This is a genomic window from Lachnobacterium bovis DSM 14045 (assembly GCF_900107245.1).
Lineage (GTDB): Bacteria > Bacillota > Clostridia > Lachnospirales > Lachnospiraceae > Roseburia > Roseburia bovis.
The window spans coordinates 1-57671 of the sequence record NZ_FNPG01000011.1 but is presented as its reverse complement, the minus strand read 5'-3'; the positions used below and the strand labels follow the sequence as shown (position 1 = coordinate 57671).

At 31.5% G+C, this 57671-nt stretch carries 54 protein-coding genes and 1 tRNA gene (1 of these 55 running past the window's edge); 51 read left to right on the top strand and 4 right to left on the bottom strand.

Going from position 1 to position 57671, the window contains the following annotated elements; genetic code table 11:
* The 10 genes from BLV79_RS05405 to BLV79_RS05370 all read left to right on the top strand — a co-directional run.
* Positions 1-570 carry the end of an ATP-binding protein gene (locus BLV79_RS05405; protein WP_074716885.1) on the top strand. It extends 1863 nt beyond the left edge of the window, so the window shows 570 of its 2433 coding nt (coding positions 1864-2433); the start codon falls outside the window, past its left edge; it ends in the stop codon at positions 568-570.
* A 107-nt stretch (positions 571-677) separates the two neighbouring features.
* Positions 678-1547, top strand: coding sequence for a DMT family transporter (locus BLV79_RS05400; protein WP_074716883.1), 870 nt, complete (start codon positions 678-680; stop codon positions 1545-1547).
* A gap of 36 nt (positions 1548-1583) precedes the next feature.
* Positions 1584-2819, top strand: coding sequence for a bifunctional glutamate N-acetyltransferase/amino-acid acetyltransferase ArgJ (gene argJ / locus BLV79_RS05395; RefSeq protein ID WP_074716881.1), 1236 nt, complete (start codon positions 1584-1586; stop codon positions 2817-2819).
* A gap of 108 nt (positions 2820-2927) precedes the next feature.
* Positions 2928-3737, top strand: a complete 810-nt coding sequence (gene proC, locus BLV79_RS05390; protein WP_074716879.1) for a pyrroline-5-carboxylate reductase — start codon at positions 2928-2930, stop codon at positions 3735-3737.
* Between the two features lie 92 nt (positions 3738-3829).
* Complete coding sequence (locus tag BLV79_RS12730; RefSeq protein ID WP_159429329.1) at positions 3830-3991, top strand: hypothetical protein; 162 nt, start codon at positions 3830-3832, stop codon at positions 3989-3991.
* 180 nt (positions 3992-4171) lie between these two features.
* On the top strand, positions 4172-4324 hold the full coding sequence (locus tag BLV79_RS12725; protein WP_159429328.1) for a hypothetical protein: 153 nt from the start codon (positions 4172-4174) through the stop codon (positions 4322-4324).
* A gap of 323 nt (positions 4325-4647) precedes the next feature.
* Positions 4648-5382, top strand: coding sequence for a hypothetical protein (locus tag BLV79_RS05385; protein WP_074716877.1), 735 nt, complete (start codon positions 4648-4650; stop codon positions 5380-5382).
* Positions 5383-5454: 72 nt separating this feature from the next.
* Positions 5455-5721, top strand: a complete 267-nt coding sequence (locus BLV79_RS05380) for a hypothetical protein (protein ID WP_143470216.1) — start codon at positions 5455-5457, stop codon at positions 5719-5721.
* 270 nt (positions 5722-5991) lie between these two features.
* On the top strand, positions 5992-6261 hold the full coding sequence (locus tag BLV79_RS05375) for a hypothetical protein (RefSeq protein ID WP_074716874.1): 270 nt from the start codon (positions 5992-5994) through the stop codon (positions 6259-6261).
* A 139-nt stretch (positions 6262-6400) separates the two neighbouring features.
* Complete coding sequence (locus BLV79_RS05370) at positions 6401-8458, top strand: methyl-accepting chemotaxis protein (protein WP_074716872.1); 2058 nt, start codon at positions 6401-6403, stop codon at positions 8456-8458.
* A gap of 111 nt (positions 8459-8569) precedes the next feature.
* Here BLV79_RS05370 and BLV79_RS05365 read toward each other — a convergent pair whose 3' ends face one another.
* Positions 8570-8758 carry a hypothetical protein gene (locus BLV79_RS05365; protein ID WP_074716870.1) on the bottom strand — a complete coding sequence of 63 codons (189 nt, stop codon included), beginning with the start codon at positions 8756-8758 and terminating at the stop codon, positions 8570-8572.
* 342 nt (positions 8759-9100) lie between these two features.
* Here BLV79_RS05365 and BLV79_RS05360 point away from each other — a divergent pair, with 342 nt between their 5' ends.
* The 6 genes from BLV79_RS05360 (at position 9101) to BLV79_RS05335 (ending at position 14941) form a co-directional block, all read left to right on the top strand.
* Positions 9101-11023, top strand: coding sequence for a putative bifunctional diguanylate cyclase/phosphodiesterase (locus BLV79_RS05360; RefSeq protein ID WP_074716868.1), 1923 nt, complete (start codon positions 9101-9103; stop codon positions 11021-11023).
* Between the two features lie 357 nt (positions 11024-11380).
* Positions 11381-11465: transfer RNA gene (locus tag BLV79_RS05355), tRNA-Leu, on the top strand.
* Positions 11466-11726: 261 nt separating this feature from the next.
* Positions 11727-12452 (top strand): ABC transporter ATP-binding protein, encoded by a 726-nt coding sequence (locus BLV79_RS05350; RefSeq protein WP_074716866.1) that lies wholly within the window; start codon positions 11727-11729, stop codon positions 12450-12452.
* A 13-nt stretch (positions 12453-12465) separates the two neighbouring features.
* A complete protein-coding gene (locus tag BLV79_RS05345) occupies positions 12466-13386 on the top strand; it encodes a SufB/SufD family protein (RefSeq protein ID WP_074716864.1) in 921 nt (306 codons plus the stop codon).
* Between the two features lie 120 nt (positions 13387-13506).
* Positions 13507-14358 carry a TrmH family RNA methyltransferase gene (locus tag BLV79_RS05340; protein WP_074716862.1) on the top strand — a complete coding sequence of 284 codons (852 nt, stop codon included), beginning with the start codon at positions 13507-13509 and terminating at the stop codon, positions 14356-14358.
* A gap of 97 nt (positions 14359-14455) precedes the next feature.
* Positions 14456-14941: a GNAT family N-acetyltransferase gene (locus BLV79_RS05335; protein WP_074716860.1), complete on the top strand. Its 486-nt coding sequence runs from the start codon at positions 14456-14458 to the stop codon at positions 14939-14941.
* Positions 14942-15025: 84 nt separating this feature from the next.
* On the opposite strand, the gene BLV79_RS05330 is transcribed toward BLV79_RS05335, so the two are convergent.
* Positions 15026-16441, bottom strand: coding sequence for an aminotransferase-like domain-containing protein (locus BLV79_RS05330; RefSeq protein WP_074716858.1), 1416 nt, complete (start codon positions 16439-16441; stop codon positions 15026-15028).
* Positions 16442-16568: 127 nt separating this feature from the next.
* On the opposite strand from BLV79_RS05330, the gene BLV79_RS05325 reads away from it, so the two are divergent.
* The 5 genes from BLV79_RS05325 to BLV79_RS05305 all read left to right on the top strand — a co-directional run bounded on the left by BLV79_RS05325 (position 16569) and on the right by BLV79_RS05305 (position 21922).
* A complete protein-coding gene (locus tag BLV79_RS05325; RefSeq protein WP_022748681.1) occupies positions 16569-17249 on the top strand; it encodes an AzlC family ABC transporter permease in 681 nt (226 codons plus the stop codon).
* Between the two features lie 4 nt (positions 17250-17253).
* The gene (locus tag BLV79_RS05320) at positions 17254-17580 is read left to right on the top strand and encodes a branched-chain amino acid transporter permease (protein ID WP_029067254.1); all 327 of its coding nucleotides are present in this window, start codon (positions 17254-17256) and stop codon (positions 17578-17580) included.
* Positions 17581-17781: 201 nt separating this feature from the next.
* A complete protein-coding gene (locus tag BLV79_RS05315; RefSeq protein ID WP_083354462.1) occupies positions 17782-18180 on the top strand; it encodes a metal-sensing transcriptional repressor in 399 nt (132 codons plus the stop codon).
* Between the two features lie 44 nt (positions 18181-18224).
* Positions 18225-20933 (top strand): heavy metal translocating P-type ATPase, encoded by a 2709-nt coding sequence (locus tag BLV79_RS05310; RefSeq protein ID WP_074716855.1) that lies wholly within the window; start codon positions 18225-18227, stop codon positions 20931-20933.
* A 236-nt stretch (positions 20934-21169) separates the two neighbouring features.
* Positions 21170-21922 (top strand): DUF389 domain-containing protein, encoded by a 753-nt coding sequence (locus tag BLV79_RS05305; RefSeq protein WP_074716853.1) that lies wholly within the window; start codon positions 21170-21172, stop codon positions 21920-21922.
* Positions 21923-22003: 81 nt separating this feature from the next.
* Here the strand turns inward: BLV79_RS05305 and BLV79_RS05300 are convergent, their stop codons facing one another.
* The gene (locus tag BLV79_RS05300) at positions 22004-22441 is read right to left on the bottom strand and encodes a GatB/YqeY domain-containing protein (protein WP_074716851.1); all 438 of its coding nucleotides are present in this window, start codon (positions 22439-22441) and stop codon (positions 22004-22006) included.
* A gap of 160 nt (positions 22442-22601) precedes the next feature.
* The gene (locus BLV79_RS05295; protein ID WP_074716849.1) at positions 22602-23327 is read right to left on the bottom strand and encodes a hypothetical protein; all 726 of its coding nucleotides are present in this window, start codon (positions 23325-23327) and stop codon (positions 22602-22604) included.
* 306 nt (positions 23328-23633) lie between these two features.
* Between BLV79_RS05295 and BLV79_RS05290 the strand changes: the two genes are divergently transcribed.
* The 30 genes from BLV79_RS05290 (at position 23634) to galT (ending at position 57038) form a co-directional block, all read left to right on the top strand.
* Positions 23634-24593 (top strand): type I phosphomannose isomerase catalytic subunit, encoded by a 960-nt coding sequence (locus tag BLV79_RS05290; protein WP_074716847.1) that lies wholly within the window; start codon positions 23634-23636, stop codon positions 24591-24593.
* Between the two features lie 107 nt (positions 24594-24700).
* On the top strand, positions 24701-26503 hold the full coding sequence (locus tag BLV79_RS05285; protein ID WP_074716845.1) for a hypothetical protein: 1803 nt from the start codon (positions 24701-24703) through the stop codon (positions 26501-26503).
* Between the two features lie 139 nt (positions 26504-26642).
* The gene (gene pyrE, locus BLV79_RS05280; protein WP_074716843.1) at positions 26643-27323 is read left to right on the top strand and encodes an orotate phosphoribosyltransferase; all 681 of its coding nucleotides are present in this window, start codon (positions 26643-26645) and stop codon (positions 27321-27323) included.
* Positions 27324-27362: 39 nt separating this feature from the next.
* Positions 27363-27833, top strand: coding sequence for a VanZ family protein (locus tag BLV79_RS05275; protein WP_074716841.1), 471 nt, complete (start codon positions 27363-27365; stop codon positions 27831-27833).
* 3 nt (positions 27834-27836) lie between these two features.
* On the top strand, positions 27837-28160 hold the full coding sequence (locus BLV79_RS05270; RefSeq protein ID WP_074716839.1) for a hypothetical protein: 324 nt from the start codon (positions 27837-27839) through the stop codon (positions 28158-28160).
* Positions 28161-28175: 15 nt separating this feature from the next.
* Positions 28176-30221, top strand: coding sequence for an aminopeptidase (locus BLV79_RS05265; protein ID WP_074716837.1), 2046 nt, complete (start codon positions 28176-28178; stop codon positions 30219-30221).
* A gap of 207 nt (positions 30222-30428) precedes the next feature.
* Entirely contained in the window at positions 30429-30929 is a 501-nt protein-coding gene (gene purE / locus BLV79_RS05260; RefSeq protein WP_074716835.1) for a 5-(carboxyamino)imidazole ribonucleotide mutase, read from the top strand.
* A 1-nt stretch (position 30930) separates the two neighbouring features.
* Positions 30931-31473, top strand: coding sequence for a histidine phosphatase family protein (locus tag BLV79_RS05255; protein WP_074716833.1), 543 nt, complete (start codon positions 30931-30933; stop codon positions 31471-31473).
* A 293-nt stretch (positions 31474-31766) separates the two neighbouring features.
* Positions 31767-32705, top strand: a complete 939-nt coding sequence (locus tag BLV79_RS05250; protein ID WP_143470215.1) for an ABC transporter permease — start codon at positions 31767-31769, stop codon at positions 32703-32705.
* Positions 32705-33904: an ABC transporter permease gene (locus tag BLV79_RS05245; RefSeq protein WP_074716829.1), complete on the top strand. Its 1200-nt coding sequence runs from the start codon at positions 32705-32707 to the stop codon at positions 33902-33904. Before BLV79_RS05250 ends, BLV79_RS05245 begins: the two co-directional genes overlap by 1 nt.
* A gap of 6 nt (positions 33905-33910) precedes the next feature.
* Positions 33911-34660, top strand: a complete 750-nt coding sequence (locus tag BLV79_RS05240; protein WP_083354460.1) for an ABC transporter ATP-binding protein — start codon at positions 33911-33913, stop codon at positions 34658-34660.
* 574 nt (positions 34661-35234) lie between these two features.
* A complete protein-coding gene (gene acpP, locus BLV79_RS05235; RefSeq protein ID WP_074716827.1) occupies positions 35235-35468 on the top strand; it encodes an acyl carrier protein in 234 nt (77 codons plus the stop codon).
* 61 nt (positions 35469-35529) lie between these two features.
* Positions 35530-35979, top strand: a complete 450-nt coding sequence (gene accB, locus BLV79_RS05230) for an acetyl-CoA carboxylase biotin carboxyl carrier protein (RefSeq protein WP_074716825.1) — start codon at positions 35530-35532, stop codon at positions 35977-35979.
* Positions 35980-36005: 26 nt separating this feature from the next.
* A complete protein-coding gene (gene accC, locus BLV79_RS05225; protein ID WP_074716823.1) occupies positions 36006-37355 on the top strand; it encodes an acetyl-CoA carboxylase biotin carboxylase subunit in 1350 nt (449 codons plus the stop codon).
* Positions 37355-38206 (top strand): acetyl-CoA carboxylase, carboxyltransferase subunit beta, encoded by an 852-nt coding sequence (gene accD, locus BLV79_RS05220; RefSeq protein ID WP_033421357.1) that lies wholly within the window; start codon positions 37355-37357, stop codon positions 38204-38206. The genes accC and accD overlap by 1 nt, the downstream gene beginning before the upstream one ends.
* 14 nt (positions 38207-38220) lie before the next feature.
* Positions 38221-39021, top strand: a complete 801-nt coding sequence (gene accA / locus BLV79_RS05215) for an acetyl-CoA carboxylase carboxyl transferase subunit alpha (RefSeq protein WP_033421358.1) — start codon at positions 38221-38223, stop codon at positions 39019-39021.
* Between the two features lie 18 nt (positions 39022-39039).
* A complete protein-coding gene (locus BLV79_RS05210) occupies positions 39040-39987 on the top strand; it encodes a beta-ketoacyl-ACP synthase III (RefSeq protein WP_074716821.1) in 948 nt (315 codons plus the stop codon).
* A gap of 58 nt (positions 39988-40045) precedes the next feature.
* Positions 40046-40984, top strand: coding sequence for an enoyl-[acyl-carrier-protein] reductase FabK (fabK, locus tag BLV79_RS05205; protein ID WP_278320460.1), 939 nt, complete (start codon positions 40046-40048; stop codon positions 40982-40984).
* Between the two features lie 7 nt (positions 40985-40991).
* On the top strand, positions 40992-42068 hold the full coding sequence (locus BLV79_RS05200; protein ID WP_074716817.1) for an NAD(P)H-dependent flavin oxidoreductase: 1077 nt from the start codon (positions 40992-40994) through the stop codon (positions 42066-42068).
* 28 nt (positions 42069-42096) lie between these two features.
* On the top strand, positions 42097-43038 hold the full coding sequence (fabD, locus tag BLV79_RS05195; RefSeq protein ID WP_074716815.1) for an ACP S-malonyltransferase: 942 nt from the start codon (positions 42097-42099) through the stop codon (positions 43036-43038).
* A 19-nt stretch (positions 43039-43057) separates the two neighbouring features.
* Entirely contained in the window at positions 43058-43786 is a 729-nt protein-coding gene (gene fabG, locus BLV79_RS05190) for a 3-oxoacyl-[acyl-carrier-protein] reductase (protein WP_074716813.1), read from the top strand.
* Positions 43787-43844: 58 nt separating this feature from the next.
* On the top strand, positions 43845-45092 hold the full coding sequence (fabF, locus tag BLV79_RS05185; protein ID WP_074716811.1) for a beta-ketoacyl-ACP synthase II: 1248 nt from the start codon (positions 43845-43847) through the stop codon (positions 45090-45092).
* A 26-nt stretch (positions 45093-45118) separates the two neighbouring features.
* On the top strand, positions 45119-45544 hold the full coding sequence (fabZ, locus tag BLV79_RS05180; RefSeq protein ID WP_074716809.1) for a 3-hydroxyacyl-ACP dehydratase FabZ: 426 nt from the start codon (positions 45119-45121) through the stop codon (positions 45542-45544).
* A 107-nt stretch (positions 45545-45651) separates the two neighbouring features.
* A complete protein-coding gene (locus BLV79_RS05175) occupies positions 45652-46206 on the top strand; it encodes a MarR family winged helix-turn-helix transcriptional regulator (RefSeq protein ID WP_330389929.1) in 555 nt (184 codons plus the stop codon).
* 317 nt (positions 46207-46523) lie between these two features.
* Positions 46524-48530, top strand: a complete 2007-nt coding sequence (gene aepX, locus BLV79_RS05170; RefSeq protein ID WP_074716805.1) for a phosphoenolpyruvate mutase — start codon at positions 46524-46526, stop codon at positions 48528-48530.
* A gap of 112 nt (positions 48531-48642) precedes the next feature.
* Positions 48643-49770, top strand: coding sequence for a phosphonoacetaldehyde reductase (locus BLV79_RS05165; RefSeq protein WP_083354459.1), 1128 nt, complete (start codon positions 48643-48645; stop codon positions 49768-49770).
* Between the two features lie 31 nt (positions 49771-49801).
* The gene (locus BLV79_RS05160) at positions 49802-50737 is read left to right on the top strand and encodes an AraC family transcriptional regulator (RefSeq protein WP_074716803.1); all 936 of its coding nucleotides are present in this window, start codon (positions 49802-49804) and stop codon (positions 50735-50737) included.
* Positions 50738-50934: 197 nt separating this feature from the next.
* Positions 50935-54123 carry a beta-galactosidase, LacZ type gene (locus BLV79_RS05155; RefSeq protein ID WP_074716801.1) on the top strand — a complete coding sequence of 1063 codons (3189 nt, stop codon included), beginning with the start codon at positions 50935-50937 and terminating at the stop codon, positions 54121-54123.
* 88 nt (positions 54124-54211) lie between these two features.
* Entirely contained in the window at positions 54212-55375 is a 1164-nt protein-coding gene (locus tag BLV79_RS05150) for a galactokinase (RefSeq protein WP_074716799.1), read from the top strand.
* A gap of 85 nt (positions 55376-55460) precedes the next feature.
* Entirely contained in the window at positions 55461-57038 is a 1578-nt protein-coding gene (gene galT, locus BLV79_RS05145) for a UDP-glucose--hexose-1-phosphate uridylyltransferase (RefSeq protein ID WP_074716797.1), read from the top strand.
* The last annotated feature ends 633 nt before the right edge of the window (positions 57039-57671 follow it).

Sequence of the window (57671 nt, the reverse complement as noted above, 5' to 3'; positions counted from 1 at the left end):
ATCGATGACATTGACGAAAATCTTAATGAAATCAGAGATGATATCGAAAAATATAATCGTCAGATGAATGATTTATCAGATCAGCTTGACGAAAGAGATGAAAAATTAGACTTGCTTGCAACTTTAGAAAAAGAACAAGAAAAAGAACAGAATTATTATAATGTGGCTGAAAAAACTATTGAGTTTTTAACACAGGCAAAAGAGCAGTTTACATCCAGATATAAGACACCGGTTAATAATGCGTTCAAAAAATACTATCAGCATATTACTGGTGAGGACAATGAAAATTGGCAATTAGATGCTAACATTTCGATTAAGATGAAACAAGAGGGTGCATATAGAGAAGTGGATTGGTTATCATCAGGATATCAGGATTTAGTTGGTATTTGTATGAGATTGGCACTTGTTGAAGCAATGTTCCCATTAGATAAGTCATTCTTGATTTTAGATGATCCATTTGTTAACTTAGATGAAGATAAATTGGATAAAGCAAATGAATTATTAGATTTAATAAGCCAGGATTATCAGGTGATTTACTTTACATGTCATAGTTGTCGTATGCCACGATAGTGATTATAACAAAGCATCTATAGTATTTTGTAGAGATACAAATATTATAGGTGCTTCGATTATATTATAATAAAAAACATAAATAACAAGTTAGAAAGGATGACGAAATGAGTCAGAAAAAACAAGGAATTATACTTATCATTATGGCAGGATTTTTCTTCTCAATAATGACACTTTGTGTTCGTGCGTCGGGAGATTTGCCAACTATGCAAAAAGCTTTTTTTAGAAATGCGGTTGCAGCAGTTATTGCATCAGTTACTTTGTTTAGAAGTAAAGAAGGCTTTAGAATAAAAAAATCAAGCTTTGGAGATTTATTTGCAAGATGTTTTTGCGGTACATTAGGACTGATATGTAACTTCTATGCAATAGATAAAATTGGTTTAGCAGATGCAAATATTTTAAATAAATTATCACCATTTTTTGCAATTATTTTTTCTATTTTTATTTTAAAAGAAAAAGCAAATAAAGTTGAGTGGCTTTGCGTAATAACAGCATTTGCAGGTGCACTTTTTGTAATAAAACCAACAGGTAACATAAATATGGTATATTCATTAATCGGTGCATTAGGAGGTCTAGGCGCAGGTATTGCATATACATTTGTTCGAAAACTAGGAAAAAAAGGTGAAAGAGGACCAATCATTGTATTTTGTTTTTCAATGTTTTCATGTATAACTATTTTACCATTTTTAATAATGTCATATAAACCAATGACAGTTGTTCAGACTTTGATTTTGATAGGAGCAGGATTAGGTGCAGCAGGAGGACAATTTACAATAACAGCAGCTTATACAAAAGCGCCAGCAAAAGAAATTTCGGTTTACGATTATACACAAATACTATTTGCGGCAATGTGGGGATTTATTTTTTATGAAGAATTACCAGATTGGCTAAGTATTACAGGGTATGTTATAATCATAGGAAGTGCAATATATAAATGGTATTATGTGCAAAAAAAAGATGCTAAAGAGGCATCGTAACCCATTTGTGGAAAAATATTTGGAGTAGGAGAATAGATGAATATGTTTAATTTAACAAAAGTAGAAGGTGGAGTGTGTGCTCCAGCTGGATTTAAAGCGAACGGATTAAATTGCGGATTAAATCCAGTAAAAGAAAAGAACGATTTAGGAGTTATTTTTTCAGAAGAAGAGTGTCAAACAGCGGCTGTATATACTCAGAATAAAGTAAAGGGCGCTCCAATCATTGTTACTAAAGAAAATCTAAAAAAATCAAACAATATTTCACAGGCAGTAATCGTAAATAGTAAAAATGCAAACACTTGTAACGCAGATGGAGAGGAAAAAGCACAAATGATGTGCAAGTTGATTGCAGATGAATTAAATATTCCTAAGGAAAGAGTTATAGTTGCATCAACAGGAGTTATTGGACAGATTTTGCCAATTGATCCTATTAAAGATCACGTAGCTGAGCTTGCAAAAGGAATATCAGAAAAAGGAAATATAGAAGCTGCTCATGCAATCATGACAACAGATACTGTAAAAAAAGAATATGCAGTTAAATTTGAATTAGATGGAAAAGTTTGTACAATTGGTGGAATGGCCAAGGGTAGCGGAATGATTCATCCAAATATGGCTACAACTCTTAATTTTGTTACAACAGATGTTGACATAGATGCTTCACTTTTACAAGAAGCACTTAATAAAATCGTTAAAATTACTTACAATTGTTTAAGTGTTGATGGTGATACTTCTACAAATGATATGCTTTGCGTTATGGCGAATGGTTTAGCAAAAAATAAAACAATATCGCAAAAAGGAAGCGACTATGACATTTTCTGCGATGCTTTATATGATGTTTTGATGAATTTAACTAAGATGTTGGCAAAAGATGGAGAAGGTGCATCAAAGATGATTGAATGTACATGTAATGGGGCACAAACTCTTGATATTGCAATCAAAGTAGCAAAAAGTGTAGTAAGTTCGTCATTATTTAAATGTGCTATCTTTGGAGAAGATGCCAATTGGGGTAGAATCTTGTGTGCAATAGGTTATACAGATGCTGAATTTGAAATTGATAAAGTTGACGTATCAATAAAATCAAAAGTAGGCGAAATTCTTGTGTGCAAAAACGGAAGTGGTGTAGAGTTTTCTGAAGAGAAAGCAAAAACAATTCTTGAAGAAGATGAAATCTATGTAATAGTTGATTTGAAACAAGGTAACGAACAGGCAAAAGCTTGGGGATGCGATTTGACATATGATTATGTAAAAATAAATGGAGATTATAGGTCATAATATATTAGTGCTTTGAAGAACTAGGTTGTCATAGAAAATGAGGATAAGATTAAAATATATGACAAATCAAGTTAGAAGAATAGTTAAGGTTCAAATATGGAGGAAAAAATGGAATTATCAAATAAAAATATTGGTTTTATAGGATGCGGAAACATGGGAACAGCAATGATTCATGGAATACTTGATTCAAAACTTGCGACATGTGATCATATTTTTGCAACAGTAAAATCTCAGGAAAACATTGAAAAAAAAGAAAAAGAATTAGGCATAAAAGTAAGTTGTGATAATGCAGAAGTTGCAAGCAAATCAGATATTTTATTTTTAGCTGTAAAACCACAATTTATGGATGGTGTGTTAGATGAAATAAAAGGAGAAATAACTAATGAAACATTAGTTATAAGTATTGCTGCTGGAAAAGATATAAAATATTATGAAGAAAAACTTGGTGACGACAAAAAAATTATTAGAGCAATGCCAAACACTCCAGCAATGGTTAAAGCCGGAATGATGGGAATATGTATTAATGGTAACGTTACAGGTAATGAATGTGAAATGATAAAAGAACTTTGTGTTGGATTTTCAAAAACAGAAGTTGTAACTGAAAATTTGATGGAAGTTGTAACAGCTGTAAGTGGAAGTTCACCAGCGTATGTATTTATGTTTATTGAAGCAATGGCTGATGCAGCAGTAGCAGGTGGAATGCCAAGAAAACAAGCATATGAATTTGCAGCTCAAGCAGTTTATGGAAGTGCAAAAATGGTGCTCGAAACCAAAAAACATCCAGGCGAGTTAAAAGATATGGTATGTTCACCAGCCGGAACAACAATCCAAGCTGTAAGAGTTCTTGAAAAAGAAGGAATGAGAAGTGCAGTGTTTGAAGCTATGGAAAAATGTATTGAAATATCACGAAAATTGTAGGCATATTAATAACATTTATAATAAGCGTATAATATATATACATATAAATATATATATAATTATATAAACAATTCATAAATACAAGAAGGGCGATGTTTGTACCGCCCCCAAAAGTTAGACCCAAAAATCTAACGATTGGAGGTCGGTACAGTTTGTCGTCCTTTTTTAATATTTCTTATATCTTTGTAGTTGCTACAGCATGTTTAACTGGTTGTGCAGGTTCAAAGAACGCAGAAAATGGAAAGAACGTATAAAATGAAAAGAGTGCAGAAAATGGAGATTTTGCAAAAAAAGCTCTTGATGTCATAAAAGATTTAAAAAATTTAGAAATTAAATCTGCACAATCAAAAGTAGAAAAATCTGTTGCTGAAAGAATAAAAGAACGAGATTTAGACGAAGCTGCAAAAAATGGTGAGATTGCATTAGGAAAAAAGATGGATTTGGATTTACTTCCAGTAGAATCTAAAAAAAGATTAGATTCCTACAAAAAAGCAAGAAAAGAATTCAAAGGGAAAAAATACACGTATAGATTTGATTTTAAAAAGAAAGATAATAAGTGGGAAATATTTAGTTTGGCTGAATATTAATAAAATATTTTTTATATTTTTTTATAAAAAATTTATAATTAGCTAATTATTTTTTTCATTTGTCCGATACATGATTAGTAGAGTCTATAAATGGAGCCTATGGGAATTATGTAAAAAATTGTGGAAATATAAATTCTACATATTTTAAGTTGGTAATTGCGAAACTTACCTTGTGAGTGTATAATATTGAAAGTAAACAATTTTATATAGCTTTTATCTATAATAATTAAATTATTGATATTAGCAAAAATGCTGTATTAATGTGGTTTACGGAGTATAATAGACGCCTAACATATTAAAGAGGAGAAAAGGAGAGAACACAAATGAAAAAGAGATTAGTTTCAGCTATTTTGGCATCAGTTTTAGTATTTTCTAGTTTAACAGGTTGTAGCGCTTTTGACAAAAAAGGTGGTAGCAGCAGTTCATCAGTAGAAAAAACAGATGAGGAACTTGTACAGGAGTCATCTGATGAGGTTATGAGGTATTGCAAGAATGCAGAGTATAATAGCATTGTAAAAGTGGTAGATTCTTCTGCTAAGAAAGATTTTGCTAACCTTAATCCAGAAAAGAATACTAAAGAATTCTATAAGGCTATAGGATACAATATAGAAAACAAATTGGATGATACAGTAAAAAGTAAGGTATTAGATTTCTGGACAAGTATTCAGAAGGATATGATTAAATCTTACAAAGTTAAAAAAGTAAAAGTTAATGGTAAAACAGCTCAGGTAAGATATTCTGTTAAATATGCATTTACACAGGCAGAACTTGTTAAATCAGTACAAGATGAAACAGTAACAAATGAGTTTAAAGCTGAGTGTGAGCAGTACGGAAAGGATCATGCTGCAGAAGTAACTAAGATTTATCAGGAACAAGGAGAAGAGGGGCTTTACCAGAAGATTTTCAATGATATTCTTCCATCATACATTGATAAGCTCACAGCTAAATACAATGAAGACAAGTCATCATATGAAGGAAAAGAATACCTTTTTGTTTTAGAGTTAAAATATAAAAATGGTAAATGGGTTGTTACATCTCTTAAGAGTAATGATCACTAATAATTCTCAGTTGGCATCATGACATTTTTTTGCTAAAATATAATTATAAAAGGTAAAGGAATGGTAGAGGCTATGGAAAAATTAGATAGTATTATTACAACAACTTATCAGTATAATGATAAATATTTGATAGATGTTGTAGAAAACAAAGAAGAAGAATTTTTTGAGGCATGGTTATATGCTAAGGATAATACAATTAAATTAGCTATTTTGATGGTTCCAAAGAATAATATAGAGTTTAAAGATATTGTTTTAAATGAATCAGCATTTTTAGCATTGGTTGCTTCAAGCATTGAAAGTCAGAATATGATTGAGATGTATGAAGCAGAAGCAGAATAGTAATATCAAATGGAAAACAGTATTACTTAGGATAATAATAGTGCTTAAAAACTATAAAAACTAAATAAAATCTTATACAAAAAACCGTAAGTTTTAAGAAAGTATAAATTTTCTTAAACTTATGGTTTTTTATTTATATAAAAAAATAAATCATCCGATACCATAATTAGGTGGTGTGCGTGTGTTTATGGTGCATTTTTAGTGAAGAATTGTGATAGATGTTCATAGAGGATTAATTAATACAAATAAATTATTTTAAGGAGATTTGCCATGAATAGAACAGAACAAATAACAAATACGACGAGTAATGAAGTTGTTAATGATGCAGTAAGATTTGGGAGAGCATATATGTTTCCGTTTTCATTGAATGAAGGCGTGTGGATTTGTTTTCAGGAGAATAAAAGAGCAGTGAGAGTTTTCGTGACAGATATTTCTATAAATGGAATTCAATTAAGTGGAAGTTGGTATTCATGGGAGGAGCTAGAAAAGAATGGAGGGGTGTATGAATCAGAATTTGATGCACTTAAGAGTATGAGTTAAAAATTAGATACACCATTAAACATAGAAGTTAAGAAGGCCAATAAAGTCAAACAATAACTACAAAATTTAAGAAGAACTCGATAAATACATAAATTAAAAACAAAAGATAAATAAAAAAGGAATCAAGGAGGTTTGAGATGTGGCTGATGTAAAAAATTTAAAAAACGTAAAAACAAAAAGCAAAATTTTTTATGGAATTAGGAAAAAATTCTTAGGAGTTTTGGTACCTATTGTAGTAGTAGGATTTATAGCTCTTTCTTTTATAAGTTACAGAGAGTCAAGTGTTATTGTAAATGAAGAAGCTGAAACTAATGTTAAAGCAGTGGGTAGTGAAGCTGCTGTTATGCTAAAAGGGGAAATATGTACCAGAAAGATTATAGTTGAGACGCTTGCAGATTCCGCAGAATTTAATAAGGCAACAATTGAGCAAAAGATTCAGATGATGAAGGATGCAAAAACTGCAATAGATGGTTTGGCAATGATAGCTTATAGTGATTTAAAAGGTAATGCTATAAGTGATACTGGTGAAAAGATGAATCGAGGAGACAGAGATTATGTAAAAGAGGTTTCTTCTACTGGTGAGGCTTATATGACTGCGCCATTTAAATCAGGAACAACCGGTAAATTAATTCTTGTAGTAGCATTTCCTGTAAAGGAAAATTCAAAGACAGTTGGTATAGTATATGGAACAATAAATTTAGATACTTTGTCAGATTTGGTAGGACAGTATAAATACAAAAAAACAGGATATGTTTATGTAGTAGATCAGGAAGGTATGTGTATAGGCTTTAAACAAAAACCTGATAGAGTAGGCAGAATGGATCTTACTAAAACAGATGGAGAGATTGCGCTAAACGAAAGCCTTGTAGCAGCTTTTAAAGAAACTGTAGCAAATAAAAAAACAAATTCAACTTATTATAGTTCTACAGATGGAAAATACAACAAAGCAGTGTTTACAGTAGTAGATCTTGGCGAAAGATTTTGGGTTACAGTTACAGTTACTCCATTAAGTGAGATTGAAGAAAATTCAAATATTTTATTAAGAAATATGGTGACTTTTTCAATATTAATAATTATTGTAGCTATAATTATTATAAGTTTATTTACATATAAGACTGTAGTGCCAATTAAAGCGGTTACATCTGTTATTAATCGAATGGGAGAACTGAATTTTGCTTCAGTTAGTGAATTAGAAAAAGTAATAAATAGAAATGATGAAACGGGAGACATGGCTAGATCTTTAATTAGAATGGAAGATGAAATGGTTCATGTAATTAGTGACATTCAAAATCAAAGCGAAAGTTTATATAATGCTTCAGAAGAATTACAGAAAAATACAAACGAAACGACAAGAACGTTTGGTCATATTGAAAATGCAGTTTCAGAGATTGCTGAAGGTGCAACAAGTCAGGCCGCAGAGACTCAGTCAGCTACAGATAACGTAGTAGTAATTGGAAATATGATTAAAGATACAAAAGCAAATGTTAATGACATCAATGAAGGCGCTGTAACAATTTCAGAAGCAAATATTAAAGCAAATGAAGCATTAAAAGCTCTTAGTGATATTAATAAGAAAACAATAGAATCCATCAAGATGATTGCAAAACAAACTAAGACTACTAATGAATCAGCTACTAAGATTAAAGATGCAGCAACATTGATTGCTGACATTGCAGATCAGACTAATTTACTATCTTTGAATGCATCAATTGAAGCTGCCAGAGCCGGAGATGCAGGAAAAGGTTTTGCAGTTGTTGCTTCAGAAATTCAACAATTAGCAGATCAGTCAAATACTTCTGCTCAGCAAATTGATGAGGTTGTAAAACAATTAATAGATGATTCAGATAAATCAGTTAAGACAATGTCTGATGTTTCAGAGATAATTGACAAACAATCTCAGTATATTGCTTCAACAACAGAAATGTTCGAGCATGTAGAAAATGGTGTTAAGAATTCTGTTGAAGGAATTAAAGCAATTAGTAAAAAAACAGAAGAACTTGACGAAGCCAGAGGAAATATCATTGACACGGTTCAAAATCTTACAGCTATTGCTGAAGAAAATGCAGCAGGTACAGAGCAAACATCAGCAGCAGTTACAGAGGCAGATGCAATTATGAAAGATATTGCACGAAGTGCCCAGGAATTAAAAGATATCGCAAATGTTTTAGATTCAAGTATGAAGAAATTTAAGATTTAAAATAAAGGCCCCGCAATTTAAAAAATTGCGAGGCCTTTAAAGAAGATGTCAAAAGATGATTCCAAAATCATTAACTAAGCTTTTTAAAAACACTTAAGAGAATACATATTTTTACTTGTATATAATCAAATAAATGGTTTCAGTTTCATCTGCTGTGTACCTATCAGAATGTCTAACAGAAGTATTAAATTTAATATCAATAACTTCATTTACATTTTTACTGTTTAAAAAAGCATTAATTTGTGATTCTATTTCAGAAAATGAAATACTGTCCTGAAATTTGAAATGTTTAATTTTCATAAATCCCCCTCCTACTATGAGATTTTCTTCTATTATGAGAATTTTAACGAATGTTTGGCATGAGAAAGCATCAAAAACTTTAAAACCAAACTAAAAAATAAGATTCAAAAAACTTATTTTCTTAATTATATATCGGAATATAATAAAAAAATAAAACCTTTATATAAAAAAATAATCTACTTAAGGCTCTAAGTTTATAATATTTTTATAAATATAACCAGTTTCTTAAGAAAGTATTAAATAATAGAAATCATATTGACTTGATGATTAATGTGTCGTATACTGAAGCAGTCACTTAATCAAATATGTTTTAGATGTTATGAGAAAGAAAGCAATGCAATAATGGAAAGAAGTTTTATTGAAGTTATTTTTAAAGAACCTATTATTGAATGGCTAAACAGCCGGAGATTTTCTGACATAATCGGTTTTTATTCTGATCAGGAGTTTATTAATAACTCAGCAATATTCATGGTAGATTTAGAAGAAAATAAATTGCTTAGAATGCATGTAGGTCAGTTCGATAAATTAAATGAAATTGTGCCAGGGAAGAAACAAGATTATGATCAAATATTAAAAGCTGTAATTGAACAATCAGTACTATTTACAGGAAAGGATACAGTTAGTTTATTTTTTAATAGACATGTATTGTTTAACCGTTATAGACAGGGCATTACATCTGATGAAATTGAGCTTGAGTGTTTGGTAAAATCAAAAGTAATCTGGATTCATACTAATTATATGTTATACAAATCACAAGAAGGTCATCTATGTGCATACATTTTAGTTTTGAATGTTGAGGATTATCGCAGACAAAAGGATAAAGCCGTATCAAGTTTTTCTAGAGAGATTAATCCTTTGACAAAGCTACCAAATATGATTTTTTTCAGAGAGTTAGCACCTAATGTAGTGGTTCAAAATATTTACGAAAATCATTGTACAGCGTTTGTTCATCTAGATATTGACAATTTTAAAGCATATAATGCAAGGTATGGTTTTTCAAAGGGAGATCAGTTATTGAGATATATGGCTGCATCGTTGCAACACTTATTCTCAGAGGATTTAGTTGCACATTTTGGGCAAGATCACTTTGCAATTGTTACTAGAGAGGATGACATTGAAGAGAGGTTATCACATCTTAGTGATTATCTTAAATCGTATCCCAACGGTGACATAATTCAAATCAAATCAGGAATCTATGTAATATCGGATGGTGAATTAGATGTAAGTCTTGCGTGTGATAGGGCTAAGATAGCGTGCGACAGCATTAAGAAACAATTCGATCAATCAGTTAGATTCTTTGATGAGGAGCTTTTATATGTTTTAGAAAAACAAAAATATATTGTGGATAACATTGATAGGGCTATTGAAAATGATGAAGTAAAAGTTTATTATCAACCTGTATTCAGTACGGAAACTGGTAAGTTATGCGGGTTTGAAGCTCTTTCGCGATGGATTGACTCAAAATATGGATTTCTTTCTCCAGGTGAGTTTATTGAAGTACTAGAAAAGTATAGATTGATTCACAAAATTGATGTTCATACGGTTAAAAGAATCTGTCAGGACATTAAGAGATTAAAAGATTTATCTATACCTTATGTTCCGGTATCCGTTAATTTGTCTAGATTAGATTTTGAACTTTGTGATATAGCGAACATAATTGAAACAGAAATAAAAGCAAATGACATACCAAGACATTTACTCCATATTGAGATTACAGAAAGTGTCTTAACAGAAAATACTAAAGACCTACGTGAAAAAATCGAATTCTTTCAGTCACAGGGATACGAAGTGTGGATGGATGATTTCGGAAGCGGTTATTCTTCACTAAATGTATTAAAGGATTACAATTTTGATGTTTTAAAAATTGACATGTTGTTCTTAAAAGACTTTGAGTCGAATCCTAAGTCAAAAGAAATAGTAGCATCCATTATCGAAATGGCTAGGAAGCTCGAAATTGATACATTAGTTGAAGGGGTGGAAACAAAAGAACAGTATGATTATTTAAAATCGATAGGATGCAATAAAGTTCAAGGATATTTTTTAGGTAAACCAAGACCTTTTGATAAGAAATTAATATCCTTTATTGCAAAAAATGCTGATAGTTCTGCTGCAAGAATTAAACAAATTGTACCACCCAAAAAACGATCAAAAAATGGTTTGATAGCCAAGAAAAACAAACGACAAGATTATACTAATATTATGACTAAAAATAACTTAAAAGGTTTACATTACAATAGAAAATATACAGCATTTATTCAAACATAAATAAAAATTTATTTTTAATCATTTGACATAAAATATATAGACAGAAAAACAAAACGCATAATAAATAATATTATAAAAAGACAACAAAAATTATAAATAAAATAATTTTATTAATCCCATTAAAATACTATATTCTATGTACAAAATACATACCTTAAAAAAAAAATATATATAGTTTATAGTATCATTAAATTACTATCTATAAGGAACAGCCTCACGACATAGGGGCTGTTCTTATTTTGTTCTGACAGATTTTATAATTTTTTTCTTATCTAAATCCTTATTTTTCTATTTTTTCTTGTTAGATTAAGATTTGACTTTTTTTAAAGAATTGTATAAAATTAAAGCGTAGTTTATGCAGAAATGGCGGAATTGGCAGACGCGCAGGTTTCAGGTACCTGTAGTAATTATTACTGTGTGGGTTCAAATCCCATTTTCTGCATTTTTATTAAAGGACAGATTCCGTTATTCACTTTTTACTTAGGACGGATTATATTTTATTCAGAATAGATTTCATTATCGTGTCGATTTTTTTACCCATATTAAAAATATAAAACTAATCCTAGATTGCAATTATACACATCAAAAAACATTTAAATTACTATTTATATTTCTAAGTTTCTAATATATAATAGAAGTTAGAGCCTTTGAGCTTTTTTATAAAAAAGATAAAGTATTAAAAGATTTATGAAAGGAATTAGAAATGCTAGAGATTAAGGATATTACATATCAAGTAGAAGAAAATAATCAAAAAATTAATATCATTGATCATTTAAATCTTAATATAGAAGATGGTAAATTTGTTGTAATTACAGGCCCAAACGGTGGTGGAAAATCAACATTAGCTAAATTAATTATGGGTGTTAACGAAATTACAACAGGTCAAATGATTTTTGATGGTGAAGATATAACTAAAAAGAGTATAACTGAAAGAGCAAATTTAGGTATTAGTTATGCTTTCCAACAACCAGTGCATTTTAAAGGAATCAAAGTAATTGATCTTCTTAGATTAGCTGCAGGGGAAAAGCTATCTGTGTCAGCAGCTTGTGAATATTTATCAAAAGTAGGTTTATGTGCCAAAGATTATGTTAATAGAGAAGTAAATGCTTCTTTATCAGGTGGTGAATTAAAGCGTATTGAAATTGCTACAGTTTTAGCTAGAGGTACTAAATTTGCTGTATTTGATGAACCAGAGGCTGGAATTGATTTATGGAGTTTCCAAAATTTGATTCGTGTATTTGAAAATATAAGAGAATCTATTAATGGTACTATTCTTATCATTTCACATCAAGAAAGAATTCTAAGTATAGCAGATGAAATAGTTGTAATTGAAGATGGACATGTAAAGAAACAGGGAACTAAAGAAGAGATTCTTCCAGAAATTTTAGGTACATCAGCAGCTAAGGCAGCATGCGACAAGCTTATGTAAGGAGAGGAATAATATGATAGATGAAATTCAAAAGCAAATTCTAGAGGAAGTTGCAGATTTACATAAAGTTCCAGATGGAGCATATAATATTAGAGCAAACGGAGAATCAGCCGGAAGAAATACTACAGCGAATATAGATATCATTACTAAAGAAGATAAAAGCGGAATTGATATTCGAATTAAGCCAGGAACTAAAAATGAGAGCGTGCATATTCCAGTAGTTTTAAGCAAATCAGGAATAAAAGAAACAGTATATAATGATTTTTACATTGGAGAAGATGCAGACGTGACTATTGTTGCTGGTTGCGGAATTCACAATTGTGGTAATCAGGATTCACAACATGATGGAATTCATAGATTTTACGTTGGAAAAAATGCTAAAGTTCGTTATGTAGAAAAGCATTACGCACAGGGTGATGGCTTAGGTAAAAAAATATTAAATCCTGTCACAGAAGTTTATCAGGAAGCAGGAAGCTACGTTGATATGGAGATGGTTCAGATAAAAGGTGTTGATTCTACAGTAAGAACTACAAAAGCAGAATTAGCAGAAGATGCTACACTTATTGTGCATGAGAGATTAATGACACATGGTAAACAAAAGGCAACAAGTGTTTATACAGTAGAATTAAACGGTGAGAATTCTAGTACAGATATTATATCTCGTTCAGTTGCAAAAAATGAATCAGAGCAAATATTTGAGGCAGCAATCGTAGGAAATACAGTATGTAGCGGTCACGCTGAATGTGATGCAATCATTATGGATAAGGCTCACGTAGTAGCAGTACCTAAGCTTGATGCTAACAATGTTGATGCTGCACTTATTCATGAAGCAGCAATTGGTAAAATTGCAGGCGACCAGTTAATTAAACTTATGTCATTAGGTTTAACAGAGCAAGAAGCAGAAGAACAGATTATTTCAGGTTTCTTGAAATAATTTTTTTGAGGTGTTTATTATAAGTGATAAAAAATGCTTCAAAAATAATTATGAGTAACAATTCAGAATGTATAAATTCAGAATGTATAATTTATAAAATAAATAAAAAAGAGAATCAATATGGCATATAATTTTAATGTGAAAAAAATTACAAGTCTCACAGATGAGAGGATAAGTAAATATATCAGCTACAACGAAAAACAATTAGCACATATTTACGAACCGCAGTTAGGTGTGTTCATCTGTGAGAGTGCTAAAGTTATAAAAAGGGCCCTTAAAGCTGGCTATAAAGTAGAAAGCTTTTTGATCGAAGAAAACTATTTGTGTGAAGATTCAACTAGTGAAGCGGTTAAAGAAGTGCAGGAAGTTTTAAAAGAAGTGCAAGATGAAACATCTGTTCAAATTTTTTCTGCTAGCAAAGAAGTTTTATCTCGGATAAAAGGTTATGTAGTCACTAGAGGAATGCTTTGCATAATGCGTCGAAAGAATCTACCTGAATTTGAAAATTTAATTGCAGATAATAGAAGGATTGTAGTATTAGAAAGTGTTGTAAATCCAACTAATATTGGCTCAGTTTTTCGTTCTGCAGCGGCACTTGGAATTGACAGTATTGTTTTGACAAATGATAGCTGTGATCCTCTTTACAAACGCTCAGCGAGGGTAAGTATGGGAACTGTTTTTCAGATTCCATGGACTTTTATCCCCAAAGAGGGCTATATAGATAAATTCCATGAACTTGGTTATAAAGTAGTTGCATTGGCACTTAAGGAAGAATCAAAAGATATAACAGATCCGATTTTTGCACAACAAGAAAAATTAGCAATTATAATGGGAAATGAAGGAAACGGAATATCACAAGATTCGCTTGAAAAGTGTGATTATGTAATTAAGATTCCAATGTATCATGGTGTAGATTCATTGAATGTGGCAGCAGCAAGTGCTGTAGCTTTTTGGGAGCTTCGTGTGAAATAGAAGTTACCTGAGAAGACGATAGTAGTTTTTGCAACAGCATGACATGTAATTAAAAAATATTTATGAAAATACAGTTTATTGTTAGAAAAGAGGAAAAATGATTAGAAGAGCAGAGGAAAGGGATATACCAAAAGTTACTAAGCTTTTATCAGAAGTGTTAGAGATTCATGCCTCTATAAGACCAGACATTTTTGTGTCAGGGAAAACAAAATATACAAGTGATGAAATAAAGAATATTTTTTCTGACGATATGCGTCCAGTGTATGTTTATGTTGATGAAAAAGATGAAGTACAAGGATATGCATTTTGTGAGATAAGGGGTGGTAAAAAAAATGATTCAGAATCTGATTCAGGATTTATGTTGCCCCACAAAATCATGTACATTGATGATTTATGCGTTGATCAGGAATGTCGCGGAAAGCAAATAGGAAAGAAGCTTTTTGATTTTGTAAAAGAAGAAGCAAAAAGAATAGGGTGCTATGAAGTTACTCTTTGTGTTTGGGAGGGTAACAATAGCGCAAGAAAGTTCTATGAAAAAATTGGCATGAAACCAAAAGAAACAGTAATGGAATATGTTCTGTAATATATTTTTCATAACATAGTTAGGCTATCAATTGATAGCCTATTTTTTTATTTAACTATTTTGTTTTATATTATACAATAATTATTATATGATAATGCGCCCATTTTCTAAAACCATTTTTAGGCGTTTTAATCCATTAGCCAAAGATTCGTCGTTGTCAAGGTTTGATAATGAAACTCTTATATAATGTTCGTTACTTTTGTTGGTAGAACCACAAACAAAACGGTCAGAGTGATATATTTTTATACCGTTTGATTGCATATATTCCTCTATTTCGCGGCCAGGTTTGTTACTAGAGATAGGTAGCCATCTGTAAAAACTAAGAGGGTGTCCATTTTGAGGAGCATAGTAAAAAATATCATTGAAGATATCATTTCTAATTTTTGCGGTTTCTATTTTTCTTTTTACAATTTCATCAGCAACTCCATTATTAATCAGGCTACTGACGAGCTGAACATTATATGATGATGTTTTGACATTTACATTAAAGAGAGCGTTTAGTATTTTTTCCCTAAAAGGAGTACTGTAAGCGAGGTAGGCTATCCTTAAACCTGAGCAGATAGACTTAGATAAACTACAAATGTAAACACTTTGTTCAGGAGCGTATCGAGCCATTGGCCCCATGTAATTAGGAATAACGTCAGTATTCAAAAAAGCATGAATATCATCTTCTATAAGAATTAAATCATATTTTTTTACAATTTCTGCAAGTTGTCTTTTCCTAAAATCAGTAGTAACAATCGTTGTAGGATTATTACAAGAAGGAACGATAAAGAGACCTTTTAGTCTTTTTTTTCTGGCATGGTTTTCTAATTCGGCCGGGATGATACCGTTATTGTCGCTTTTGATAGGAATTAGTTTTATATTTAACATTTTAGCAAGTGCTATAAAGTTAGGGTATGTGAAACAGTCAACTGCGATATAATCTCCGGGCGAAAAAAGTGCTAGTAAGGAGATAGTTAAAGCATTTTGGGTGCCGGCAGTGATTGCAAGGTTGTCAATTGAAGGATAACATTGCAAGGTATTTAACCATTTGAGGGCAGCCTTCTTGTGAGAAAGTATTCCTGTTGGATCATCATATGTTAAAAGGGCAGAAAAAGAATTCTTTTTGTAGGCTTGTGGTACGTGGTCATAAATCAATGAATTGTATCGCTCAAAAGAACTTACAAATCCTAAATCAATTGTCTGAGAAGGAGTGTGCTCTAAAGAAATAGTTATTTTGCTTGAAGCACTTGGAGATACGAAAGTTCCTCTTCCTGTTTCAGCATAAATTAAACCTTTTAATTCACACAATTTGTAAGCTCTTGTAACTGTTGTAAAATTAATATCAAGATAATCTGCAAGTTCGCGTTGTGGTGGTAATAAAGTGTTCGGAAGAAGCACTCCACCGATTATATCTTTTTCAAGAAGTTCAGCGAGAGATTTATAAATAGGCTTTTTTATATTTTTTTTATCTGGTTTCCATGACAAAAAATAATCGTCAAAAGAATTAATAGGCATTTTATGGTCCTCCGTCATTTTAATAATTAAATTGTAATCCATACAATTTAATTGTTGATTGTATGTAAATATAATGATACGATTGATTCTGCAAAAAGTAAAGAGATTAGAAAAGAGGTAACAAAAATTGAGAATAAAAGCATTAAAAGCGGCATTTCCACAGACAATTCCTATTTTTGCAGGATTCTTGTTTTTGGCAATGACGTTAGGAATATATATGGTAAAATTAGGATTTCCAGCGTGGATTCCTATTTTAACGAGTGCGGTTGTATTTGCAGGATCAGTAGAATTTATAGCAGCTAATCTTATGCTTGGAATTTTTAATCCAATACAAGCTATAACGCTTGCAATTATGGTTAATGCACGACATTTATTTTATGGAATATCTATGCTTGATAAGTATCGTGGCATTGGTAAGAAAAAATTATATGTGATTTTTGGAATGTGTGATGAAACTTTTTCCATAAACTATACAGCTGATATACCTGAAGATGTCGATAGAGGATGGTTTTTATTTTGGGTGACAGTATTGAATCATATGTATTGGATTTTTGGAGCTTCAATTGGAGCGCTTTTTGGAAGTATTTTAAAATTTAACACTAAAGGGTTAGATTTTGTAATGACAGCGATGTTTATTGTGATTTTTATGAATCAGTGGGGGAAAGAAGACAATCACATAAGTGCAATTATTGGAGTTGTTGTATCGGCTATGTGTTTGATTTTTTTAGGAAAAACTCAATTCATTATTCCTTCTATGATTCTTATAGTTTTGATTTTGACAGGTATGAAAAAATATATAGTGAGGTAACATTATGACATTATTTCAAAAATTAATAATAATTTTTGTTGTTTCAGTAGGAACGATGATAACTAGATTTACACCATTTATTTTATTTCCAGCAGGAAAAGAAACTCCTAAATACGTGAAATATTTGGGAACGGTTTTACCGGCAGCAGTTTTTGGATTGTTAGTCGTTTATAGTTTAAAAGATGTTCACGTATTAACGGGAACACACGGAATTCCAGAAATGCTAGCATCATTAGTTGTGATTGGATTGTATTATTGGCGTAAAGATATGTTACTTCCAATAGCAGGTGGAACAATTTTTTATATGTTTTTAGTTCAATGTGTTTTATAAGTAAAAGCTAGATTATAGTTAGATATAAGGAAAAGATTATAGAGTTAAACAGAATTGTTGAAATAGTAAAGAGAAGTCAGTAGATATATTTAAGGATATATTTATTGACTTCTTTTTGTTAGATGTATATAATTATATTAAAAATACCCCAGTGGGGTATATGAAGTTGTGTAAAATTAAAGAGTAGAGGTGAATTATATCATGCCAAATTCAAATAATAAAAAAGAAATAGAGTCAGAATTAAAAAAATGTTGTTGTTCAGAAAACAAATTAGAAAGTGGCAACACAGTTGAATCAAATAATGAAGAATTGATTGTAACCGGCAAGACAAAGAAGAGAACAGAAAAAGAATATAAGGATTTATACAACAGACTTTCTCGCATTGAGGGACAAGTTCGAGGCGTTAAAAAGATGGTAGAAAATGAAGTTTATTGTGTAGATATTTTAACTCAAGTTTCGGCCATTACATCAGCACTTAACAGTTTTAACAAGGTTTTATTATCTAATCATATTAAGAGTTGTGTAATACAAAACGTCAAAGAAGGTAACGAAGAGGTTATAGATGAGTTAGTAAAAACAATTCAAAAACTAATGAAATAATTTTTAAATGTTTAGGCAATACATGGAAAGGAGAAATTATTTCAATGGAAAAATATAAAGTTGAGGGCATGACGTGTGCTGCATGTGTTGCTCATGTCGAAAAAGCCGTTAAAAAAGTTGAAGGTGTTAATGATGTTACAGTCAGCCTTTTGACGAATTCAATGGAAATAGATGGAGCTGTCGATGATGCTGTGATATGTAAAGCAGTTGAAGATGCAGGATATCATGCCTATAAAAAAAGAAGCAATTCAGCAGAAAATAGCCTAAGCGGATGCACTACAACGGGAAGAGATATAGACGGAAGTAACTCGGCCGAATATGAATATAGCGCACAAGTTGATTTGCGAGATGATTTTAAAGATACAACTACTCCCAAAATGAAAAAAAGACTATTTCAATCAGTTTTGTTTTTGCTGCCTTTGATGTATGTTTCGATGGGACATATGATGTTTAATTTTCCTCTCCCTTATTTTATGAATAACAATCATATTGCAATCGGAATAACAGAGATGTTACTGGCAATTGTCGTAATGCTGATAAATAGGAATTTCTTCATTTCAGGAGTGAAAAGCACAATGCATGGTTCGCCAAACATGGATACCTTGGTCGCAATGGGCTCTGGAATTTCATTTATATATTCAGTGATTGTGCTTTATGGAATGACATATTATATGTCGATTTCTGAGAATTATAAAGCAGCTAAGATGATGGATAATTTGTATTTTGAATCTGCGGCAATGATTTTAACACTTATCACAATTGGTAAAACATTAGAGTCGTATTCAAAAGGTCGAACAACAGATGCGATAAAGGGGCTTCTTGATTTGATTCCTCAGAAAGCAACCGTCATAAAAAATGGAAAAGAAATAACAATTGATGCATTCGAAGTCAGAAAAGATGATATTTTTTTGGTAAGACCAACAGAAAAAATACCCGTAGATGGTATAATTGTATCAGGTGAAAGTGCAATAGATGAGTCTGTACTCACGGGCGAAAGCATCCCGGTTGATAAGGCAAGCGGAGATGAAGTGTCAGTTGGAACGGTAAATGTTTCCGGTGTTATAAGGTGTAAAGCTGTAAGAGTTGGACAGAATACAACTTTATCTCAAATGATAGAAATGGTAAGTCAGTCCGCAGCAAGTAAAGCACCTATCGCAAAAATAGCTGACAAAGTTGCAGGAATTTTTACTCCGGTCGTACTTGTGATAGCGCTAATCACAGCATTTGTATGGCTTTTTTGGTTACAGGCAGACGTGGGAACAGCCCTTACGCACGCAATTACAGTGCTTGTAATAAGTTGCCCTTGTGCATTAGGATTAGCAACCCCGGTAGCTATAATGGTTGGAAATGGAATTGGTGCTAAAACCCAAATTCTTTATAAAACTGCAACAGCTCTAGAAACAGTAGGTCGAGCAACAACTGTGATTTTAGATAAAACAGGAACGATTACAGAAGGCAAACCTAGGGTAACAAATTGTATTTTAAACACTAATATGTCAATGGAGTTTTCTAAAGAGGATTTGTTACAGATTGCATTTTTATTAGAAAAAGATTCAAAACATCCATTAGCGCAGGCAATTGTAAATTATTGCCAAACTAAGGAAAATAAGGGATGTGTGAAGGACGAAAGTCATTTGATAACCGAATATGAAGAAATGTCTGGAAGCGGAATAAGAGCAAGAATAAACGGTGTGATGTATTATGCAACAAAAGGCGAATATGTTAAAAAGCACATAGTTGATTCAAAAAAGTATGAAGATTTTATATTACAAAATAATGTAGATGAGTTATTATTAATGGGTAAAACTCCATTGTTTTTCTCTAGGGAAGACGAAATATTAGGTGTTATTTTAGTGTCTGATACAGTTAAAGAGGATAGTGCTAGGGCCATTAATGGGCTTAAAAAAATGGGCTTAAAAGTGGTTATGTTAACTGGTGATAATGCTAAAACAGCAGAATATATTGCCAAAACAGCAGAAGTTGATGAGGTGATTTCAGATGTTATGCCAATTCAAAAAGCAGATGTTGTAAAAGAGTACAAACACTCAGGCGAAGTAGTTGTAATGGTTGGCGATGGTATAAACGATGCCTTGGCGTTAACAGAGGCTGATGTTGGTTTAGCAATTGGTGCTGGAACGGATATCGCAATTGAGGCGGCTGATGTTGTTTTGGTAAATAGTAGCCTTTCTGATGTTGTTTCTGCAATACAACTAAGTAAAAAAGTAATAAGTAACATTCATGAAAATCTGTTTTGGGCATTTATTTATAATATCATTGGAATTCCGCTTGCAGCAGGTGTATGGATCGGCATCACAGGTTGGACATTAACGCCAATGTTTGGAGCAGCAGCAATGAGCTTGTCTAGCTTTTGCGTATGTATGAATGCGTTAAGATTAAATTTGGTAACTAAAAAACTTTTTTCGAGTCAAAAAAATAATAAGCAAACTTTAGAAACAAATATAACGCAAGAAATATCAGAAAAAGCACAGGAAACAAATATTACACAAAATAATTATGAAAAAAATAAAGAAAAGGAAGGTATAAGTAAAATGACAAAAACAATTAAAGTAGAAGGAATGATGTGCCACAACTGTGAGAATCATGTAAAGAAGGCATTAGAAAAAATCGATGGAGTAGAAAGCGTAGTTGCAAGCCACGAAAAAGGAACAGTTGAAGTGACATTAACAAAAGAAGTGGATGATAACACATTATGCGAGGCAATAAAAGAAGAAGGATATACTCCTTTGAATTAAGGGAAAATTATAAAAAAATAATTGAAAATAGTTTAGAATATCAAGAGGAATCGAGTAAAATCGGTTCCTTTTTTTAAAACAGATATCAAGTTGGTCTTCTGAGTGGTCCATTGATTAAAAATGCAAGTCCATGTTAGAAGTAAATGACTTGATAAGAATTTATTTTTTCCAGAAAAATGACGATAAATTAGTAGTAGATAATTGATAAAAAATAACAATAAAATGAGGAATGAAATATGTTAAAACAAATACTTCATGATTGTTTTTCGATAACAGAAGATGCAGCAACTCATAATGAAATAAGGGATAGAATATTGTCAGGTGGAAAAATAACTGGAACTAATATGAGTGTTATGGTTTGTTCAATCATTATAGCATCGGTTGGGTTAAATACGAATTCTGTTGCAGTTATAATTGGAGCTATGCTGATTTCACCATTGATGGGAAGCTTATTGGCAATTGCTTATGGAATAGAATCTGTAAACTTTAAATTGACGGAATTACATATAATAGGATTAATGTTTCAGATAATAATAAGCGTATGTACTGCCACAATTTATTTTTTATTGTCTCCGGTAAAAACTGCCACGGAACAAATAATAGCGAGAACACAGCCTTCTTTTTTTGATGTTTTAGTTGCAGTTGTTGGCGGCATTGCTGGAATCATTGGCCAAACCCGAAAAGACAAAGCAAACAATATTATACCGGGAGTAGCGATTGCCACTGCGTTGATGCCACCACTATGTACATGTGGCTATTCAATAGCAAATGGAAAGATAACAATGTTGTTGGGCGCATTGTATTTGTTTGTTATTAATGCATATTTTATTTTTTTATCAGCAGCGATAGTATTATCAATTTTAGAAGTACCAAAAGTTCAAGAACTAACTGACGAACAATGGCTATGTTTAAGAAAAAGAATGTTAAGAAATTCAATGATTATAATTATTCCAAGTATTCTGGCATTATACGGATTATATATAAAATAAAAAAGTTGAGGAACGAAGATTCATATTTACAACAAATATTTCTTCGAACTTCAACTTTTTTATTAGTTAACAGCTAATTAATTAACCAATAAGTTTTGAAACTACTTGCTGAATGTCTTTTCCGTCAGCTTTACCTTTTAATGCAGGCATAACGTTTTTCATAATTTGTCCTTTATTTTTTGTTGCAATAACTTCTGCAAAGTTTTCATTTAAGAAAGCTTCGATTTCGTCTAAGCTTAACATTTTAGGGGCAAATTCTTCGATAACAGAAACAACGAATCCGTATTCTTCTTTTAAATCAGCACGTTCAGCTGGGCATCCATCGAATTGTTCTTTTGCCATACGTAATTCTTTACTGATAGCGCGATTTACTTGCTCATCACTAATTTCATCTCTAGTTCCTTCATCAATAGCAATCTTCTTTGAAGCAGAAATTAAAGAAGAGATAACCTCTTTTCTTTTTTTGTCATGAGCTTTCATAGCTTTAATCATTTCGGCTCTTAATTCTTCGAATTTCATTAGACTTCCTCCTCATATGATTTAATATATTAAGTCTACATTAAATATTCTAGCATATGAGAAAAATAAAGTACAGTGTGTATAAATTCCATTATTGTATAAAGTGATAATGTGAAAATGCTTTATTAGATCGTATTACTAGTTACATTTTATATTAGTATTAGTTTTCAGAATAACCCCTTTCCGCAAACCACTTGCGCATATAATTTGTGAGATTTTTAGTATCAATAGTATACGATTGACCGTTGAAGGTTTTATTTGAAAATCTATAACGGAACTTACCAAATTTTACATGCTTTGCAAGGATTGTAGTGTTAGGGTTAGAATTAAAGTTATTAGATAAGTTAGCATTACTGTAAAACAAACAATCTATTTCGTCATACGTTCTGTTGTTATTAATTCTATATAATTTATAATATTTAAGCCTTCCATCTGAAGAAAGTTTGTAATTAGAATTCATAGGAAAATTGTAAGTGACATCAATCCAATTTCCATTTACAGTAACTAAGTATTTTGAATCGATTGTGTTAACGCTGTTAAAAAGATTGAAAGGTGTATAGTAATTTGAAGAAATAGGAAAAGCAATATCGTCCTTTGGTTTGTGTGTGTGTAATAATTTTCTAATTAATAGTAGAATAAGAAAAATAGTAAACTGACCAATTCCAAAAATCATAATAAAAGTTCCAGGATAAAATACGCTGTATGAAGTGTGTTCAACACCGTTTATATTAGTGTAAACTCTTCCAGTCATAGAATAATTATTGATTTTTAATAGTAAGCCTAAAATAAAGATAAAACATCCAGTACCTGCAAGTATTTTGAAAATAAGAGGAATGGATTTTTGAAGAGCCATTGCTCTATTTCTGGCCTTTTCGCTTGGAAACATTTTTAGTACCTCCTTGTAATTAATTTGAGTTTCAACCGAAATTAAAAAACCTTTAAAAATCATATCATAAAAAAGGTAAAGAAGGCAAGTACAATAAAAAAATAGAGATAGCTATAAAAACTAATTGACTAGAAATTAAAAGGTTTACAGAAATAAAAAATGTAATAAAATATTAGAGGATACTTTTTAATATATAATAAAAAAATTACTAGACTTTTTAAAAGATTCCCATCGTTATTTAAAAAATTTTATGACAGCCAAATTAAAAAGGCAATATTTTTATGGAGATAAGGAGAAAACAAAATTATGCAAGACCAAAAGATAATGTTATTAAAATCTAAATGTACACACAATATTTGGGGTGGAACAAGAATTAGAGAATTATTTAATTTTGATGAAGCAGGAGAAGATGTAGGTGAGTGCTGGGGAATATCAGCTTTTAAAGATAATGCAAGTATTGTAAAAAATGGTATGTATGAAGGAATGTCACTTTGTGATTTATATGAACAACATCCAGAAGTATTTGGAAATATTGATTCTGATAGATTTCCACTATTAATAAAAATAATTGATGCAAAAGATGATTTAAGTATTCAAGTTCATCCAGATGATAAATATGCTGATGAAAATGAAAATCATTCTTTAGGGAAAAAGGAATGTTGGTATATCTTAGATTGTGATGAGGATGCTACAATCGTTGTAGGTCATAATGCAAAGACAAAAGATGAATTAAAAACTATGATAGAAGAAGGAAAATGGAGCGATTTTATAAGAGAAATTCCAATTCACAAGGGGGATTTTATCCAGATTGATCCAGGTACAGTTCATGCGATAAAAGGTGGAACTTTAATTCTTGAAACACAACAGAACAGCGACATTACATATAGAGTGTATGATTACGACAGACTCTCAAATGGCCAAAAAAGACAGTTACACATAAAGCAAAGTATAGATGTTATTAAAGTGCCTGCTGCTGATGTAAAAGATTGTGTTATTGGGGCAAACGAAATCGAAAACATGTGTGAAGAAAACAATTTAAATGAAATTTTTAAATGTGACAGATATACAGTTTTCAGATTGAATGTGAACACAACAACATCTAAAAAAATATCACAAGAATATTCATTTTTAACACTTCTTGTAACAGAAGGAAGAGGAAGTATTAATGATATTGCTGTTAAAAAAGGCGATTGTATGTTAGTTCCAAACGATGTTAAGAGCTTAGAAGTGACAGGAGAATTTGAAGCTTTAGCAGCGACAGTATAATTCTTTTAATAAAAAGATCATTTTTTAATCATCTAAAATTCACATAATGCCTCTATTATGTACTTAATAATTAGTTTTATACACCAAGAGATTGGAGGGTACATAATATGAGGTATGATAAGATTTCTAAACGAGTTTTTTCTATATTACTGGCAACTGCGATTGCAACCAGTGGAACACCAACTACTAAAGTTGTAGCTTCAACATCGAGCAAAAGGGTAACTACATCAAGTAAAACAAGTAATTCATCAGATAGTGATAAAGCAGTTGGCAATCAATTAGCAAATAATCAGTCGACGAGACAGACTCCACCAGCAAAACCAGACGGAAATCCACCAGACGATAAGGCACCAGACGATAAGGCACTAGATGGTCAGACATCAGGTAATCATATTCCACCGGCAAAACCAGATGGAAATCCACCAAGTGGCCAGGCACCAGACGGAGCTTCAAACACCAACATCAAATATTCAGCAGTCAAAAAGATGACTAAGAATTCTACAGAAACAAATGGACAATATAAGTCCACAGGAATGGATGAGAATGCTATTTTAGTGACAAAAGCAAAAACAATCTTAAATAATGCAAACGTCACAAGAAAGAATTCAAAGTCCACAGGTGGCGATACGTCTTCTTTTTACGGAGTCGGTGCTGCAATTTTAAATAAGGGTGGTAAACTTTACGTTAACGGAGGAACGATTGCAACTGATGCAGCAGGAGCAGCTGGTATTTTTTCTTATAATAAGGGTGTGATATATGCGCAGGGATCAACAATTAATACAAAGCAAGATACTTCAGGTGGAATTCATGTTGCAGGTGGAGGAAAGCTCTATGCATGGGGACTTAACGTAACAACAAACGGCGAATCATCTGCTGCAATCAGAAGCGACAGAGGTGGAGGAACGATGGTAGTCGATGGAGGAACTTATACATCTAATGGAATTGGTTCACCTGCCATTTACTCCACAGCTGACATTACGGTTAACAATGCAACCTTAAATGCTACTAATTCAGAAGCAATTTGTCTTGAAGGAAAAAACACGATACGTCTTTTCAATTCTAATCTTAAAGGAAACATGCCAGACAATGAGCAAAATGATAACACGTGGACGGCAATTGTTTATCAGAGCATGTCAGGAGATTCACAGGAAGGAAACGGAACCTTTGAGATGGTAGGTGGAACGCTTACATCAGGAAATGGCGGGATTTTCTACACGACTAATACTGACAGCACTTTTATTTTAAGTGATGTAAAAATAAATTATTCAGATGATTGTGATTATTTTTTACGAGCAACCGGAAATTCCAACAAGAGAGGATGGGGCCAGACTGGCAAAAACGGAGCAAATTGTAAGTTTACAGCTAGCAAACAGGAAATGAAGGGCAAGGTTGTCTATGATTCAATCAGCAATCTTAACTTTTATATGAAGGATGGTTCGAAGTTGACCGGTTCATTTGTTGATGATGAGACAAATGCTGGAACAGGCGGAGATGGTAAATGCAATGTATATATATCATCAGATTCAACATGGGTAGTTACAGATAACAGCAAGGTTACGAATCTTTATTCTGAAGGAAAAATTGTAGATTCAGAAGGTAAAATAGTGACAATTAAAGGCGAAGACGGAACTGTTTATGTAAAAGGCGACAGCAAATATGTTGTAACTGTAAAAACATATAGTGCAAAGGCTGATTTTAGCGGCGCTTCAAAGGTTGACAAATATTCGGATTACAAAGTTGCAAAACCATCAGAATTTACAACTGACATTCTGTCTAACCCAAAAGATAAAACAGCTGCAACAAGCTCACAAAGCACAAAAAGAAATATAGGAATAATAGTTTCGGCTGTAGTTTTTGCAGGTGTAATTTGGGGTGTGGTTTTATTTTTGCTTAAGAAGAAAAAAAGATAGGAAAATATAAATTTTACAAATAACACTGTAGAATATTTAGAAATGAGGTACACGCCCAAAATCCCGGCATTGGTTGTATATTTTATAATTTTATGGTAGACTTAAACTGTTTTAAGAATGTTTAGCAGGAGGAATTATGATGGAAAGCTATAAGAACGAGTTTATTGAATTTATGGTAGAATGTAACGTTTTAAAATTTGGAGAGTTTACATTAAAGAGTGGCAGAAAGTCTCCATTTTTTATGAATGCCGGTGCATATGTAACAGGTACACAGTTAATGAAATTAGGTGAGTACTATGCTAAGGCAATTCATGAGAATTTTGGTGATGATTTTGACGTACTATTCGGACCTGCATATAAGGGAATTCCATTATCAGTAGCAACAACAATTGCTTTTTCTAAACTATATGGAAAAGAGATTCGTTATTGTTCAAACAGAAAAGAAATCAAAGATCACGGTGACACAGGAATTTTATTAGGAAGTGACATTCATGATGGAGACAAAGTTGTAATTATCGAAGATGTTACAACATCAGGTAAATCAATTGAAGAGACATTCCCTATTATTAAAGCTCAGGGTGATGTTGAGATTAAAGGACTTATGGTTTCTTTAAACAGAATGGAAGTTGGTCTTGGTGGAGTTAAAGGCGCTTTAGATGAAATCCAGGAGAAATACGGCTTTCCAGCTCATGCGATTGTAACAATGGAAGAGGTAACAGACCATTTATACAATAAAGAATGTCAGGGAAAAGTAGTTATAGATGATAAAATAAAAGCAGCTATTGACGATTACTATGAAAAATATGGTTACAAAAAATAGATTTTTAATTAAATGTTGCTGGAAATTGGAGGAGAAAGAATGAGAAAAACTAAAAAAAGTAAACGACATTATATCGCCGTCTTTATATTTGTCGTGTATATAGTTGTCTTGTTTTACTTATTGTTTTTCGCAGAGTCAATGGGAAGGACGAATAGACATTTTAGTTACAACGTCAAGCCATTTAAAGAAATAAAGAGATTTTATGAATACAGAAACAAAATTGGAATGGAATATTTCATTTTGAATGTATTTGGCAATATTGTGGCCTTCGTACCTTTTGGCTTTTTTCTTCCAGAAATAAATAAAAAATTTTCAAATGTGTTTGTAGTGGTTGCCGCTGGGTTGCTATTTAGCCTCGGCGTTGAGCTGCTACAATTGCATTATCATATAGGGAGTTTTGACGTTGATGATATTTTTTTAAATACATCAGGGACATTCGCTGGCTATATTATATTTAAAACTTACGCAATAATAAGAAAAATTCAACGATTACTACAAAGAAAGGATTAGATTATGGCCACTAAACGTAAAAAGTTTAAAATTACAATAAAAAAACAATCAAAACTTGCGATGTTAGCATTGGGATTAGCTATATTTTTGTTAGGATTGTTTTTCGCATTTATCTATGTTGCATTTAAAGCTAAAGGACAGTTATCTGCATATTTTGGAAGTGTTGGAGTACTGGCATTGATAGGAACGTTTTTTTCAATTTATCTGTCAATTAAAAGTTTTTTTGAGGATGACGTAATTAAAATTTTACCAAGAATTTCTTTGGCAATATCAATCCTTGCTTTATTATGCTGGGGTGGTACATATGGATTAGGATTTTTCTTATAAGAAAAGGAGATTTGTATGAGCTATAAAGAATTATATAAAAAAAATAATGAGACTCTCAAAGAGAGATATGAATTAGTTTCAGAAAGAATAAGAACTATTTCAAACATGAAAGAAGCTGAAGTATCAATTGAAGAAAAGTATGCTTCTTTTTTTGTGAAAATATCACAGTTTTTAGTTAAGCTTCAGGAAGTATTGGTTAAGGAAAAAAGTGGAGAATTACTAGCGATGTCAGCTGAGGAAGGCAAGGCATTAAATGATAGTCTTTTCGATGAAATCAAAAAAGAAAATTATGATTTTAGTTTTGCAAATCCTTCTTTTGCAGTAAAAACTTTTGGAAAAGATTTTGGACAGCTGTTTTCTGCGATTTTTGCATCAGTTATTAATATAATTCCAACAGTCTTCCAGGGTGATTATACTTTTATCTGTATTTATGAGGAATTAATTCTTGAAATCTATACAATTATGCAGGATAGGGAAGGTTTTACTTATAAGGCAGTTCAGGATTCATACTACTGGTTCAAACATGATTATATAGAAGTGGTTATGGAGGACAAGGTTAATAAATTAATTAATCCGGAATATGATTACTATCAGAAACTTATTGATATGTCAAAAGATGGAATTGATTATTTATATAAATATGGTTTTTACATTAGTAATGATGAAATCGAAAGTGCACGATATTTAGCTACTTTTTCAGATGAAGAAATTCAAAAAATGGCAGATACTTATACGGAAGGATACAGAATCGGTTTTGAAGTTACAGGTAAGGACTTATCAATAAAAGATAAAGCAGAAATCAGATATCCGGTTGGATTTGAAAGAGTTGTAAGAGTTGCTATTAAAAACTTCGAAAAATTAAATCTAAAATCAATTTTAAAACCTTATTCAACTCCTGCAAATAAGCAATTTGATTATGATCATAGAGAAGATATGGGTATAGTGTTAGATAAGGCTATTATAGAACGTGGACTTGAAAGTTATAGGTGTGCGTTTGAAAAAATAAAAAAAGAAGCAAGAGGATATGCAGGACCGGCCGTAATTGAAGTTTTTGGAGAAGAGCCATTCTCACCAATAACAAAAGAAGAAAATGTAAAACTAAATGCAAAACAGCAGAAATTATCAGTCTATAATAAGAGCGAAATTTCTCAAATCGTTAATAAATATATTGTTGGAGAGGAGAGAAGTTTTACAATTATTGCTTTCCCAATCGCTTCAATTGGAGATAAATATAAACAGATTTTTGCCGAAACAGTAAGATTAAATACACTTGATTATAATTTTTACAGGGACATGCAGCAAAAGATTATTGATGTACTAGATACAGGAGATAAAGCTCACATTGTTGGAACGAATGGAAACAAAACTGATTTGTATGTCAATTTATACAAATTAAACGACCCTAATAAAGAAACAATTTTTGAAAACTGTGTAGCAGATGTTAATATTCCTGTAGGCGAGGTATTTACAAGCCCTGTGCTTAAAGGAACAACAGGTAAATTACATGTTAGTCAGGTGTATTTAAACGGTTTGAAATTTATTAATTTAGAGATTGATTTTAAAGATGGTATGATTGCCGACTATACATGTACTAATTTTGATTCAGAAGAGGATAATAAGAAATATATTAAAGATAATATTCTTATGAACCACGAGACTCTTCCAATGGGTGAATTTGCAATCGGTACTAATACAGTTGCATATAAAATGGCAGATACATATCAGATAGCAGATAAAATGCCAATACTTATCGCTGAAAAGACAGGTCCTCATTTTGCAGTAGGTGATACATGTTACAGCTACGATGAAGATAATATGACTTACAACCCTGATAAAAAGGCGATTGTTGCAAGAGACAATGAAATATCGGCTTTACGAAAAGAAGACTATTCTAAGGCATATTTTAACTGTCATACAGATATTACGATACCTTATAACGAGCTTGGTCGTATAAGTGTTATTACTAAAACAGGTGAGAATAAAGATATTATTGTTGACGGAAGATTTGTTGTACAAGGTACAGAAAAATTAAATGAGCCATTAGATGAGATGGAAGGATAGATGCTGCATCCAACTTATAAAAAATATAAGAATTACTAATTTTTAATATACAATAAATTAGTATATTATATAAATGTAGATATGCTTTATGCGTTTTGTTATGAAGTTTATTTTCAAAAGTATAAAGAAAATTGAGGGCTCGTGAGATATTCCATTGATATCCCATGAGTTATCCGTAAATTTTGTATAAGTTTTAGGAGGAAAAAAATGGCGCAAGTAGGAATAGTAATGGGCAGTGACTCAGATATGCCTGTAATGTCACAAGCTGCAGCAATTTTAGACAAATTTGGAATTTCATATGAGATGAAGATTATATCTGCACATAGAGAACCAGATGTGTTCTTTGATTATGCAAAAACAGCAGAAGAAAAAGGTTTTAAAGTAATTATAGCAGGTGCAGGAATGGCCGCTCATTTACCAGGAATGTGCGCAGCAATTTTCCCAATGCCTGTAATCGGTATACCAATGCACACAACATCTTTAGGTGGAAGAGATTCATTATATAGCATCGTTCAAATGCCTTCAGGAATCCCTGTTGCAACTGTAGCTATCAATGGAGGAAAAAATGCAGGTATTTTAGCTGCTAAGATCCTTGCAACATCTGATAATTGTTTGTTAGAAAAAGTTAAAGCATACGCAGCTGAATTAAAAGAACAAGTAGAAGCTAAAGATGCAAGATTACAAGAAGTAGGTTATCAAAATTACTAATATGAAATCAGTTTATTTTGTTAGACATGGACAAACAGTTTGGAATGTTGAAAATAAGATTTGTGGTGCGACAGATAGCGAGTTAACAGAACTTGGAAAACAACAGGCAGCTGAAACTGGAAAAAAGATATTAGAAAGTGGAATAAAAATTGATCAGATTTTATATTCCCCACTTTCAAGAGCAAGAGATACAGCACTTATAATTTCTGAGATAACAGGAATTCCAGCGAGGGAAGAAAAGAGATTAATCGAGCAAAATTTTGGAAAATATGAGGGAACTGCTAGAGATGGAATAGAATTCAAAAAGTCTAAAGCAAACTTCGCAGATAGATATTGTGGAGGAGAGTCTATGTTACAGTTGGCTCAAAGAATTTATAATCTATTAGACGAAGTGAAAGAAAAATCGGACGATAAAACGTATCTTTTGGTTGCTCATAATGGAATAGCAAGAATGGTTAATTCATATTTTTGTGAGATGACAAATGAAGAATATGCTTCATTTGGTATAAAGAATGCTCAGGTTGTAAAATATGATTTTGAGTAAATAATTCACGAAAATTTGTAAAGCTAGATTAATTAATAGTTACTATATTTTTATCTGACCATGGATTTTCCATGGTCAGTAATAAACATCGTTATCATTATTCAATGATTCTAAATTTCCCTTTCTTGAAGGTTTAATAATTTAATCTTAAATTTTCCAATTTAAATGAAAACTTTTTAAAAAATATTGCATAATATAATATAATACTCCTTGAATGCATTTATATATAAAATTAATTTTATAAATATTATACTTTAAGGAGACTGAAATAGATTAGACAAAGGGAGTTATGTATGCGAAAAATACTTAGACTAGTTCAATTTGATATAAGGAGAAATTATTTATCATATATGATTATAATACTTAATGTTATTGCACTTTCTTTTTGTGTAAAATATAGTATTAGAACATATAAAGGGGCAACTGCTGAAATAGCTGAAGATAATCGCTACATCAATTTATGGGATATAAGTGATATAAAAGATACTACAGATTTTTTTAAAGACTTGCTTTTGGTAAAAAAAATTAATTTTGAATCAATTGAATTGGATTTTGAAAGTGACAATGAAAATGATCAATCTCTTTCTGTTAGACCGTATTTTTCTGCAAAATATAATAAATTAAATCCCAATTTAGAAGACAAACTTATCTCAGGACGAATATTTACGGAAAAAGAAATCAAATCTGAGGAACATATAGCGATAGTTGATAAATATGTTTGGGATGCAATTGGCAAAAAAGATACCATCAACATATATTCTGTAAAATATAGAATAGTAGGAATTGCTGATTTGTACACTTCGGAAGAAAAAATAATTATTCCATATAATTTCACCCTTCAAAACTGTAGTATTGATTATGCTAGAGCAACTATTAAATCTACAAAATATTATAAAATGGTATATTATGATGTAGAAAAAATTGTGAGGAAATATTTAAACAATAATTCGGAAATTGAGACTGTTATGAATAATTATAGTGACACTTCTTTGGAGTATGGAAGAACATTTTTGGTGGTTTCAGTTTTTGTCATTATTACTGTTGCCGCGTCAATTGTAAATTTACTATATATTGTTAAAATGTTCAAACGACAAAATGAGACAATTAATAGAATATACTTTAGACTTGGAATCGACAGAAAAACCAAAATAATTATTAGAACAGTTGTAAATGCATATTTTGCAACTGTTCTGATGTTGATAATATTTTTATTAAGGAGTGCTAATTTGTAATGTTAAATACTTATAAAAGATATGTTTATATAAATAAAAATTATATGAAAGTGAATAGAATAGCACTCTGGATTTTATTATCATTAACAGTTGTAATTACAATAGCTGTTTCTGTAATTTTTTCAAAAGTTTATACTTCCTACAATGAAAAAAAATTATATTATCAATTAGCAAAAAATAATATTTCTTGTATTAGCTGTCCTATAAAGGAGGTGGACAAGAAAAAGTTATATAAAAGTACACAAAAAGCTAGTAGTTCAGAAAAGTATTTAAAGATGTTTCTTAAAGACCAATCTAAAGGAAACGATAAAGTCGAATTTATCAGTAAATGTTATTTTCGAATACCAATAATTGGAACCCAAAAACAATATTTTGCTTATAAAATGGATTCAAATTTTGCAAAGTATATAAAATATGATTTATTATTTGGAAAGTGGTTTAATACTAATAAGGAGCAAAATTCTTATGACTCAATAAATGAATTTCAGGCTATTGTTTCAAGAGAAATGCTGTTTGAATATAAATTGAATCATTCTTATAAGATTACTTTGGGGAATGGAAAAAAAGTAAATGTTAGAATTATAGGAATATTAAAAAATGATTTTATTTTTCAAAAAAACTTTGTCGATGAATGCAACAACGGAATGATAATTCTAGATGACAAAAATCAATTAAATTTTCCCGAAACTATGGAAACCTATACTTCTGATTATGTGATATATGTGTCTTGTCAGATAAAAGGATCTCAAAAAGCTTTGAAGAATTTTTGGAAAGGGAGGAACCGGGAAGAAAATGATTCAACTTTTTATTATAATCATCAAATATTAAAAGACGAACTTGATACATTAAAATCTTTGTTGGAGCTTGCTATAAGTCTTTTTGCTATACAGATAATTGGAATTTTTGGCTATTTTGTAAATTTGATTAATAAGGAGAAAGAAAAAATATTAATTTATAAAAGAGTCGGTGCGAAAGATTCGGACATAAGAAGAATATATTTAGTGGATACAATCCGATTTATTGCTTTACCTGAAATAATTACAACGGCTTTTATATATCTATTTGGTGAAATATTTTCTTTAGAACGTAGATTTCAATTTAACATAATAATGCTAGTAATAATATTATTAGAGCTGTTAATTTCAAGTTTGATTATTTCGCATAAGATAAAAACAATTAATTTGACTGGGAAGGAATAGTATACTATGAACATTAGGAATATAAATCAGAAGCAATATCTTAAGCAAAAACAATATTTTAAGCAAAAACAAGAGCATGATAGAAGAAAAAAAATATTGTCATTAAAAAATATAAAAAAAATCAGCAACGGAACAACGATTTTAGATGATGTTTCTGTAGACTTTTATGAAAGCGAGATGGTAGGAATCTATGGAGAATCTGGTGCTGGAAAAACTAGTTTATTAAATATTATTGGATGCTTTGACAATGATTTTACAGGTCATGTACTCATGGAAGATATCAATATTGAGAATTTATCTTCAGATCAAAAAGCTAATATTCGCAATAAAAAAATTGGTTTTGTAGTTCAGGATTTTTCTTTAATTGAAGAAATGACAGTTTACGACAATGTTGCACTTACTTTACTTTTTGACAAAAGTGTTTCCTTTGTCAACATAAGAAGTAAAATAGTTGAGGCACTCGATAAAGTCGGAATGAAAAAATATATAAACAAAAAAATAAAATTAATGTCTGGTGGCGAAAAACAAAGAATTGCAATTGCTAGAGCTATTGTAAACGAACCTGATATTTTAATAGCCGATGAACCAACAGGTGCATTAGATAGCAAAAACACACAAAAGATAATGGAATTGTTTTTGCAATTAAATAAACAGTTTAACACGACAGTTATATTAGTTAGTCATGATATGAATTGCATAAATATGTGCTATAGAAAAATCAAAATGGAGGATGGACACATTGAAAGCGATGAATAAATGCAATAATATCAAAAAAAATTAGGCTTATGGATATATACGGTGAGTGTTAATTATTTTAAATTATATACAAAAAGGTAGCTTTTTGTTATTTGAGGAATCACCTCATTTTAGCAAAGAGTTACCTTTTTTATTTTTTGTGTTCTTATATATAGTTAAGGAAACGAACAGAATACGTGGGTTTTTATTATTTCAAATCCTATTTAAAAAATATCACAAAAAGACAAATAATTAACAATAGAAAATGCAATATCTGACAATAAAAAAATCTATTTAATAAAAAAATGAAATAAAAAATTTAAAAATAAAGAAATTTAGAAAAGTAAAACAAGAAAATGAGATAAAAATTATAATTTATATAATTAAAAAAAGATAATAAATACGTATAAAATAGCAACTTAAAGGAAACTAAACAATTACATTTAACTAATAATTAAAAATATAAAACAAAAAAAGAGAACTTAATTTTTTGAATCAAAGGGTTGACATTTTTTTGAAAGTAGTTTATCATCTAAACTAATTTAATAAATAAATTAATGTAATAAAATTTAAAAGAAGAATGGAGAGCAAAAAAATGAATTTTGAAAAAGTAAGAGACGTTATCGTAGAAACAGTTAATTTAAACCCAGAGGAAATTAAATTAGAATCTAACTTAAAAGAGAACTTAAACTTAGATTCATTAGACGCAGTTGAACTTAACATGGCTTTAGAAGAAGCTTTCGATATCACAATCGATGATGAAGAACTTATGAAATTTATCACAGTTAAAGATATCGTAGATTATATTGATGCTAATGTAGCAGCATAATCAATTGTTATCAATTGTAATAAATAACTAGTCGTTGGCTAGTAAAAGGAAAGAGGACAACATGAAAACTTCTGAAATTTATGAGCTTATTGAAAAAATAGAAACATCCAAAATTAGTGAGTTTGAATATAGCAATGGAGATTTTAGTGTTTCAATAAAAAAAGAGCCAAAAAACACCATTGTACAAACAATGCCAATTAGTAATGACTCAACTGAAACTAAATCAATCACAGTAGACGTTGATACATCAGCCAAAAAGGTTGAAAGTAATAATGATAAAGCCATTAAAGCTCCACTTGTTGGAACTTTCTATAGAGCATCAGCTCCAGGCGAAAAACCATTTGTTATGATTGGTCAAAAGATTAAAAAAGGTGATGTAATCGGTATTATTGAGGCAATGAAAATGATGAATGATATCGTAGCAACAGAAGATGGTGTTGTTACTTCGATTGATGTAGAAGATGGAAAAATGGTAGAATTCGATCAACCACTTTTACATTATCAACAATAATTTAGCAAATCTTACATGGAGGAAAAATGTTTAAAAGAATTTTAATTGCAAACCGTGGTGAGATTGCTTTAAGAATTATTAGATGTTGTAGAGAAATGGGAATTGAAACAGTAGTCGTTTATTCGACAGAGGATAAGGATTCTCTTCCCGTTATTCTCGCAACAAAAGCGGTCTGTATCGGTCCAGCAAAATCAAAAGATAGTTATTTAAATGAAGATGTATTAATAGAGACTGCAAAGTTGACAGAAGCTGATGCTATCCACCCAGGATATGGTTTTTTATCAGAAAATGCAGAGTTCGCACAAAAATGTGAAGATAATGGTATTAATTTTATTGGACCTAATTCATTTATCATAAATGGTATGGGAGATAAACAAAATGCCAGAAAGTTAATGATAAAAAATGGGGTACCGGTTGTACCAGGTTCAAAGAGCTTGGTTAATACTTGGGAAGAAGCAAGTAAAATTGCTGATGAAATCGGATATCCAGTATTGATAAAGGCATCTGCAGGCGGTGGCGGTAAAGGAATGCGAAAGGCTTTTTCACCAGATGAAATCAAGTCGGCTTATGAAACGGCAAAAGCAGAAACTTTAGCGGCATTTAACAACGGTGATATGTATGTAGAAAAATTAATAGTTAATCCACATCATATTGAAGTTCAAATCTTAGCAGACAAATATGGCAACATGGTTTATCTAGGAGAAAGAGATTGTTCTATTCAGAAAAATAATCAAAAACTTCTTGAAGAATCACCATCATGGGTTTTAGATGATAAATTAAGACACGAAATGGGACAGGTTGCATTAAAAGCAGCAAAAGCATGTAATTACTACAGTGCTGGAACTGTCGAGTTTGTTTTAGATGAGAAAGGCAATTACTATTTCATTGAAATGAACACAAGAGTTCAAGTTGAACATCCAGTTACAGAAGTTGTAACAGGTGTAGATATTATCAAAGAGCAAATTAGAATTGCAGCAGGAATGAAATTAAGTTATACCCAAGAAGATATAGATATAGAAGGTCATGGTATTGAGTGTAGAATTAATGCTCTTACACCAGGTACAGTTAAGTTCGTACATTTTCCAGCAGGATATGGAGTAAGGGTAGAAAGTTATTTGTATTCAGGATGTAAGGTATCGCCTGTATATGATTCTATGATTGCAAAAATAATTGTTAAAGGTCAATCAAGATTAGAAGCAATAAAACGAATGAGAAGAGCACTTGAAGAATTAGTGATTGAGGGAATTAAAACAAATGCAGAGTATATGCATATTTTGACATTCCATCCAAGTTTTATTAGTGGAAATTACAATACTGGCTTTTACGAAAAAAACAATGAAGAGATAATGAAATGGCTTAATGAGGGTGTTGATTAATGGAAATATCAGATATTTTTAAAAATAAAAAAAATAGACTTGATAAGTTAAGACGTACAAGAAGAAAAGTTGACGTAGAGGAAACTTTAGAATGTAAAAGATGCCATGGTCAATTTGCAAAAAGTGTTTTAAAGAAAAATTTTATGATTTGTCCAGATTGTAATAAATATTTTTCAATGTCTGCTGAAGATAGAATCCGTTCTATCGCAGATGAAAAGACATTTAAAGAACATTTAAAAGGCATGTATTCAGTAAACCCTATCGATTTTTTAGATTATGACAAAGTAATTGAAAAAAATAAAAATAGATCAAAACGTGATGAAGCTGTTATAACAGGTGTTTGTAAAATTAATGGAATCAAATGTGCTATAGCTGTTATGGAATCTCAGTTTATGATGGGAAGTATGGGTACTGTCGTTGGAGAAAGAATTTCTGCTATAACAGAAGTTGCAGGCAAACATAATTTACCACTTATCATTTTTAGTGCCAGTGGTGGTGCAAGAATGCAAGAGGGTATGTTTTCTTTGATGCAAATGGCAAAGACATCAACAGTGATTGAAAAATTCAAAGAAAATGGTGGATTATTTTTATCAGTATATACAAATCCAACAACGGGTGGAGTTTCTGCCAGTTTTGCAGCACTTGGAAATATTTTGATTGCAGAACCGGATGCATTGATTTGTTTTGCAGGACCAAGGGTTATTGAACAGACAATTGGAGAAAAGTTACCAGAAGGATTCCAACATTCTGAATTTTTATTAAAGAGCGGAATGTTAGATATGATAGTTGAAAGACAAGATTTAAAAGAAACTATACATAGAATTTTGGTCATGCATAATTATTTGCCATGAGAGGTTGAAAAAAGATGAAAGAACTTACAACATATGACAGAGTTCTTATTGCAAGAGATAAAAAAAGACCACAAGTCTCAAAATACATTGAAGAATTATTTGATGATTTTATCGAATTAAAAGGTGATAGATTATCAGGTGATGATGAGAGTATTCTTGGTGGAATTGCAATGTTTCACGGAACTCCAGTAACAATAATTGGTCAAAGAAAAGGAAAAAGTCTTGAGGAAAGCATGAGATTTAACTTTGGAATGTGTTCTCCAGAGGGATATAGAAAAGGTATGCGTCTTATGAAGGAAGCTGAAAGATTTCATAGACCAATAATTACTTTTATAGATACACCAGGAGCTTATCCAGGAAAAGAAGCAGAAGAACATGGACAGGCTAATGCTATTGCTGAAAGTATGGCGCTTATGTCTAGTTTGAAAGTTCCAATTATTGCAATAATAACTGGTGAAGGAAACAGCGGTGGTGCACTTGCGCTTAGTGTCGCAGATAAAATTTGGATGTTAGAAAATTCAATTTTTGCAGTTCTATCTCCAGAAGGTTTTGCATCTATCCTATGGAAAGATGGTTCACTTGCACCAAAGGCTAGTGAAGTCATGAAAATTACGGCTAAGGAACTTTATGATTTTGGACTTATTGATGATGTTATTGCTGAAGATAGAAATATGTTTAAAGTCATAGACAAAAAATTGCAAAAAGAAATATCTTCTCTTCAAAAACTCAGTCAAAATACGTTAATAGAAAATAGATATTTAAAATTTAGAAATATAGATGAAAAGAAAAAAGCGTTAAAAGTTATAAAAGAATAGAAGGGTAGGAAATTGTAGTTGAAAGGTATAAATATAGTTTCTACAGGAAGATGTTTACCAGAAAAAGTAATAGATAACGATGCATTAAGTACTTTTGTAGATACATCAGATGAATGGATTTACACAAGAACTGGAATTAAAATGCGTCATAAATGTGAAGAAGAAAGCAATACATTTTTAGCATGTGGTGCAGCAAAAGAAGCATTAAAAAAAGCTAAAGTAAAAGAAAATATAGATGAAAATGATATTGGAGTAGTTATTGTTGCGACGACAACAGGTGATAATGCTTTTCCATCTACAGCATGTATGGTTGCAAAAGAATTAGGACTTTCAAATGAAATTATTGCATTTGATATTAGCGCAGCATGTTCTGGTTTCGTGTACGGATTAGAAATTGTTAGAGGACTTTTAACTAATTCATCAAAAAAATATGGATTATTAATTGGAAGTGAGCAGATTTCTAAAATTATGGACTATAACGACAGAACAACTTGCGTTTTATTTGGAGATGGAGCAGGTGCAGCAGTAATCAAATTAGATGAGAGTCTATATGTTCATAAAGCATATGCAAGTGGCAATTTCGAAGGTTTAAATTGCTCGGGCGTAGGAAAAGATAATAACTATTTACATATGGATGGAAAAGCTGTTTTTAAAGCAGCTGTTACAGCTTTTGATCAGGCTATAAAAGATGCATTAGAAGAAGCAAATTTAACATTAGAAGATATAGACCATGTAGTTTGCCACCAGGCTAATGTAAGAATTATAAATCATGTGGCTAATAAACATAAAGAGAGTAAAGATAAATTTTACGTAAATATTGATAGATATGCTAATACATCTGCAGCATCGATTCCAATTGCTTTAGATGAATTATATGAGAATAATAAAATTAAAAAAGGTCAAAAGGTATTGCTAGTAGCATTCGGTGCTGGTTTTACTTGGAGTAGTGCAATTTATACGGCTTAATTAAGATAAATGAATTGGTTTTTACCCAAAGAGTATTCAAATTTGAGTAAAGGAAAAGGTGGAAGATAAAATGAAATTAAATGAGATTTTAGGTATAAAATATCCTTTTATCCAAGGAGGAATGGCAAATATCGCAACAGGTGAGTTTGCAGCTTCGGTATCAAACGCTGGAGGACTTGGACTTATAGCTGCAGGAGGAATGACAGTTGATAGTTTAAGAGAAAACATTAGAAAATGTAAAGAATTAACAAATAATCCTTTCGGTGTAAATCTTATGTTAATGCATCCAGCAGCAGATGAAATGGCTCAAGTTGTTGTAGAAGAGGGTGTAAAAATCGTAACAACAGGTGCAGGTAATCCTGGAAAATATATGGATGATTTCAAAAAAGCAGGTATTAAAGTTTTACCAGTAGTAGCATCTGTAGCATTGGCTAAAAGAATGGAAAAATTAGGAGCTGATGCAATTATTGCAGAAGGAACAGAAAGTGGTGGACATGTTGGAGAGATGACAACAATGACACTTGTTCCACAGGTAGTAGATGCAGTAAATATTCCAGTTGTGGCAGCAGGTGGAATTGCTGATGGAAGACAGCTTGCAGCTGCATTTGCTTTAGGAGCTTGTGGTGTTCAGGTTGGAACATGTTTATTAGCTTCTGAAGAGTGTCCAATTCATCCAGAATATAAAAATGCTATTTTAAGAGCAAAAGACAACACAACTGTTGTAACAGGTAGAATTACAGGTACACCAGTTAGAATTATTAAAAACTCAATGGCAAGAGAATACATTAAACAAGAAAAAAATGGTGCAGATAAGATGGAACTTGAAAAATTTACTTTAGGTTCACTTAGACGAGCTGTTTTTGAAGGCGACGTAAAAACTGGTTCACTTATGGCTGGACAGGTTGCAGGTCAGATTAAAGAAATTAAACCAATTAAAGATATTTTTGAAGATATGTATGCAGGCTATGAGAGGACTGTAAACAAATTAGGAGCATAGAAATAAAATGGAATTAAATTTAAATGGAAAACTATTAAAACACGGAATTATTCAAGGTGGAATGGGCGTAGGTGTCTCATTATCAGAACTTGCTGGAAATGTTGCAAAAGAAGGTTGCATGGGAGTTATTAGCTCAGTGAATATTGGATATAAAGAGAATGATTTTTTAAAGAATCCATTTGAAGCAAATATGAGAGCTTTAAAATATCATATCCAAAGAGCTAAAGAAATTTCTCAAGGAAACGGGTTAATCGCAGTAAATATCATGGTTGCAGTTAGCCATTATGCAGAAACAGTTAAATGTGCTATAGAAGCAGGTGCAGATGCAATCATATCAGGTGCAGGATTACCACTTAACTTACCTGAGTACGTAAAAGATTCAAAGGCTTTGTATGCACCTATTGTATCAAGTAAAAAGGCAGCAGAACTTTTGTGTAAACGTTTTTCAAAAAAATATAATTCAGTACCTGATTTTATGGTAATTGAAGGCTATAAAGCAGGAGGACATCTTGGTTTTTCAAATCAGGATCTAGAAGAAAAAACATGTCAGGATAACCTAACAATTTTAGGAGAGGTTTTAGAAACAATTAGACCGTACGAGGAAAAATTTAGGAGAAAAATTAATATTTTCTTAGGTGGAGGTATTTTTACAGGAAAGGATATGGCAACGGCTTTACAAAATGGAGCAAGTGGTGTACAGATCGGAACACGTTTTATTGCAACTAAAGAATGTGATGCCAGTGATACTTTTAAAGATGTTATTGTAAATGCTAAAGAAAGTGATATTAAAATCATTAAAAGCCCTGTTGGAATGCCAGCTCGTGCAGTATTTACGCCACTTCTTCAAAATTTGGAGAAAGGTAAAACATTTTTCGCAGAAAAATGTAATAACTGTTTAAAAGCTTGCCCAAAAGGAAACAAAATTCCATATTGCATTAGTCGAGCTTTAATCGAGGCTGTAAAAGGCAATAGAGAAGAAGGTTTATTTTTCTGTGGTGAAAATGCATCAAGGGTTTCTAAAATAGTTACTGTAAAGGAATTAGTAAACGAAATCCTAGAGGATTGCAAAAATAATTTGAGATAATAATATGAAATAATACGAGGTTAAAAAGATGAAAACTGTATTTATGTATGCTGGCCAGGGAAGTCAGTTTGTATCTATGGGAATGGATTTTTATAATAAATATGAATCATATAAAAAATTTATAGATAGCGTTAAATTATCTAAAGATTATAAAAAATTAATGCATGAAGGACCTTTAGAAGATCTTTCTCTTACAGAGAACACACAGCCTGCTATGGCAATGTTTGCAATTGGTGTAACTAAACTTTTAGAAGAAAACAACATCAAACCAGATATGGCTGTTGGTTTAAGTTTAGGTGAATATGGTGCTTTATACGCAGCTGGTGTAATTAGTGAGGAAGATTACTTAAAAGTAATCGAATACAGAGGAAACAAGATGGCTGAAGCTGCATCAAAACAAGAATGTGCTATGAGCGCGATTATAGGAATGGATGTTTCTGATGTAGAGAAGGCTGTAGAAGAGATAAGTAAAAAAGATATAGGATATATCACAATAGCAAATTACAATTGTCCTAAACAGTATGTAATTTGTGGAGATTTGGATGCTGTAGAAGAAACAGAAAAACTTTTAAAAGAAATGGGAGCAAGACGTATAGTAAGACTTAACGTAAGTGGACCATTTCATACAAAATACATGCATGAAGCAAAAGTGGCGCTGGAAGAATTATTTAAAAAGGTTACTTTTAAAGCACCTACTTTTCCAGTTGCAGTAAATTATACTGGAAAAATTATTGATAATAGTGCATCTGGCGAAGAAATCAAAGAACTTTTAACAAATCAGGTTCAATCTTCAGTTCGTTTTGAAAAAGATGTTGAAGAGTTAATAAAGCAAGGTGCTGACAATTTTATTGAAATCGGACCAGGTAAAGTTTTAAGCGGATTTGTTAGAAAAAAAGCAAAAGAAATGAATGTAGATGTTAAAGTTACAAGTATTTCTAAAATTGAAGATTTAGAAGCTATTGTTGCATAAACAACAAAGGAGGAAAGATATGTCAACAGCATTAGTGACTGGTGGAAGTCGAGGAATAGGAAGAGCAGTTTGTGTTAAGCTTGCAGAAAGAGGATTCAATATTGCATTTAGTTATAACTCAAATGAAGAGCAGGCAAAAGAAACTATTGCATTATGTGAAGAAAAAGGTGTTAAAGCAGTAGCTTACAAATATGATGTAAGTAGTTCAGAAGATTGTGCAAAGCTTATTTCAGATACATTAGAAGCCTTTAATGAAATAGATGTATTAGTGAATAATGCAGGAATCACAAGAGATTCTTTAATTATGAGAATCAGTGATGAAGATATTTCTAAAGTAATTGATGTAAACTTAAAAGGTACTTTTTACATGATGCGTGAAGTCTCAAGAGTTATGCTTAAACAAAGAAAAGGTAGCATAATTAATATGAGCTCTGTTGTGGGTGTTGCCGGAAATGCTGGTCAGGTTAACTACGCTGCATCTAAAGCTGGTGTAATTGGTATGACTAAATCGTTAGCTAAAGAATTAGCAAAACGTAAAATTAGAGTTAATGCGATTGCACCTGGAATGATTGCAACTGATATGACTGCAAAACTTAGTGATGCAGCAAAGAAAAGCATAATTGATTCTATTCCTTTTGGTGAAATGGGTCAACCAGAGGATATCGCAAATGCTGTTGCATTCTTTGCATCAGAAGATAGCAGATACATAACAGGACAAGTTTTATTAGTTGATGGTGGAATGGTATAGAATTCGTAAAAAAAACAATATGAACGCATAAAAATCGAAATTGATAAGGAAGTGCAAAATGAGAAGAGTTGTAATAACAGGTATAGGTGCAATTACACCGATAGGAAACGATACAAAGAGCATGTGGGAAGGCGTTAAAGCACAAAAATGTGGTATTGCACCAATCACAGCTTATGATACAGAAAACAGAAAAGTAAAATTAGCAGCAGAAGTAAAGGATTTTGATCCTAATGAAAAATTAGATAAGAATACAGCAAGAAAAAGCGATAGATTTACTCAGTTTGCATTAGTTGCAGCAAAAGAGGCTATCGAGGATGCCGACATTTTAGAAGAAGGCAAAGTTAAAGAAACTATAGATACACAGAGAGTTGGAGTAATTGTTTCTTCAGGAATTGGTGGACTATATACAATTCAGCATGAAGATGCAAGAGGTGTTCAAAAAGGATACGACAGAGTCTCTCCACATTTTATTCCAATGGTTATTTCAAATATGGCAGCTGGTCAGATTGCAATTCAGTATGGTTTACACGGAATGTGTAGTTGTGTTGTTACAGCATGTGCAGGTGGAACTAATGCAATTGGAGACAGCTTCAGACAGATTAGAGATGGATATGCTGATATGATGGTTTGTGGTGGTGCAGAAGCAAGTATCACAGAGCTTGGAATGGGCGGATTTACAGCTATGAAAGCTTTAAATCAGTCAACAGATCCAAACAGAGCATCAATTCCGTTCGATAAAGACAGAAGTGGTTTTGTAATGGGCGAAGGTGCAGGAATGTTAGTACTAGAAGAGTATGAACATGCTGTTGCTCGTGGAGCAAAAATCTATTGCGAAGTAGTAGGATACGGAAGCAACTGTGACGCATACCATGTTACAGCACCATTAAGTGATGGTAGCCAGGCAGCAAAATGTTTCGAATTAGCATTAGAAGATGCAAAAATCGAAAAAGATGCAATCGATTATATCAATGCTCACGGAACATCTACACATCTTAATGACATGTGTGAAACAATGGCTATTAAAAAAGTTTTTGGTGAAAAAGCAGAAGATTTAATGGTAAGTTCAACAAAATCTATGACAGGACATTTACTTGGAGCAAGTGGTGCAGTTGAGGCTATTATTACAGCTTTATCAGTAAAAGAAGATTATGTACCTGCAACAATTAACTACCAGAATTTTGATGAAGATTGTGACTTAGATATCGTGCCAAATGAAGGCAGAAACGTAAAAGTTGATTATGCTATGTCTAATTCATTAGGTTTTGGTGGACACAATGCTTGTATAGTATTAAAAAAATTTCAATAAAAAAATAAAGGAAAAGGGTAAAAATTATGACATTAACATCCGATGAAATTAAAGAGATTCTTCCACATCGTTATCCATTTTTATTAGTGGACAGAATTACGGATTGCATTCCAGGGGAAGAGGCCACAGGAAGAAAATGCGTAACAGCAAATGAAATGCACTTTTGCGGTCATTTTCCACAGAAACAGATTATGCCTGGCGTATTAATCATTGAAGCTTTAGCACAGACAGGAGCAGTTGCAATTTTATCACAGGAAGAAAATAAAGGTAAGTTAGCTTTATTTGCAGGAATTAAAAATGCACGTTTTAAGAGACAGGTAATTCCAGGAGACGTTCTAGAATTAAACTGTAAAATAATTAAAAGACGAGGCCCTATTGGCGTAGGTGAATGTAAAGCTTTCGTAGATGGAGAACTTGCTGTAACAGCTGAATTAACATTTGCGATTGAATAAAAATAGTTAAAAAAAGTACCTATTAACTAAATTTACAAAATTTTCACATAAAATTTACAAAAAATCTATAAAGAATTGAAGATAGCATTTGCAAATATTGTTTGTAGATGCTATACTTTTTAGTTGAAGATATAAAATATAGTAGAAAAGGAAGAATTAATATGTTGCAAGAAGAATTTAATGATGTATATTCTAAGTTTAAATTGCATTTTTATCAGAATCTTTTTGAAAAATGGAAAGACAGAGAAGCTTCACTTACAACTGTAGAAACTTTTTGTATGGAAATCATTCACTATTTAGGAGAGCCTACAGTAAATGAATTTGCTACAATGGCAAATATTTCATCACCAAATGCGGCTTATAAGATTAATAACTTAGTTAAAAAAGGTTATATTAAGAAAAAGAGATCAACACACGATCGTAGAGAATACCACTTACAGGTAACAAAGAAATATGAAAAATATTATGAAATGAATTATTCATATGTTACAACTGTAATGGAAAGAGTATATAAGAGATTTACTCCAGAAGAATTAGAAGTTATGGAAAAAATCCTTAATGTAATGAGTGAAGAGCTTATGCCAGAAATCAAAAAGACACGTATTCCAGATAAGTATGTAAATGCAAACATCGATGAGATGCTTAAAATTAGAAGATCATAGTAAAGTACATTTTTGGTATTAAAAGTATTGTAAAAAGTATTATAAAGTAAATATTTTTTGTGAGTAAAAGGATACCGCTGTGAATGTGACATGGAAGTCATCACAGAGGTGTCCTTTTTGTGTATTTTATTATAATTTGATTCGTCTGTTTCGATTTAATTTCAATTTAAGTTACGTTTTTAAATTTCATTTTATTTATGTTGTTTTTATAAAAATATTATTAACTTTTATAAAAAACTCGATATACTTATATGATTCAGACTAAATATTTATGTGATTCAGATTAGTATTTATATATTTTTTAGGGGAGGAATAACATGAAGGCTTTAATATTAAATTCCGGTATGGGAAAAAGAATGGGAGTATACACGAAGAATCAGCCCAAATGTATGACTGAGATTTCGCCATCGGTTACAATAATTTCAAGACAATTGAAACAGTTAGTAGATGCAGGAATAAAGGAAGTCGTTATGACAACAGGAGCTTTTGACAGTGTCCTGATGGATTATTGCGAAAGCCTTGATTTGCCAATTGATATTTCATACGTAAAAAACACAAGATTTAAAGAGACAAATTATATATATAGTATTTATTGTGCAAGGGAAGAATTAGATGATGATATTATTTTGATGCATGGTGATCTTGTTTTTGAGAACGAAGTCCTTGATAATGTCGTTAATTCAGAAACTTCATGCATGGTTGTGTCGAGTTCTTTACCTCTTCCAGAAAAAGATTTTAAAGCAGTTATAAAAGAAAAAAAGATCACACAAATTGGAGTTGATTTGTTTAATAAATCTATTGCAGCTCAGCCTTTATATAAATTAAAAAAAGAAGATTGGAGAAAATGGTTAGATAAAATCATTGAATTTTGTGAAAAAGGTATAACTAACGTTTATGCGGAGAATGCTTTAAACGAGTTAAATGGCGAATGTAATATTTACCCTTTAGATATCGGAAAATCATTGTGTGAAGAAGTGGATAACCCGGATGATTTGTTAGTGGCAACATTAAAAGTACGACAATTATCACTAAGAACAGTGTATTTAGTTTTTTCAGCTGACATATTGCATGAAGGTCATATTGATTTAATTAAAAGAGCAAAAAGGCTAGGTCGAGTCATTATTGGAGTTTTGTCTGATAAGGTTGTAGCAACATATAAAAGATTCCCATTGGTTCCAATAGAGGAAAGGCGAGCAATTTTTGAAAGTATTTCTGGAGTATATAAAGTTGTAGATCAGGTTACTCTTTCGTATAAAGATAATTTATTAAAATACAAGCCAGATATAGTTGTGCATGGAGATGATTGGAGGGAAGGTTTTCAAAAGCCAATTAGAGACGAGGTCGTGGCAATATTGGCTACATATGGTGGTAGATTAGTAGAATATCCATATTCGAATAGGGAGAGATATAAAGTTATTGAAGAGCGTGTGCGGAGAGAATTGTCACTTCCTGATTTTAGACGAGCAAGATTAAAAAAGTTATTAGAAATAAAGGGATTTATAACAGCGTTAGAGGCTCATAGTGGAATCACTGGCTTGATTGTTGAGCAGACGAAAGTTTTTAGCAACGGTGGAGTTAAGCAATTTGATGCAATGTGGGTTTCTTCGCTTTGTGATAGTACGGCAAAGGGAAAACCGGATATCGAATTAGTGGATATGACTTCAAGATATAGAACAATTGATGATATTATGGAAGTCACAACCAAACCGATTATTTTTGATGGGGATACAGGTGGACTTACAGAACACTTTGTGTATACAGTAAGAAGCCTCGAACGAATGGGAGTATCTATGGTTATAATTGAGGATAAGACAGGCTTGAAAAAGAATAGTCTTTTTGGAACTGAAGTTAAACAGACACAGGCAACAATTGAGGAATTCTGTGAAAAGATAAGAGCCGGCAAGGATGCGCAAAAGACAAGCGATTTTATGATTTGTGCAAGAATTGAGTCTTTAATTTTAGAAAGAGGAATGGAAGATGCACTAGAGAGAGCGTTTGCTTTTGTTGAGGCAGGAGCGGATGCAATAATGATACATAGCAGAAAAAAAGATCCAACAGAGATATTTGATTTTTTAAAAGCATTCAGAGATAAAAATCAAATTACGCCAATTGTTTTAGTACCAACGTCGTTTAACACAGTCTATGAAGATGAATTTAAGAAAAAGGGAGCAAATATTATAATTTATGCAAATCAGTTAACAAGAACTGGTTTCCCTGCAATGAAAGATGCTGCTGAAACTATTTTAAAAAATAGCAGGGCAAAAGAGTGTGATGATAAATGTATGAGCATTAAAGACATTATTAATTTGATTCCTGGTGAGTAAGGATAGCTTTCTTTAAGTTTTGTCTTACATATTCCGTTAAAACATCGGTATCGTAGGTTGTGTGGAGCTGTTCAAAAGAATAAAGCTTAAGAGCATAGATAGAGGGAAAAAGATGGGACAAAAGATAATAAAAATTAAAAGTAAACCTTCAAATAATAATGAAACGTATGATTTTAACAAATTATGCAATACAATTAAACAATGGATTATAAGGAATTCTTTATCGAACGTATTTTTTGTGACAATAAGGTCGATTAAAAGATATCCATTGATTTTGAATTTAATTAAGGAAACTTCAAGTGTGCATTTTACTAATTTTACTCCTAATCCAACCTTTGAAGAAGTTATGGAAGGATATCGAATTTTTAAAGAAAAAAAATGCGATGCAATTATTGCAATAGGTGGAGGGTCCGCTATTGATGTTGCAAAATGTATTAAATTCTATAATCTTAAAAATGACTTTGTTCCTTTGCTTGTAATTCCGACTACGGCGGGCACAGGTTCAGAAGCAACAAAGTTTGCAGTAATGTATAAGGAGGGAGTAAAGATTTCGATAGAAGATGAGCATTGTTTACCGGATGCGGTTATGTTCGATTATCATTTTTTAGAGACACTTCCACTTTATCAGAAAAAAGTAACCTTAATGGATGCATTTTGTCATGGATTAGAATCTTTTTGGTCGGTAAATAGTACAAGGGAGAGTCGTTGTTATAGTAAAGGAGTGCTTGAGAATATTCTTGAAAATGTTGATGAGTATTTAAAGTTGAATAATGAGGCTGAAGTATATAAAAAAATTTTTGAAGCATCTTTTTTTGCTGGAAAAGCTATTAATATTGCTAAAACAACGGCAGGTCATGCCATGTGTTATAAGATTACATCAATGTATGGATTAGCACACGGACATGCAGCAATTTTATGTAACAAAATCATTTTCCGGTGGATGATAGAAAATATAGAACAACTTGATTGTATAGATTCGCGAGGGAGAAAATATGTAGAGGACGTTTTAAAGGAAATTGCATATATATTTGGGACAGAAAATTTAATAGAAGCTTGTGATAGGTTGGATATGTTTGTTGATAAGCTTGAATTAGAAGTGCCCTGCGCAAGTGATAAAGAAATAGAAGAGTTGGTGTTAAGTGTTAATGAACAGAGAATGAAAAATCATCCATTTTTAATTTCTGAGAAAAATATCGATACCCTATATAAGAAAATATTAAATTATGATATAATAAGCTAAAGAAATATGATATAAGGGGAGAGATTAATAGATGGGTAGAAGAAGAAAGGAAACAGTTGAATTTAGATTTTATGATGTGCCAGAAGATTGTCATGTGCTTGCTCTACTAGGGGAAAAGTGGATCAGAGTTTATGGGCAAGATGTTTCCTCTTTGCATTTTCATAATCTTATGGAGATAGGATATTGCAGATTTGGAAATGGTACGTTGATTCTTGACCAAAAACGTTGTAGATATGAGAATTCTATGTTAAGTATAATTCCAGCGAATTATCCTCATACAACGGTTAGTGCTAAGAAAGAGGATTATTGGGAATATCTTTTTTTTGATCCAGAGTATTTTATTAAACAGATGTATCCTGTAAATTTAAAAAAACAAAGAGAAATGCTTGATATAGTTACAAGAAATGCAGATTTGCTCCGTGAAAGTGAGTATCCTTCAATAACTATGAATGTTAAAAACATTATGGAGGAGTTGCGTAATAAAAAAATGTGTTACGAAAATCAAGTAGAACTTTTGATTAAGGTTTTATTAATTGATATAATTAGAATACATAGTGAGTATAAAGAAGATTTAGATAATAATATAGATTTATGTAGTCTTACACAAGTTGTACCAGCGATTGATTATGTTGATGCTAATTATGCACGCAATATAAAGGTTAAAGAATTAGCTTTTATATGTGGTATGAGCGAAACACATTTTAGACGAGTTTTTGAAGAAAATATTAATATGCCACCAATGGAATATGTTAATTTGGTTAGAATTCAAAAGGCTTGTGAACTTATGACAAAGACGGATTATTCTATGGATGTGATTGCAGCAGAGTGTGGCTATCAAACAACATCGACATTTAATAGAAATTTTAAAAAGTATCTTGATACTTCGCCATATCAATGGAAAATCAATCCAAACAATTACACAAGTAAATTAAAAAATTTCAAAATTTCAGCTTTAAAAGGTTGGTAAGAGAAATTTCAAAAGAAATAAAATAACCAATTTAAAGAAGTGTCACAAAAAAATTAAGAAAGTGCAAAATGGATGAATTTGCACTTTTTTAGTTTACTAAGAAACCATAAATTTCTTAAATTATGTGTAAAATATGATTATAGAAAGAGACATAAAAGAATTTTATATATTTAGGAAATTATGGAGGAATAAAAACGATGATGCAATTTGACTATACACAGGTAAAAAATCCTGAATTTTTTCAGGAAAATAGATTAGAAGCTCATTCGGATCATGTTTGTTATGCGAATGAGCAACAATTAAGAATAAAAGAAACAAGTTTAAGAAAAAGCTTAGATGGTTTATGGAAATTTGAGTTTCATAAAAATTTTCAAAGTGTTGATCTTGATTTCGTAAAAAAAGAATATGATTGTAGGGCATGGGATGATATAACCGTGCCAGGACATATTCAGATGCAGGGATACGGAGTGCCACAGTACTTAAATACACAGTATCCATGGGATGGTTCAGAGGATATTCTTCCAGGTGAGATTCCTACTTTAGATAATCCAACTGCTTGTTATGTAAAAACTTTTACAGTTCCAACTGATTGGGAAAAAAATTCGCGCATTTACATTTCTTTTCAGGGAGTCGAGAGTGGATTTGCATTATTTTTAAATGGCAATTATGTAGGATATAGTGAAAATTCATTTGATCCGGCTGATTTTGATTTAACTGATTATATAGTTGATGGTGAAAATAAATTATCAGTTATTGTTTTTAAAATTACTTCATCAACATGGTGTGAGGATCAGGATTTTTATAGATTTTCAGGAATCTTTAGAAGTGTATTTTTATATGATGTTCCAAAATGTCATTTACAGGATATCTCAGTTGTTCCGGTTTTATCAGAAGATTTAAGAAGTGCTAAAATTGAATTGGCTTTTAAGACAATGGGCAAAGGAACTATTGAAATAGAATTGAAAGAAAGAATACAAAATATCATCGATATAGAAAACACAAAAGATGGAGAGACTTTACTGTTAAGTGGAAAGAATAAAGAGCAGATTTCTTTTGGCAAAACAGAGCAAGATAACGATATAATTCGTGCAAAGAAAATGGAACAAGAGAATGCTACGACAACAACTGCGTGTTTTGAAGTAAATGATATGAAATTATGGAGTGCAGAAGCTCCAAATCTTTATACTCTATATGTGAGAGTTTATGATGAAGAAAAACAGCTTATTGAGATTACATCACAGTTAGTTGGATTTAGAAGGTTTGAATTAAAAAACTCAATAATGCTTTTGAATGGAAAAAGAATTGTTTTTAAAGGCGTTAACAGACATGAATTTAGTTCAATTACAGGAAGAAAACCAAACAAGGAAGACGCAATTAAAGATATTATTACAATGAAAGCTAATAATATTAATGCAATAAGAACATGCCATTATCCAGATGATTCATTTATTTATGAATTATGTGATATATATGGATTATACATGATTGCAGAAAATAACCTTGAGACTCATGGTACTTGGGATGCTTTTTTAAGAGAAAAGGCAACAGAGGATTATCTTTTACCATATAACAAAGAAGAGTGGCAGGCAATGCTCCTTGATAGGGTTAATTCATGTTATCAAAGGGATAAGAATCATCCAGCCATATTAATCTGGTCATGTGGCAATGAGGCGTATGGTGGCAAGGATATTTATGAAATGTCTCGTCTTTTTAAGAAGCTTGATAAACATCGCTTAGTGCATTATGAAGGCGTGACAAGGGATAGAACATACAATGACACAACTGATATTGAAAGTCAAATGTATCCTTCTGTAGAAAGTATAAAGGAGTATTTAATCGAGCATAAAGAGAGACCTTTCATTTGTTGCGAATATACGCACGCAATGGGAAATTCCTGTGGCGCAATGAAAAAATATACAGATTTAACAGATACTAATCCGTTGTACCAGGGAGGATTTATTTGGGATTATATTGATCAGTCAATTTATAAAAAAGATAGATATGGTAAGTGGTTTTTGGCTTATGGTGGAGATTTTAAAGAGAGACCAACTGATTATAATTTCTCAGGAAATGGAATTGTTTATGGTGGAGAGCGTAATCCTTCTCCTAAAATGCCAGAAGTTAAGTTTAATTACCAGAATATATCCGTTATTTTTGAAAAAGAAGATAAATTTACTGTTGTGAATAAGAATCTTTTTACAAATACAAATAAGTATGATGCTGTTTTAGAATTACTTGCTAATGGTAAAAAAGTAAAAACTTTCAAACTTGATATCAGCGTAGAGCCTTTAAGTAGAATCGAATTTGATATTCCAAAGAATGTGCTTGAAACTATGCAAGATCAAAAAGCAGCAGCAACTTCATTGAGAAAGGAAGAATTAGAGTTTACAATAATTATTTCTTTTAGATTAAAAGAAGAAACTCTATGGGCTAAGGTTGGTCATGAAGTTGCTTTTGGACAAAAAATTTATAAAGTGGAAGTAAAGCCATATGAGTGCGAAGATGAGATAGAAGTCATAAATGGAAAATTTAATATTGGTGTCAAAGGAAAGAATTTTAAGGCATTGTTTTCGTTATTAAATTGTGGTTTGACATCTTATGTTTATGCAGGGCGTGAGATGATTGAAAAAATACCTATGCCAAATTTCTGGAGAGCGCCAGTTGACAACGATTGCGGTTGTCGAATGCAGCAAAGATATGCACAGTGGAAAATTGCAAGTTTATACATTTCTGGAAAACAAGAAGATGGATTTGAAAATCTTGCTCCGGATGTAAAAAAATTAAAAAACAGCGTCCAGATTAAGTATACATATTATATGCCAACTGTGCCTGCGTCAAAAGTTTTTGTTACATATGAAGTCTTTGGAGATGGTACGATAGAGACTACTTTAAGCTATGACATTGTAAAAGAATTATCGGATATGCCAGAATTTGGTATGCTTTTTAAGCTTGATGCAGATTATGATAATGTAGAATGGTATGGCTTAGGAGAAGTAGAAACATACGTGGATAGACAAAATGGAGCCAAAATGGGAATTTATAAGAATAGAGTTTCAGATAATATGGCAAAATATTTAGTACCACAAGAGTGTGGAAATAAATGTAGGGTTCGCTATGCAAAAGTAACAGATAAAGCCGGTCATGGAATTATATTTTTTGGTGATGAATTATCATTTTCAGCGTTACCATACACACCACATGAAATTGAAAATGCTCAACATGAGTACGAGTTACCACAAGTTCATTATACAGTTGTAAGGGTTGCTAAACAACAAATGGGTATAGCAGGTGATGATAGTTGGGGAGCTAAAGTTCATGAAGAGTATTTGATTGATACAAAGAGCCAAGAAAAGCTAGAATTTAGATTCTGCTTTAGAGGAATATAAAAACAAAAAAATGTCGTATTTATACGGCTTGTGGCGTTTCACAAATGCCTAAATTACAATTTATTGAGAAGGTAAGGAGAAAAAAGGTATGAAGGAAAAATTATTACAAAAATTTAATGAACTATTCGGCAAGGGTGATGACGATAGAGTTTATTTTGCACCAGGACGTGTTAATTTAATAGGCGAACATACAGATTATAATGGAGGTCATGTTTTTCCATGTGCTTTAACAATCGGAACATATGCGGTTGCAAGAAAAAGAGAAGATAATAAATTGAGATTTTTCTCTATGAATTTTGAAGATTTAGGAGTAATTGAATCATCATTAGATGATTTAAAACCATACAAAGAAGCTGATTGGACTAATTATCCTAAGGGAGTTATGTGGGCTTTTGCAGAAAAAGGAATGAAAATCGACAAAGGTTTAGATATCCTTTTATATGGAAATATACCTAATGGCTCAGGATTATCATCATCTGCTTCGGTTGAAGTTTTAACAGGATTTATATTAAGAGATTTATTTGGTTTTGATGTAACTAATCAGGATTTAGCTTTAATAGGGCAATTCTCTGAGAACAAATTCAATGGTGTAAATTGTGGCATCATGGATCAGTTTGCAATTGCAATGGGCAAAAAAGATAACGCAATTTTCCTTGATACAGCTACACTTAAGTTTGAATATGCACCTATTAAACTTGAAAATGCTAAAATCGTTATTTCATGTAGTAATAAAAAACGTGGTCTTGGCGATTCTAAATACAATGAAAGAAGAAGTGAATGTGAGCAGGCATTGTCAGAAATTCAGCAGTATATTGGAATTGAGACTCTGGGTGATTTAACAGAAGAACAGTTTGAAATGTACAAAACTTCGATTAAGGATGAAGATAGACAAAAACGTGCTAAACATGCAGTTTATGAAAATCAGAGAACTATAAAAGCGGTTGAGGCGTTAAAGAATAATGATGTTGAAGAGTTTGGTAGATTGATGATTGCCTCTCATGATTCATTAAGAGATGATTATGAAGTTACAGGAATTGAGTTGGATACATTAGTTGAGGAAGCACTTAAAATCGATGGTGTAATCGGTTCAAGAATGACAGGTGCTGGATTTGGTGGATGCACGGTTAGTATTGTAAAAGATGATGCTGTAGATGAATTCATTGAAAAAGTTGGAAAGGCTTATGAGGCAAAAATTGGTTATGCAGCAGACTTTTATGTTGTAGAAATTGGCGATGGTCCATGTAAATTATAATTTTTTGTGATTATTATAATATAAACAGAAATTATGGTTGAAAATCGTATTAAATACGAAGCAAATATGGAGGCTTTTTGGGAAAATGATTTATGAGAAAATATTACAGTTAGTTGATTATGGTACAAAAAATAATTTATTGACTGAGGATGATAGGATTTTTACTATAAATTCTTTATTGGAATTGCTAGGTTTGGATGAATTTCCAGAGGACGTATCAGTCGATTTGCAAAGCAAAATATCGGAATTGAACCAAAAACAAAACGATAATGTATATGATAATAATTGCAAATCTGAGGACTCAGACGATTATTTGGCAGGTATTTTAAAAGATATTACAGACTTTGCTTTTGAAAAGGGTCTTATAAAAGAAAATACAGTTACGTATAGAGACTTGTTTGATACGAAAATTATGGGAAGATTGATGCCAAGACCATCCGAAGTTAGAGCAAAATTTAAGGAATTATATGAGAATGAATCACCATTGGCGGCAACTGATTATTTTTACAAATTAAGCTGTGATAGTAATTACATTAGGCGAGATAGAATAAAAAAAGACCTTAAGTGGACGGCTGATACAAAATATGGCAAATTAGATATAACCATTAATTTATCAAAACCAGAGAAAGATCCAAAGGCGATTGCAGCAGCTAAAAATGCAAAACAAAGCATGTATCCTAAATGCCAGCTTTGTAAAGAAAATGAAGGTTATGCTGGACGTTTAAATCATCCTGCAAGGGAAAATCATAGAATAATACCGTTAAAAATAAATGATAGTGATTGGTTTTTCCAATATTCTCCATACGTTTATTATAATGAGCATTGTATTGTGTTTAATTCAGAACATACACCTATGAAAATTGAAAAGGCAACGTTTGCAAAACTACTTGATTTTGTGTCAGCTTTTCCACATTATTTTGTAGGCTCAAATGCTGATTTACCTATTGTGGGTGGTTCTATTTTGAGCCATGATCATTTTCAGGGAGGACATTATGAATTTGCAATGGAAAGAGCTGGAATCTTAAAAGAAATCAATTTTAAGGGCTTTGATGATATTGAAGCTGGTATCGTAAAATGGCCAATGTCTGTTATCAGATTAACAGCTGACAATAAAGAAAGACTGATAGAATTGGCTGATAAAATACTATCAAAATGGCGAGCATATACAGATGAGGAGGCATTTGTTTTTGCCAATACGGACGGAGAAATGCACAACACTATTACTCCAATTGCTAGACGCCGTGGTGATAAATATGAGTTGGATTTGGTTTTGAGAAACAATATTACAACTAAGGAACATCCATTAGGCGTGTATCATCCGCATGAAAAATTACATCACATAAAAAAAGAAAACATAGGTTTAATAGAGGTTATGGGACTTGCTGTTTTACCTGCAAGATTAAAAAATGAAATGAATGCATTAAAGGATGCTATTTTAAATAATAAAGATTATAGAAATGACAAAGTACTTCAGAAACATGCAGATTGGGTTGACGAATTCAAAGGAAACTATAAAGAAATAAATGAAGCAAATATTGATAGTATTTTGCAAGAAGAAATAGGAAAAGTTTTTGAACAGGTTTTAGAAGATGCAGGGGTCTATAAATGTGACGAAGATGGACTTAGAGCTTTCCTTAGATTTATTGCAGAGGTCAATTCATAATAAAGCTTGCATACGAATATAAAAATAAAATATAAAAACAAAATGTAAAACAAAATATAAAAACATAATATTAAAAAGTGGTATGGCTATGAGAGTTAAGGATATTTCTGGTTTTAATCAGAATGATATTTAATCATAGTTAGACCACTTTTTTTAGGTGAATTTTTATCTTGTGTTTATTTAAGTGTCATTTTAACAAATGTGTATTTATTATATCAGTAAATCCTTGTTTTTAAAAATAAAATACTAAAAAAAATAAAACAATCATTATTGACAACAATAAAACACAGTTGTATTATAAATATAGTTTCTAAAACGCCTTCATATATATATATATATATATACGAAACTAAAAAGATAACGTACAAGTATATGTAAACCAAACATAGTATGTATGAATCAAATATATTATGCATGAATCAATGTAGTTTTTTATATTGCTATATATATGAAGTAACTAAATACCGAAGAACGATTTTGTGTAAGACTAGAAATGACTATTTAACCTAAAAAACTAGTTAAATAAGACAAAAACTAGACTAACGTAAAGGAAAGCGTAGAAGAGGAGGATAAAGTGAAGAAGAAGACGTTTGCTATATACACAGTATTAATGCTTGTGTTTGTTATAGCAGC

Coding starts and splice junctions, on each gene's coding strand:
- BLV79_RS05400 (WP_074716883.1), top strand. CDS start 678: ATGAGTCAGAAAAAACAAGGAATTATACTTATCATTATGGCAGGATTT.
- argJ (WP_074716881.1), top strand. CDS start 1,584: ATGAATATGTTTAATTTAACAAAAGTAGAAGGTGGAGTGTGTGCTCCA.
- proC (WP_074716879.1), top strand. CDS start 2,928: ATGGAATTATCAAATAAAAATATTGGTTTTATAGGATGCGGAAACATG.
- BLV79_RS12730 (WP_159429329.1), top strand. CDS start 3,830: ATGTTTGTACCGCCCCCAAAAGTTAGACCCAAAAATCTAACGATTGGA.
- BLV79_RS12725 (WP_159429328.1), top strand. CDS start 4,172: ATGGATTTGGATTTACTTCCAGTAGAATCTAAAAAAAGATTAGATTCC.
- BLV79_RS05385 (WP_074716877.1), top strand. CDS start 4,648: ATGAAAAAGAGATTAGTTTCAGCTATTTTGGCATCAGTTTTAGTATTT.
- BLV79_RS05380 (WP_143470216.1), top strand. CDS start 5,455: ATGGAAAAATTAGATAGTATTATTACAACAACTTATCAGTATAATGAT.
- BLV79_RS05375 (WP_074716874.1), top strand. CDS start 5,992: ATGAATAGAACAGAACAAATAACAAATACGACGAGTAATGAAGTTGTT.
- BLV79_RS05365 (WP_074716870.1), bottom strand. CDS start 8,758: ATGAAAATTAAACATTTCAAATTTCAGGACAGTATTTCATTTTCTGAA.
- BLV79_RS05360 (WP_074716868.1), top strand. CDS start 9,101: ATGGAAAGAAGTTTTATTGAAGTTATTTTTAAAGAACCTATTATTGAA.
- BLV79_RS05350 (WP_074716866.1), top strand. CDS start 11,727: ATGCTAGAGATTAAGGATATTACATATCAAGTAGAAGAAAATAATCAA.
- BLV79_RS05345 (WP_074716864.1), top strand. CDS start 12,466: ATGATAGATGAAATTCAAAAGCAAATTCTAGAGGAAGTTGCAGATTTA.
- BLV79_RS05340 (WP_074716862.1), top strand. CDS start 13,507: ATGGCATATAATTTTAATGTGAAAAAAATTACAAGTCTCACAGATGAG.
- BLV79_RS05335 (WP_074716860.1), top strand. CDS start 14,456: ATGATTAGAAGAGCAGAGGAAAGGGATATACCAAAAGTTACTAAGCTT.
- BLV79_RS05330 (WP_074716858.1), bottom strand. CDS start 16,441: ATGCCTATTAATTCTTTTGACGATTATTTTTTGTCATGGAAACCAGAT.
- BLV79_RS05320 (WP_029067254.1), top strand. CDS start 17,254: ATGACATTATTTCAAAAATTAATAATAATTTTTGTTGTTTCAGTAGGA.
- BLV79_RS05315 (WP_083354462.1), top strand. CDS start 17,782: ATGCCAAATTCAAATAATAAAAAAGAAATAGAGTCAGAATTAAAAAAA.
- BLV79_RS05310 (WP_074716855.1), top strand. CDS start 18,225: ATGGAAAAATATAAAGTTGAGGGCATGACGTGTGCTGCATGTGTTGCT.
- BLV79_RS05305 (WP_074716853.1), top strand. CDS start 21,170: ATGTTAAAACAAATACTTCATGATTGTTTTTCGATAACAGAAGATGCA.
- BLV79_RS05300 (WP_074716851.1), bottom strand. CDS start 22,441: ATGAAATTCGAAGAATTAAGAGCCGAAATGATTAAAGCTATGAAAGCT.
- BLV79_RS05295 (WP_074716849.1), bottom strand. CDS start 23,327: ATGTTTCCAAGCGAAAAGGCCAGAAATAGAGCAATGGCTCTTCAAAAA.
- BLV79_RS05290 (WP_074716847.1), top strand. CDS start 23,634: ATGCAAGACCAAAAGATAATGTTATTAAAATCTAAATGTACACACAAT.
- BLV79_RS05285 (WP_074716845.1), top strand. CDS start 24,701: ATGAGGTATGATAAGATTTCTAAACGAGTTTTTTCTATATTACTGGCA.
- pyrE (WP_074716843.1), top strand. CDS start 26,643: ATGGAAAGCTATAAGAACGAGTTTATTGAATTTATGGTAGAATGTAAC.
- BLV79_RS05275 (WP_074716841.1), top strand. CDS start 27,363: ATGAGAAAAACTAAAAAAAGTAAACGACATTATATCGCCGTCTTTATA.
- BLV79_RS05270 (WP_074716839.1), top strand. CDS start 27,837: ATGGCCACTAAACGTAAAAAGTTTAAAATTACAATAAAAAAACAATCA.
- BLV79_RS05265 (WP_074716837.1), top strand. CDS start 28,176: ATGAGCTATAAAGAATTATATAAAAAAAATAATGAGACTCTCAAAGAG.
- purE (WP_074716835.1), top strand. CDS start 30,429: ATGGCGCAAGTAGGAATAGTAATGGGCAGTGACTCAGATATGCCTGTA.
- BLV79_RS05255 (WP_074716833.1), top strand. CDS start 30,931: ATGAAATCAGTTTATTTTGTTAGACATGGACAAACAGTTTGGAATGTT.
- BLV79_RS05250 (WP_143470215.1), top strand. CDS start 31,767: ATGCGAAAAATACTTAGACTAGTTCAATTTGATATAAGGAGAAATTAT.
- BLV79_RS05245 (WP_074716829.1), top strand. CDS start 32,705: ATGTTAAATACTTATAAAAGATATGTTTATATAAATAAAAATTATATG.
- BLV79_RS05240 (WP_083354460.1), top strand. CDS start 33,911: ATGAACATTAGGAATATAAATCAGAAGCAATATCTTAAGCAAAAACAA.
- acpP (WP_074716827.1), top strand. CDS start 35,235: ATGAATTTTGAAAAAGTAAGAGACGTTATCGTAGAAACAGTTAATTTA.
- accB (WP_074716825.1), top strand. CDS start 35,530: ATGAAAACTTCTGAAATTTATGAGCTTATTGAAAAAATAGAAACATCC.
- accC (WP_074716823.1), top strand. CDS start 36,006: ATGTTTAAAAGAATTTTAATTGCAAACCGTGGTGAGATTGCTTTAAGA.
- accD (WP_033421357.1), top strand. CDS start 37,355: ATGGAAATATCAGATATTTTTAAAAATAAAAAAAATAGACTTGATAAG.
- accA (WP_033421358.1), top strand. CDS start 38,221: ATGAAAGAACTTACAACATATGACAGAGTTCTTATTGCAAGAGATAAA.
- BLV79_RS05200 (WP_074716817.1), top strand. CDS start 40,992: ATGGAATTAAATTTAAATGGAAAACTATTAAAACACGGAATTATTCAA.
- fabD (WP_074716815.1), top strand. CDS start 42,097: ATGAAAACTGTATTTATGTATGCTGGCCAGGGAAGTCAGTTTGTATCT.
- fabG (WP_074716813.1), top strand. CDS start 43,058: ATGTCAACAGCATTAGTGACTGGTGGAAGTCGAGGAATAGGAAGAGCA.
- fabF (WP_074716811.1), top strand. CDS start 43,845: ATGAGAAGAGTTGTAATAACAGGTATAGGTGCAATTACACCGATAGGA.
- fabZ (WP_074716809.1), top strand. CDS start 45,119: ATGACATTAACATCCGATGAAATTAAAGAGATTCTTCCACATCGTTAT.
- BLV79_RS05175 (WP_330389929.1), top strand. CDS start 45,652: ATGCTATACTTTTTAGTTGAAGATATAAAATATAGTAGAAAAGGAAGA.
- aepX (WP_074716805.1), top strand. CDS start 46,524: ATGAAGGCTTTAATATTAAATTCCGGTATGGGAAAAAGAATGGGAGTA.
- BLV79_RS05165 (WP_083354459.1), top strand. CDS start 48,643: ATGGGACAAAAGATAATAAAAATTAAAAGTAAACCTTCAAATAATAAT.
- BLV79_RS05160 (WP_074716803.1), top strand. CDS start 49,802: ATGGGTAGAAGAAGAAAGGAAACAGTTGAATTTAGATTTTATGATGTG.
- BLV79_RS05155 (WP_074716801.1), top strand. CDS start 50,935: ATGATGCAATTTGACTATACACAGGTAAAAAATCCTGAATTTTTTCAG.
- BLV79_RS05150 (WP_074716799.1), top strand. CDS start 54,212: ATGAAGGAAAAATTATTACAAAAATTTAATGAACTATTCGGCAAGGGT.
- galT (WP_074716797.1), top strand. CDS start 55,461: ATGATTTATGAGAAAATATTACAGTTAGTTGATTATGGTACAAAAAAT.